Here is a 51,838-nt window from a genome sequence, read left to right as displayed (position 1 = left end):
ATCATCTATCCTGGGAGTGGCTGTTTTTCCGCCCGCTCCGGCCGGTGGCGGGTGGTGTGTTATTTAGTGTGATGGTTCGGGGGGGCGCCCCGCCCCCCCCCCCCCCCCACCACAAAAAACCCACCGCTCAGACCGTCCAGAGGGGTGCACCCGCACCAGGACCGAAGGTTGCTGAGCAGCGAAAGTTCTTGAACCAGAAGTCCCTGAACCAGGAGCAGTTGCCATGGCGCAGCAGCCGGACAACGGCAGATCCGTCGACCAGACATCGACGCAGAGGATTCGTGCCCTTGTCACGATGAGGTTTCGCCCAGGTTTTACGTTCAGAAGCCAGGCCCGGGGAGCCCCAATTCGCCGAGAGGATGCCCGAACACTGCGCACCCAGCGGGGCATGGTGACCATCGAGTTGGCGGTTGCCATCCTGGTGGCCGCATTCATCACCGGAATGCTGTGCTGGGTCGTCGCACTGATCGGGCTGCGCACCGTGTGTCAGGACAATGCCACAGAGATCGCCCGGCAGCTCGCCCGGGGTGACCAGGCGGCGGCGATGCGGGTGAGCGATGCGATCCGTCCTGCAACTGCCGAGATTCGCAGCGATGGCGACGACATCACAGTTGCCGTGCGTGCAGAGGCCCGCTGGGGCGCTCTCGGATCCGTCACGGTGCGCGCCACGGCCGCAGTCACCCGCGAACCAGGCGTTCAGGGGCCGAGATGAAGCCGCCACGGGAAGCACACGACGAACGAGGTGCCGGTTCGGCTCTCGCGGCTGCGGTGATCGTGTTCATCGGTGCCACGGCATTCTGGGCTGTCCTGCTGAGCGCGTGGTCCGGCAGTATCCACGCGGCGCGTTCGGCAGCCGACATGGCAGCACTCAGCGCAGCGCATGCCCATCTGATTCAGCACGAGCCCTGCGAGGACGCCGGCCGGGTGGCCGCGCGCAACGGTGCCACGATGGGCAGCTGCCATCTCAGGCTGGGAGCCGACGGTTTCGTCGTCGAGGTGACAGTGACGGTTCCTCTCAACCCGCGGATGCCCGGGGCACCGGAGTCGGTCCGGGCCATGTCGAGCGCCGGTCTGCTGCCCCTGGAAGGCCAGTGACATGGCTGCCCAGGTGCTGCGAGACACAGGAACACGAATCGGGGAATTCTGCTCAGCCTGCTTCGAGTATGGCTTCGAGCAATCTCAGGGCGGCTGTCTTGTCGAGATGCTGGTTCGCATTTCCGCACTTGGGGGAGACCACGCAGGAAGGGCAGCCGTCGGCGCAAGAACAGGTCCGCAGACGATTCAGAGTGGCTGCTGCCCACTCGTCAGCAACCTCATATCCTCGCCGGGCGAAGCCGGAGCCGCCCGGTTGGCCGTCGTGGACGATGATCGTGCACAGATCCGTGTCGGGGTGCACCACCATGGAAACCCCTCCGATGTCCCAGCGGTCGCAGGGTGCGAAGGCGGGCAGCAGGCCGATTGCAGTGTGCTCCACCGCATGAGCCGCATTGCCCAGCACAGTCGGCGGGAATCCCAGGCCGGTGGCAATCTCCTGGGGAACCGACCACCAGACGGCCTTGGTCGACAAGGTGTGCGCGGGAAGTTCGAGCGGGTTCTCATCCCACACCTGCCCGCTGTCCTCGTCGCGGCGCAGATATCCGATCACTTGCCTGGTCAGCTCGACATCTCCGGTGAACACCGTGGTGCGGCCGAAGGCCTTGTGGGCGTCCTCGGCCACGATGTGCGCCGTGGTGAGGGTGCGTGGCTGGGTGAAATAGCCGGGTCTGTCGGCATGCACCAGGGCCATGCCCCGATCCGGGAGGTACTGGTCCACCAGGAACTGCTCGCCCTGGTGCAAGTACATCGCTCCGGTGAACACCGTGCGATCGGCATCTTCGAGGCTGACTTGACCCATCACCGATCCCGAATCGGCGTCCACGATGTCAAGCGGTTTTCCGCCGGTGCCGCGAAGATCTATCGCATCGACCGCTCGTTCAGGGCGAGGCCAGAACCATCCGGTGGCTCGTCGTCGCAGCAGCCCACAGTTGCCCAACTGGCCGCACAGCTGCTCCATGGAGTCTCCGAACCAGCGGGAATCGTTCGGCACGAGGGGGGATTCCTGCGCCGCTGCGGCGAGCTGCGGCCCGAGAACATTGGGGTTCTGCGGGAACAGCACCGTTTTGTCCACTGGCGCCTGGAAAATCAGCTCCGGATGGTCGAACAGATAGGCATCCAGGGGATCCTCACGCTGTACGACCACCACCAGGGCCTCGTGTTCGCCACGTCCGGCTCGGCCGGCCTGTTGCCACAGGGCGGCCAGTGTGCCGGGAAATCCGCAGATGAGCACAGCATCCATGCCAGTGATGTCCATGCCCAACTCGAGGGCATTCGTGGCGCAGATACCCTGCATCGCCCCGCTGTGCAGGTCCTGCTCGATCCGGCGGCGGTCGTTGGCCAGATAGCCGGAGCGATATGAGCCGATGGTGCGAGGCGTCTGCAGTTTCTGCCCGGCCCGCACGGCAAGCAGTTCCGCGCCCGCACGGCTCGGCACGAAGGCGATCGCCTGTCGGCCATCGTCGACGAGCCGAGCCATGATCTCGGCAGTATCGGAATAGGCATCTGTCCGTGGGCGCCACAGCACGACATCGCGTGCCGGGTGGCTGGACGAGTCGTGCTCGACCACATCGATCGGTTCCGGCTCCCCGATCAAGGTGGCGGCCGAGGCTCCTGCATCGCGGCAGCTGGCCGATGCCACCACGAAGACGGGATGGGCGCCGTACTCGGAGCACAGTCTGCGCAGTCGCCGCAGCACGCACGAGATCTGCGCCCCGAAGACACCGCGGTATCGGTGGGCCTCGTCGATCACCACGACTGCGAGGTTGGCCAGCAGCCGGGTCCATCGCGAATGGTTCGGAAGCACGCTGCGGTGCAGCATGTCGGGGTTGGTGAGCACGAATCGGGCATGATCGCGGGCAAGCCGGCGTTCGGCTCGGTCGCAGTCTCCGTCCAGAGTGGCGACGCTCCAGCCAGAGGGCCCGAGCTCCCGTGCCGTCCGCCATTGGTCATGGGCCAGTGCCTTGGTCGGCGCGATGTACAGCGCAGTCTGGCCGTCGTGCAGGCCCAGCGCCGAACGTGCCTGTGAGATCCGGTCGATGCGTGGGCGATCACGCGGCAGCAGCGCAGTGCCCCTGGCCCCACTGATCCCCGTGATGGCCCCTCCAGCGGGTAGTTCCACGCGGCCGCCGAGCGGATTGGCGTCCCCGGCGGTCGCGGCGAGGACGGGCATCAGATAGGCGAGCGACTTGCCCGACGCGGTGGGGGTGCACACGGCGACGTGACACCCGGAGTGCACCAGCTGCGCCACCTGCACCTGGTGGCGCCACGGCCTGTTGATGCCCGCGGCGCGAATCGTGGCGACACAATCGGCCGGCAACCAGTCAGGCCAGTCGGCTGTGACTCCGGTGACAGCCTCCCGGTGATCGACGTGGATCACCGCCGGGTCGCGGTCCAACCAGCGAGGCACAGCCATCACCCCATTGTGCATGTCAGGGTCCACATGTTCGATTACCGGCTCCCGCAGCACGCAGCCGGAGTGGCCTTGACCACGGATCAGCCTCGCTCGGGTGCCACAGTGGTGCCGTGATCGCGAACGATGCAACCGGCCAGGAGATGCTGCCAGCCCACCAGCTCGCCCGCCTGCGCAACAGCCTGCTGGCGGCGGACTACACAGTGGACGCCGTTCTGGAACGGCTCGGGGAAGAGGGCCGTGCCGGGCTGGAGCGCAATTCCACCGTGCCGGCCCTGGATCAGCTCGGTGGTGATGACGATGCGCAGGCCCAACTCATCCGTTTGTTCCCTCTGCAGCAGGAGATTCCCCGCAGCGCCCTCATCCCATTCATCGACATCGACACACTTCTGGCGGCGGGCCTCCTCGAACCTGCCGCCGCACCGGAACGCGTACGGGCAGCGGTCGACATCAGACCCTACGGATTCGAGGATGACCAGGGGGAATGGTCCGGATGGGTGGTCGCCGACCTGCTGCCTGGAATGGACAGGGTCACCACCCCCACACGGCCGGACTATGTGCTGGGCGTGAGTCCCGCGTCCACCTCTCTGGCACAGATGAGTGTGCCCGACCACGTGCACAGCGCGCTGGACCTTGGCACCGGATGCGCCATCCAGGCTCTCCACCTGGCCCGCCATGCTGATCACGTCGTCGCGACCGACCTCAATCCGCGCGCAGTACGGCTGGCCCGGCTCACCCTGGCCCTCAACGAGTCGGGCGTGCCGGTTCGCCAGGGCAGTCTCTACGAGCCGGTCGAGCCCGAGCGATTCGACCTGATCGTGACCAACCCTCCCTATGTGATGAGCCCTCCGGCACCACCGGATGAGCGACTGGTCTACCGGGAGAGCGGATTCGACGGGGACGGCCTGGTGGCTGCCGTGCTCTCCGGGGCGCGGGCGCACCTGAGCGAGGGCGGCCTGCTGCAGGTGTTGGCAAATTGGGCAGAGACGGCCGGCGAGTCCTGGCAGGACCGGCTCGCCGGATGGGGGCGCAGCAGTGGTTGCGAAATGTGGGTACTGCGCCGCGAGCGCCTCGACATCTACCAGTACATCGAGATGTGGCTCACCGACGCCGGTCTGGACGGTGCGCCCGAATGGCATCGCCGCTACAGGGAGTGGCTGGAGTATTTCAACCGGCTGGGCATTACCGGTGTCGGGATGGGCTGGATCATGCTCCGCAATACCGCCACCAGCAATCCGGGCATCCACATCGAGGACTGGCCCTACGAGATCGCCCAGCCCGTGGGGCCCGCTCTGTCCCAGGGCTGGCACGCCCTCGACCTGGACGACCTGCCCGATGGGCAGCTCTGGGCGGCTTGCTGCACCGTGAACCCCGATGTCAGCCAGGAGAGCATCGCCGCACCCGGCGCCGTCGACCCGAACTATGTCGTGCTACGCCAGAACCGGGGCCTGAAGAGGGCCATGCGGGTGGACACCGCACTGGGCGGAGTACTCGGAGCCTGTGACGGCGAACTGGCTCTGGGCACCATCGTCGACGCCGTCGCGAGTCTGGTGGACGAGCAGGCTGATGCCCTGCGACAACGCCTTCTGCCCGATCTGCGCCGGGCTCTGCGGCAGGGCTTCTTACTGTGGCCAAAGTCGCCCGGACCAGGGTCTGCGGTCTGACAGGGATGCGAGTTCACCGGCACCGGCGAACCGATACATCAACCCGGCGCGGCTGTTTGCCCAGCAGGCACCGGCCCGGCCGATTGAATTCGGGGCGCTAGCATCTTGGGCGGCTGCACCCGCATGCGGTGCAGATCCCAAGGACACCGAAGGAACATCGTGGCAGATTCTCCGCGGCGGCTCGTGATCGTCGAGTCCCCGACCAAGGCGACAAAGATCGCCAGCTATCTCGGCCCCGGTTACACCGTGGAGTCGAGCCGTGGCCATGTGCGCGACCTGCCCACCTCGGCATCGGAAATCCCGGCCAAGTACAAGGGCCAGCAATGGGCGCGCACCGGCGTCAACGTCGATGACGGATTCACCCCCCTCTACGTGGTGAGTGCCGACAAGAAGGCCGTCATCAAGCAGCTCAAGGCCGAGCTGAAGGATTCCGACGAACTCTTCCTGGCAACCGACGGTGACCGCGAGGGCGAGGCCATCGCCTGGCATCTTCTGCAGGAACTCAAGCCGAAGGTCCCTGTGAAGAGGATGGTCTTCCATGAGATCACCCCGGAGGCCATCCGCGAGGCCGTCGAGCACCCCCGTGACCTCGATGAGGACCTCGTCCAGGCCCAGGAGACCCGGCGCATTCTCGACCGGCTCTATGGTTACGAAGTCAGCCCGGTGCTGTGGAAGAAGGTCATGCCGAGGCTGTCCGCTGGACGCGTCCAGTCAGTGGCCACCCGCCTTGTGGTGGATCGCGAACGCGAGCGGATGGCCTTCCGGACAGCCGGCTACTGGGACATCGAAGCCATTCTGGACGCCGGGGAACAGGCCGATCCACGGCAGTTTCCGGCCCACCTGCTGAGCCTGGACGGCCGCCGCATCGCGCAGGGCTCCAGCTTCGACTCGCTCGGCGCCACGAAGACCGATGTCGCGGTGCTCGACGGGACCGCTGCCAAGAAGCTGGCGCAGGCGCTGGAGAGCGCACCCTTCATGACCACCTCGGTGGAGGCCAAGCCCTACACACGCCGGCCAGCGGCCCCCTTCCGCACCACCACCCTGCAGCAAGAGGCCGGCCGCAAGCTCGGCTTCACGACCGATCGCACCATGCGAGTCGCCCAGGAACTCTACGAGGACGGCTTCATCACCTACATGCGTACCGACTCGGTGACGCTGTCCGAGCAGGCCATCGCGGCATCCCGTGACTCAGTCCAGCAGCTCTACGGCCAGGACTATCTGTCCGCCAAGCCCCGCGTGTACACCTCGAAGGTGAAGAACGCCCAGGAGGCTCACGAGGCCATCCGCCCGGCCGGCGAGCATTTCAGGACCCCCGCCCAGACCGACCTGCACAATGACAAGTTCAAGCTCTACGAGCTGGTCTGGCAGCGCACCGTGGCGTCCCAGATGGCAGATGCCCGCGGCCAGCAGATGAGCGTGGGCATCGAGGCCACCCCTGCTCAGCGCGTCGACCTGGGGGAAGTCACCGCAGAACCGGTACGCACGGCCCAGTTCTCCGCATCGGGACGCACCATCACCTTCCCCGGCTTCCTGCGGGCCTATGTGGAATCCACCGACGAACCCGGCGAACCCTCGGCCCGGCTGCCCCAGGTGGCACCCGGCCAGGACTTGACGGCCGTCAAGATCAACCCGGAGGGTCACCAGACCAAGCCGCCGGCCCGTTTCACCGAGCCTTCCCTGGTGGCGAAGCTGGAAGAGCTGGACATCGGCCGGCCCTCCACCTACGCCTCGATCATCCGCACCATCACCGGCCGCGACTACGTCTTCAAGAAGGGCACCGCGCTGGTGCCCACCTGGTTGGCCTTCGCGGTCACCAGGCTCCTCGAAACGCACTTCACGGCGCTGGTGAACTATGATTTCACCGCTGAGCTGGAGGAGAGGCTCGACGAGATCGCCAATGGCGGCGCCGATCGTCTCGCCGTGCTGCAGGACTTCTACTTCGGCGAATCCGCCCAGGACGGCCACGAGGGCCTCCACGAGCTGGCCAACTCGTTGGGCGACATCGACGCCAAGGCGCTGTCCACCTTCCACCTGGGCAATCTGGATTCCGGTGTCGACGTCCGGGTGGGACGCTACGGCACCTATGTCGAGGACGAGCAGGAGCACCGGGCGAATGTTCCCGAGGACCTGCCACCCGACGAGTTGACCATCGACGCAGCCAAGGAGCTACTGGCGCACTCGGGCACCGAGGAGCGCGAATTGGGCCTCGATCCGGACACACATCTGGCCATCGTCGTGAAGTCGGGGCGCTTCGGCCCCTATGTCACCGAGGTGCTGCCCGAGGACGACACCGCGCCCAGGAAGCAGAAGACCAAGCCGCGCACTGCAAGCCTGTTCCGCACCATGGAGCCCGCCACTGTGACCCTGGCCGATGCACTCAAGCTGCTGGGCCTGCCTCGCGTGGTCGGCGAGGACAACGGCGAGCAGGTCACAGCCCAGAACGGGCGCTACGGCCCCTACCTCAAGAAGGGCAGCGACACCCGTTCGCTGGCCAACGAGGACCTGATCTTCACCATCACTCTGGAAGAGGCCCAGGCCCTCTACGCCCAGCCCAAGAAGCGTGGTCGTACCGCCGCAGCTCCGCTGCGAGAACTCGGTGAGGACCCCTCCAATGGCAAGCCGGTGACCGTCAAGGATGGCCGCTTCGGGCCCTATGTCACCGACGGCGAGACCAACGCCACCCTGCGCAAGGCCGATTCGGTCGCCGAGATCACCCTTGAGCGCGCCGCGGAGCTGTTGGCCGAGAAGCGCGCCAAGGGCCCGGTGGCTCCGCGCTCCAAGACGCGCAGGACACCCACGAAGAAGAAGACGGCGAAGAAGGCACCTGCCGCAGCCAAGGCGAAGAAGGCCCCTGCCGCAGCCAAGACCAAGAGCACGAAGGCCGCTGCCGCCAAGTCAACGAGCACGAAGAACAGCACCGTCACCAAGTAGGCAGCCGCCGTTCCATCTGGTGTCCCGCCCGATGGAGTCGCTTCACGCGGTCGGCGGGAGAGTCCTGGGAGGAGCCACGATGGTCAAGCAGCCCGTGATCTGGTACTTCCGGATGCCCTGGCATGTCGAGATTCCGGTCTTGACCAACTGCTCCGGCGACAGCCGGGTGGCACTTCTCGACAGGGGAGCATCCAGGTCGACGACGATGTCCTTGCTCGACACGCCCGATGAGCGCTTGTCCAGGGCGGGAATCAGGCTGGCCTGCCAGGTTCGCAGCAGCGGCACGGGCTGGTATGTCTGGGGGTCATCGTGGCAGCCGTGGGTTCCGGCGGATCCGAGCTCGTCCATGAGCTCGGATTCCGAGATGCCCGACGAGATCGCCGACATGGTCCGCCCCTTCACGCGCGGTGAGCGGCTCGTCCCGGTGATGCATGCCACGAGGGTGAGAGGCAGCTACGAGCTGATTGCCGGCGACGGAGCCGTCGCGGCATTGCTCAGCAATGACCGGATCACCGTGCGCCACAAGCACGAGGCTGCCGGGCGGGCGCACGAATTGAGTGTGGACGTCAGCCGTCTGGACCGCGACACCAAGGACCGTCTCAGCGGCGCCATCGAGCAGATGGGAGGCGTCCGGGTCCAGGGATTCGACGACCTGTTCTCGCGCGCCGGATCCTTCCTGCCCGCCGCCGGCGCAGGGCCGTCATATCTGCACAAGCACAGCATCGGAAGATTCATCTCCAAGATGATCGCGGCCCGGATGACCCAGGTCCTCGTCGCAGCTCTGACCGTCCGTTCTGACAGCGGCCGGGACACCACGCCATTGCTGGATTCTCTGGGACGGCTCCAGTCCGAGATCGGCGCGCTGACCGGAGTGCTGGATTCGCGCTGGTGCACCGAGCGGGTCGATACGGTGGATGGCCTGCTGTCCCTCACCGCTGGTGAGGTGTCATTCACGGGGCCGCTGAAGGATCTGCTGGACGCACTCGACGCCGCGAGCCTGGATCCGCCGCTGGTGGTTGATGATGAGCGGAATGCCGGGGAGGTGCTCGGTGGCCGGGTCGGCGCACTGGTGGACGTGGTGCGCTCGCGGATCGATGGTGCCTTGGCCGGGTCCGTGCAGCTGGAAGGCCCAGCGCGGAATGAAGCAGCACTGGATGGCCCAGCCGTGGATGACATCGTCCTGTGGCGGCGGGCACTTGATGCCTCGACCGAGGCGCTGCGGCTCGCGGACCTTGCCAGACCGGCGCTTGACAAGGGAAATCGTCTCGTACGGGTGCTCGGCAAAGTTGTCGCTCTGCTGTCCGCCGCCCAGCCGCAGGCCAAGGTGCCTACTCCCGCTCAGCTGCAGGCCCTCAGCCCTGCGCAGGCATTCGCCGAGGGAAGGGCCGTGGAACAGGCATTCCAGGCCTGCCAGGCTGGACGCGACGAGTTCCGTGAACAGTGGCCGCACCGCAGTGCCCAACTCGCCAAGGCCCTCGGGGCCCCAGAACCGGTGCGTGGATGATGGCCTGCAGACCGTACCCGGGCTGGTTCGTGGTCTTCGAGGGTGGAGACGGCGTCGGGAAGTCGACGCAGGTGAGGCTGCTGGCCAGGACCCTCACCCAGGCGGGCGTCGATCATGTACTGACCTGCGAACCGGGCGGCAGTGCTCTCGGCGGTGCACTGAGGGCCCTTCTGCTCGACCCCTCTGGGTACTCGGTGGCGCCACGCGCGGAAGCACTGATGTATGCAGCTGACAAGGCGCAGCACCTTCACGAGGTGGTGCTGCCCGCACTGCGGCGAGGTGCGGTGGTGATCTGTGACCGCTATCTCGATTCGATGATCGCCTATCAGGGAGCAGGTCGCACCCTGGAGCTGAGCGAGGTGCGCAGGCTCGGCAAATGGGCCACCGGTGGCTTGCGTCCGGATCTCACGGTGCTGCTCGACATGGATCCCGACCGGGCTGTGGGGCAGAAGAGCGGCAAGGACCGCCTCGAACTGGCAGGAGCGGATTTTCATCGCCGGGCGAGGCAGGGTTTCCTGGATCTTGCTGCTGAGCATCCGGAGGCATATCTGGTCCTCAAGGCACGGACTTCTCGGTCCGGGATAGCCGGGGTGATCCGGCGACGGCTGGCGCAGATGGGCGTTCCGGGCACGGGGCATCCAGAAATGTCAGAGGACGCTGGCACACTGAATGACAGCGGCTGAACATCAGCATGTGAAGAATCCAGTTTCTGAAATGAAATCCGGTATCTGAAATGCAACCCAGTATCTGAAATGAAACAGGGTGCGAACAGTCGGACTGACAGCTCGGGCCGATCGGAGGTGGCGCGCGGATGACAGGCACGACCTCGTCGGGCGCGGCCTTGCCAGACATGGCCATGACAGATGCAGAGAGAACGCAGTCCTTCCAGACGGCCACCGACGGTCGGTATGTCCACAACCCGGCCGACGACGATCCGCTCACGGGGGTCTGGCACGACCTGGTGGGCCAGCGGAATGCCGTCCGTGTGCTTCGTCATGCAGTCGCGGGGGATCCCCATGCCATGACCCATGCCTGGCTCATCACCGGGCCGCCCGGTTCGGGGCGCAGCAATGCAGCCAAGGCTTTCGCGGCCGCCCTGCAGTGCCCCAGAGGGGGCTGCGGCAACTGCAATGCCTGCCGCACCGCCTTGTCAGGTGCGCATCCCGATGTCACCCAGGTGAGAACCGAGATGCTCTCGATCGGAGTCGACGAGGTGCGTGAGCTGGTGCGCAAGGCCGCGATGAGCCCCACTATCGGAAATTGCCAGGTGCTCGTCGTCGAGGACGCGGACAGGATCACCGACCGGGGTGCGGACGCGCTGCTGAAGAGCATCGAGGAGCCACCGCCCAGGACGGTGTGGATCCTGTGCGCGCCGACCCCTGATGATGTCATCGTCACCATCCGTTCCAGGTGCCGCCTGTTACGGCTGCGCACCCCCAGGGACGAGGATGTGGTGCAGCTGCTCGTGGAGCGCGATGGCGTCGATCCGATGATGGCCCAATACGCCGCGAAGGCTGCCCAGGGCCACATCGGTCGCGCGCGGGCGCTCGCCCGCAACGAGGGTGCGCGCGTTGCCCGCAAGGTTGTGCTCCAGGTGCCTGGCCGGCTGGCGGATCTGGGTTCATGTCTCGACATCGCAGAGGAGCTGGTAGCACAGGCCGCCCAGGAGGCCGCCAGGATCACCGGTGACCAGGACGAGCAGGAGCGCGCCGGGCTGGAGCAGGCGCTGGGCTATGGCACGAAAGGGGCGCGGCCCCGCAATGCGGCTGCCGCGCTGAAAGACCTCGAAGAACAGCAGAAGGCGCGGGCCAAGAGACTGCGCCGTGATGCCCTGGACCGTTCCCTCTCCGAGTTGACCACCTGGTATCGCGATGTTCTTGCAGTGCAGTGCGCGGTGGTCAGCCTTGCCGAGCCGAACCACCCAGAGGAATTGGGGGAGCACCATTCGGGGGTGGGTCTCATCAATGCCGAGATGACTGAGGAGATCCGCCTGGCTGCGGCGTCGTCCACGCCCGAGCACACCGTGCACTGCCTTGATGCGATCCTGGAATGCCGGGCGGCACTGCAATCCAATGTCGCTCCGTTGCTCGCCTTCGAATCCTTGCTCATCCAGGTGGCCGGTCTGCGAAACTGACGCATCCTGGAGTGATCAGGCTGCGCCGCGTGTCAGTTCCGCACTTGTGGCGACCGAGCGGGAAAGATGATGCGAGAGCGCCATGACCAATTGAGCGGCCGCCGCACGTCGAGAGGACATGCCCGTGAGCAAGAACGACCATGCTGAAAACCTTTACGACAGCGTGAGCACGCCCACCGATGCCGAGGAGCAGCCAGCGGCCATCACCGGTGCACCGGCTCCAGGCCACGGCGCTGCCAAGACCGAGCCGACTGCGGCCGCCACCAAGCCTGTCGGATCTGCCACAGAGTCCGCAGCACCTGTGGCAGAGCCCACCGCGACTTCCACCAGGCAGCCGGCACCCGAGGAACCCGAAGTCCGGCCCGAGCCGCCGAAGTCGGCACCAGTGGCTCCGCACCCGGAGGCCACTGAGTCGCTCACCCCTGTTGGGCTGGACGCGCAGGACTCGCGCTCCGAGCCGAGGGCGGAAGCAGAGCATGCGGTACCCGAGGAGCAGCCGCCTGCTTTTCAGCCTGTCGAGGACGAGCCCACGATGGTGATGGACCCGAGTCCGGACGCGACGCAGGTGCACAACGACGATGACCTCGAGAATGGGGCTCGGCGTGCCGCCATTCCTCTCGCCGCCGATGAGGAAGACATCGCCGACTACGACGAGGCTGAGGTCGAGAAGACTCAGGTGATCTCCGAGGAGCAACTCCTCGCTGAACAGCAGGAGGCCGAACGACGAGCTCAGGAGAAGGCTGAACGGGATCGTCGGCTCGGCACGGTGCGCGCCGACGGGCAGGCCGAGCCTGCCCCGGCGCCGGTTCCGATGCCCAGCACCGACAAGTTCCCCGCATCGATCGGCCTGTTCGTGCTGCGGCTGGTGACGGCGGTCATGACGCTCACCTATGGCTATCAGGTGCTCACCCAGCGTTCGCCTGTCATCAACACCATTTCGAGAATCGGGGTGCCCGAGGCGAATTACGTGGCCTGGGGACTTGCCGGGCTGCTCTTCGTCGTATCGGTGATGATTCTGTTCGGTCTCGGCACCCGCATTGCGGGATTCATCATCGCGGCGCTGGGCGCGGCGATGCTGGTCTTCGTGAAGTGGGGCAATTTCAACCCCTTTGTGGCAGGTGTGCCCGGATTCTCCGGCGACATCGATCTCGTGCTCGCCGCGGTGGGTTGGACATTCCTCTTCGTGGGGGCGGGCGGTTGGTCGCTGGATGCCGGCAGCCGGCACGCCAGGATCAGGCGCAAGCTCGAAGAGGACGCCTGAGCGGCCTATCCTGCGACGATTCCTCGTCGCGAGGGTTCAGTCCTGCGACGATTCGGCGCTCGTCGGGGCTGCCGGTATAGTGATGCCGCTGCCTAGCGGCATGCCGTCTTAGCTCAGTCGGTAGAGCGACGCTCTCGTAAAGCGTAGGTCTCGGGTTCGATTCCCGAAGACGGCTCCAATGTGTCGATTCGCCCGCCGCTGTACCCCCGCGTCGTCCGTCGATGCGGCTCCGGCTGGCGCCGAGGAGAGAGATGGCGACAGTCCCTGACTCCACGTCCAGTGGCGCAGCATCCGGTGCTCAGGCTCGGCTCGTCCCGCTGAGCGGGCGAAATCCCACTGTGGACGCCGCAGCCGGGCGAATCGTCGTGCTGCCGCAGGATGGTCCACCGAGGGAATTCGCACAAGGCGATGGTCGCGACAAGGTGGCCTTGGTGACCGAGTACCGCACCCATGTCACCCTGCCCGGCGGCACGGACAAGGAGTATCGGGGTGTGATGCTTCGCTGCCTCGATGGGCAGGCGCTGGTCTGGCTCACGAATTCTCCACTGGAGGAGATCGTCTACCGTCCAGGTGATGTGCAGTTCTTCTGCGAGCAGGCGGGGCTGCGATACGACGAGATGACGCTGGACTACGCAACCCTGTTGCGGATCACAGGTGACGCGCAGCGCGCCGGCGAGGGCACCGGCGAGGTGAAGCGTTCCGCTGACACAGTGGGGCGCGCCGCCAGCGCCGGCATCGTGCTCGGCGCGCTGGCCCTCTTCGCGGCGCTGGCGATGTTCATCACCAATGTCACTGTCGACGCGGCGCGGATCATCACCGTGCTGGCCTGTTTCGTGATCGTCGTCTTCGGCTTCAGCTGGCTGGGCCATCGGCTGGCGGCCAGGACGCCCCCACAGGATCCAGGGCGCCGCAAGTGGTTCGTTCTCGCCGGGCTGGGGTTGATTGCCACAGTGGTATGCGCTGTCGCCGATGTGCGGGTAGGTGGTGCTCCAGTGGCCGCCACCTGCCTGGTGCCCCTCGGATTCTGCCTGTGGTGCTTGGGCATCCCCGGCTTGCCCTGGTCGCAGGCTGCGCTGCTTCCCCGCCAGCCCGCCGTAACTCCTGGTTCCAGCATCTCCTGATCGGCTGCACGGCCTCCGGAATCGACTGGAAGCGTCCCTCTCGGTGCACTGATGCCCCCGGCCACGGCCTGAATGACGCCGCCAGTAGAGTCATGTCAGTGATCGAAGTGGTCTGCGGACCTAGGGGGCACAGTGCTTGATTGCGTGATAGTCGGCGCGGGTCTGGCAGGCCTGTGTGCGGCAACTCAACTCGCTCAGCGAGGCAAGGAAATCGTTCTGCTGGAGGCCCAGGATCGAGTCGGCGGCCGAGTCGCGAGCACCATGCTCCAGCGCGGCGAGGTCGTCGATCTGGGTGGCCAATGGCTCACCTCGAGTCATGATCGGTTGATGGCACTCGTCGACGACGACGGGCTGTCCACCACTCCTGCCAATTCCGGCAAGCTCACCTTGGTCCGGCACGGCCAGGTGCGCGCGGTCGCACAGTCCGATACCGCCACCGAGAAGACTTCCCCCTTCGCCATCGCCGATCTCGGCCAGGGTCTGATGCGCCTGCGCCGGCTGGCCGAACGCTCGGCCACCGATGAGATTTGGACCGCTGCCAATGCGGCATGGCTCGATCAACCGGTAGAGCAGTGGGTCTCCTCGAATCTACGAACTCCCTCGGGCCGGCGCGACATCCTCGCCGCGATGAATGCTGTCTTCGAGGAACCCCTGGAGAAGATCCAGCTGCGTCAGGCCCTCGTCAAAGTTCGCGAAGGCATCGACATGGAGAACCTCATCGCCGCCAGCGGTGAGATCGGTCAGGTCCGTGTGCTCGGCGGGCTGGCGCAGGTCTGCGAGAAGATGGCCGCCGAATTGGGCGATCAGCTTCGTCTGGGCCAGGTGGTCAAAACCATCAACCAGCACGACGACGCGGCCACCGTGATCACCGAGGACGGCCAGCAGTACGAGGCATCGAGCGTGGTGATGGCACTGCCGCCATGGCTGGCAACTGACTTCGAGTACGAGCCCCCGCTGGAGCCCTGGCGCAAGGAGACCGCCAAGAAGACCCCGCCGGGCAATGTGATCCGGTGCTATGTGGCCTATGAGCATCCCTGGTGGCGCGAGGAGGGTCTGTCGGGGCAGATGAGCGCCGACGACGGGCCGGTCCGGGTCACCTTCGATGTCACAGATGACGCCGAGGGCCGCGGAATCCTCACCGGATTCTTCGAGGGCGGCGAGGCTTCGATGCTCACCAAGTTCTCACAGAGCATGCGCAAGCGGGTATTCCGCGATGCCCTCGTGTCGGTCTTCGGCGCGCAGGCCGCCAATCCCGTGGAGTATGTCGACTGCGACTGGGGAGCGGAGCCCTTCACCAGGGGCAGTCACGGCGCCCACTTCGCCCCTGGTGTGTGGAGTGTTTCGGGCCAGCAGCTGGGCAAACCCTTCGGGCTGGTGCATTTCGCGGGCGCGGAGTACGCCGCGAAATTCAACGGCTACATGGAGGGAGCGGTGCGTTCGGGCAATGAGGCAGCCGCCGCGATCCTGCGCCTGCTCTGCGCCTGAGTCCTGGCCGTCCATCACCACATAGCACATCACCACCAACGCCTCACTCAACGCTGGGACGACAACTGGGCCCTCACCCCTTTTCGGGGTGAGGGCCCAGCCTTTGTGCACCGGAGAATCAGAGGGCCTTTTCCCCTCTTTCTCCGGTCCTGATCCGCACGACGTCCTCCACCGGCATCGCCCAGACCTTGCCGTCACCCACGACATCGGTCTTCGCGGCAGTGCAGATGGTGTCGATGATGGCGTCGACCTCGGAGTCGGCGGCCAGGATCTCGATGCGTACCTTGGCGATGAAATCGATGGTGAATTCCGCGCCGCGGTACATCTCGGTGTGCCCGCGCTGGCGGCCGAACCCGGCCACCTCGGACACCGTCATGCCCTTGATGCCGTATTCCGCAAGGGCGATCTCCACATTTGCCTGTGCTGCGGGCTGGATGATTGCTGTGATGAGCTTCATGTCTCAGGCCTCCCCTGAATCGGAACGGCGCGCCGAATCTGAGGTACCCGGTGTCGTGACCGCATGCGGCAGCGTGATCGAGCTCAGTCGTGGGACGGACATGCCGATGTTGCTCTGGTCGTAGCCCACTTCGGCGTGCTCGTTGACGTCCAACCCCTGGGTCTCCTCGTCGCGGCTGACGCGCAGGCCGAGGGTCTTCTTGATGGCGAAGGCGATGCCGACGCTCGCGATGAATGACCACAGGCCGACGGCCAGGGCACCGATCAACTGGCGGCCGAACTGCTCCAGCCCACCGCCGTAGAACAGACCGTTGACGCCATCGGTGAGATCTGCCTTGCAGAACAGGCCGACGGCGAGGGTGCCGATGATGCCGCCGACGAGGTGGACGCCGACAACATCGAGGGAGTCGTCATAGCCGAGCTTGAACTTCCAGCTGATCGCATAGCAGCAGCCGACACCGGCAAGCAGGCCGATTGCCAGGGCTCCCATCGGGTTCACGAAGGCGCATGCGGGGGTGATGGCGACCAGGCCGGCCACGATGCCGGACGCGGCGCCGAGGCTGGTCGCATGACCGTCACGCAGGCGCTCGGTGACACACCAGGCGATCATGGCAGTTGCGGTGGCCATCATGGTGTTGACCCATGCCAGGGCGGCCGTGTAGTTGGCGCCCAGGGCAGATCCGGCATTGAACCCGAACCAGCCGAACCACAGTCCGGTGGCGCCCAGCATCACCAGGGTCAGATTGTGCGGCCGCATGGTGCGCGAGCCGAAGCCGATGCGCGGGCCCAACACGATCGCCAGTGCCAGTCCTGCGGCGCCGGCGTTGATGTGGATCGCCGTGCCGCCCGCGAAGTCGAATGCCTTCAGCTGGTTGGCGATCCAGCCGCCGCGTTCGGACACATAACCGTCGAAGGAGAACACCCAGTGGGCCGCCGGGAAGTAGCACAGGATGCTCCACGCGACCACGAAGATTGACCATCCGCCGAACTTCAGCCGATCGGCGGGCGAACCTGAGATCAGGGCCACGGCGATGACTGCGAAGGCCGCCTGGAAGCCCACGAAGGCCAGCGCGGGGATTTGGTTGGGTGCATCACCAAGGACGACATCCGCGCCAAGATTGCGCAGGCCGGCGAACTGGGTGAAGTCGCCGACGATGCCGTGCCAAGAATTGCCGAAGGCTTCGGAGAATCCGAAGAGCACCCACAAGATGCCGACGATGCCCATCGAGATGATCGACATCATGATCATGTTGAGGACGTTTTTCGCCCTCACCATGCCACCATAGAAGAATGCGAGAGCAGGTGTCATGAGGAGTACCAGTGCTGCACTGATCATGACCCAAGCCGTGTCGCCGGGACTGATATCCATTGCCATCATGCGTGACAGCTTTGCGGTACAGCGTTGCAGCCGCGTTCAACTCGTGTTACGACCGCGTTACGGTGTTCACGGAATTCATAGGAAACCGGTGTATCGCAGCACGTCGGTTCAGCAGTGCCCGCCGCCCAGTTCTCCCGAAGCGAAATAGACCTGGGATGCTACCGCGTCGGCTGCCACCCGGGCAGAATCGATGTCGTTCTTCTGCCCGATGACGACCAGACCCACCCCCACCCTGTTCGCCTGCTCATCTGGGATGACTGCCAGCTGACGCAGCACCGGACGATCGTCGTCGCCGGTTCCCTCAGAGGTCTTGGTGAAGCTGGAGATGACGCGTCCGAAGCCGTAGGAATGGTTCTGATCGACATAGCGCATCCGTGACTTGATGAAGGCGTCATCGGAGGAGCACCACAGTTGTGCGGCGAATTGGGCCTGCGCTGCCACCGGCCAATCGGTCTGGGTGAATGCGGGCACGCCCTGGCGCGGCGATGTGGTGGGCACGATGGTGGACGAGTCCCCGAATTGGCGCAGCACATCCTGGGTCCTTCCTGCCGCGGTGGCTGAATCGCCGAGAAAGCTGTAGAGCGCCTCGTCGGAGGACAGCGATGATTCCGAAATGCTCTTGGTGAGCATGTAGGTGAAGTTGGCGGGGGCAGTGCTGAGCCGATTGGCCGCCACCGCGATGGGCACATCGATGGTTCCCCAGGCCGGCGCGCTGGCCACCGAGCCGGCCGTCCAGGTCTGGGCGGGAGCAGAACCGACCGGTGCGATCGAACTCACTGCAACCCCGATCTGCACGTTGTAGCGTGCCTCGATACGGGTGACCTGGGTCTTCAGATCTTCCAGGGCCGGCCCGCTCGGCGCCGGGTCGGGCGATGGTGAGGGCCGCGGCGTGGCAGACGGCGATGCGCTCGGTGACGCAGAAGGGCTGGAGGTGATCTCGGGGGTGGCCGGCCGTCCGTTCGAGGAGCGAGTGGCTCCGTAGACGATCATGGCGGTCAGTACGAGCACCATCGTCGTGAGGATTCGCCACAGCGGGGCCAGCCAGACCTTCAGGGCGACGGCTCTCAGCCAGGCGTAGCTCCTGGTGGTCTGCCAGCGGTCCCAGGAACGGTCGATCCAGCCAGGCCGCTCAGAGCGCCGGGGACGCTTGGCCACCCTGCACCTCCTGTCGGCATGTCAAACAGGCCATCCTGGCCGTTGCAATTCAGCGACATCCCATCCTAGGGGGTTAGACGGTGGGAGAGAGAGGTGCACCCAGGGGAGTCACCGGGCAGTCGTGCGGGGCGGCCGGGTCGGCGTAGGCGAAGGCGTCGAAGCCGGCGAGCTCGTCCCACTCGCAGTCGACCGAGAAGCCTGCGGCCGTCGCGGTGGAGAAGCCGGCATGCAGGTCGGCCTCGTTGCCGGTGCCGGCCCAACGCAGCTGCGCGGCCAGGGTGGGGATGCCCGGTGCATGTGCGAGGACGAGCAGCACCTGGGCCTCCTGCGGGGCCGCGCCGATGGCTTGCAGCAGGGTGCTGGTGCCCGCGCCGTAGAGATCGTCCACCACTTGGACGGGAGTCTCAGCGCCGTCGGGGCCGTGCAGCCGCATTCGCGCGAAGGTCTCCCGGGTGCGCGCAGCAGGTGAGACCATCGCCAGGCCCACCTTTGCTCCGGCGAGCATGGCGCCCATCTGGCTGGCCTGTTTGCGGCCATGGCGGCTGAGTGGGCGATTGACATCACTTGCTGCGAAAGAACTCGCCTCGGCATGACGCATGAGATACAGGGTCCGGCTCATGGCACGAGACTAATCCGGCTGGCCCGGGGCGAGCGCCACCAGGATGTCGCGCTTGATGGAGGAATCCACCCGGTGCGCGAATCCGAGCCAGCTGCCCTGCTGGCACACCTGCAGGCCTGCGTCCGTGCAGATGGCGGCGAACTCGTCGTGCGTAAGCCCATAGGTGTTCCAGCTCACGCCCAATGCGCCACCCGGACGCAGCAACGAGGCCCACACCGGCACCGCGCGCACCAGCAGCTCCGCGGGGGAGCGGTCCAGCTGCTTGGCCGTGGCGGTGTGCTGCCGTGATGAACCCCGTCTGGCCGAACCGTGCACGACACCGTAGGGGGCGTCGGTGACGATCGCGTCGAATTTCTTCTTGCCGAACAGACGTCCTGAATCTGCGGTGTCACCGGTGAAGAAAGTGAGGCCGAGTTCCGGCGCGCCCGGCAGACCGGGATGCCCATGTGTGGTCTCGGCGGGTCGTACCTCGGCGTCGAAGCGGCGGCCGATCATCCTCCCCTCCCTTCGGACCGGAGAGATGTCAGCGGAATGCTTGAGCCTCTTGCGCCGCAGGTAGCCCTTGAGATAAGCGGCGAACTGCTCGAAGGAATGCTCGTCCACCTCGACGCCATAGGCATTCATGCCACTCGTCCAGGCTGCCAGCAAGGTGGTGCCCCGGCCGGCCAGCGGGTCGAGCACCGACAGCTGCGCGCGCCCGGTGCGTACCTGCGAGGTGGTCACATGCAGCAGCAGGCGGGTGAACAGCTCATTGGTCTTGCCCTGGTACTTGGGGATGGTCAGCAGATCGGAGTCCATCGCCTCGTGGCGTACCAGCTCGACCGGCCTGAGTAGATCGCCGGTGCGTTCGAAGAGGGCCATGGCACTGGACTGGCCGCCGAGACCGGTCAGGGCATCCGGCTCGGCATCGAAGGCCAGATAGTCCACGCCCGCGACGCTGACCTGTTCGGCGATGATCGACGGCGTCGTCGTCACTGCCAGTTCTGCGGCGGCCAGCTGCGGTGCTGCCTGCTGGTACACGCGGTTCGAGGAGGGGGAGACCAGCATCAGACATGAAGACACCGGCTCATCTTTGCACCTGCGGCGGTCAACTCCGCGGCATCGGACATGCCAGCGATACGGTGACCCGCACGACAGATCTTCCTGCGCACTGTCCTGCAGATCCATCTGGTCTGTCTGGTGTCTTGCAGGCCTACTGCAAATCGACTTTGAGATGCTCGTAGGGAGTGCCCTTGGCCCGCTGATACGAGGCGCGGATCTCGTCCTCGGCCTCGGCGCGCCCGACCCAGGACGCACCCTCGACGCTCTTGCCGGGCTCCAGATCCTTGTACACGGTGAAGAAGTGCTCGATCTCGAGCATCACCATCTGCGGAACGTCGTCGAGATTGTCCATGTAGTCCCGCCGGATGTCCGCCGTGGGAATGCACAGCACCTTGTCGTCGCCGCCCATCTCGTCCTGCATCTGGAACATCGCGATGGCGCGGCACTGGATCAGGCAGCCTGGGAAGGTGGGCTCTGCGACGATGACCATGGCGTCCAGCGGATCGCCGTCCTCACCGAGTGTTCCCTCGATGAAGCCATAGTCATAGGGGTACTGAGTCGAGGTGAACAGGGTGCGGTCGAGCCGGATGCGCCCGGTGTTGTGGTCCATCTCGTATTTGTTCTTGGTGCCACGGGGGATTTCGACGGTCATGTCGAAGGTCAGGCCGAACTGCGGCAGCCCGGTGGCGATGCGGAAATCATCGGTCACGTCGTTGCGTCCTTATGATTGGTCACCGGAGACTGGTTGCTCTGGCGGCATGGGAGACGGACCAGACATTACCCGGTCAGGAAGTGGCACGTGAATTCATCGAGGGATCGGCGCTGGTTGCGTTGGGTCATTCTCGTGGTGGTACTGGCGATTGTGGCCCTGTTCGCACTGTTCGGGTGGAGGCCGCTGGCCCGGCGGGCCGGCATCGTCGTTCCCGCCGCGGCGCAGACGGTCCCTGCTGCGATGTTCAGCCCCACCGCCAGTGATGCCCCGCAGGGCGCAGGCACCGTGTCCCCGGCTCCCGTGCCGTCATCCTTCAGGCCGGCCTCGGCCCAGAAGGTCGATGCTGTGGTCCAGGCCACCGGGGTGACCCCCAATTCCACGATGTCCGTGCGTGATCTGACCACCGGTGCGGCGCTCTCGTCGACCCGGGCCGATGATCCCGTCGTGCCGGCGTCCACCATGAAGCTGATGACCACCATCTCGCTCGTCGACAAGGTCGGTGCCACCACGACTTTCGACACCAAGGTCGTGATGGAATCCCCCTCCTCGATCGTGCTGGTGGGCGGCGGGGACCCACTGCTGGCGAGCTCGAAGAGTGCCTACAACTATGGAGAGCCGCTGCCACCTACCACCGAGGAATTGGCCGCTCAGACAGCAGCCGCCCTGAAGGCCAGGGGAATATCGCAGGTCAGCCTGGGATATGACGATTCGCTGTTCACCGGCGATGCCCGTCACCCCGGCTGGCAGCCCGGCGACATGGAGTTCGTCAATGACATCTCGGCCCTCATGGTGGACGAGGGCGGCGGCTCCACCACACCGGCGGCCAGCGCCGCCAGCACCTTCGCCGGCCAGCTCGCCGCGAACGGAATCCAGGTCAACGGCGCCCCCTCCTCGCAGCAGGTCACCAGCTCGGCCGAGGCACTCGCAACGGTGCATTCCCTGCCCTTGTCAGAGATCGTCCAGCAGTGTCTGCGTCACAGTGACAACACGATCGCCGAGACGCTCTTCCGTCACCTCGCCATTGCCTACGGCCAACCGGCCAGCTTCGACGGCGGCGTCACCGCGCTGCACCAGGCGATGACCGATCTCGGGCTGTGGAGCCCGGCTGATTCATTGCACGACGGCTCCGGGCTGGACGAGGCGGATCGGCTCACTTCTTCTTCCCTCTCCCAAGCCATCGTCCTCGCGGCGAGCCGCGAGGAGCTGCGTCCGATACTTCCCGGCCTTCCCGTCGCGGCGGCCACCGGCACCCTCGATTCCCGATTCATCGACGCCGCATCCTCGGCCGGCGGCGGCAGGGTCCGTGCCAAAACCGGCTCGCTGGACATATCCGGAGCCCTCGTCGGGTACACCCCGACCGCGGACGGCTCGATGGTGGCTTTCGCGATCGTCGCCAATGGCGCGGGCACCGATTTCCGTCCCTATCTGGACAAACTCGCGGCTGGCCTCGCATCCTGCAGCTGCTCCTCCTGAAACCCTTCCGGGATGCCGCTGAGCGAATAAGATCACCGACTATGGGGACAGAGATGCCGTGGATCGACTGGAATGCAGCCGAGACCACGGCAACTGTCCTCACACCGCCCGGACCTCGGGTCTGTGATCAGGAGCGGCTGGACTGCGTGCGCGACCTGCGGGAGGCGGCCCGGATCGCGCCCGGACTCATCGCACAGGCCGCCCAACTGCCCTCCCGGGGCGAAGACATTCTCGAGCTTGTCGTGGACCGACCCGGCATCATCCGGGCGAATATCGCAATGGCCCGCACCATGGCGGAGCGTATCGGCGCCACGGCACCATCGCCCACGAGCCGGACCGCGCGGGCGGCCGGGAAGGCACGTGGGCACTCCATCGGGGTGATTCTGGCGGCGATTGCATCCCGGATCCTTGGCCAGTTCGACGCCCTCGGGTCCAGCCCGAGACTGCTGCTGGTTGCGCCGTCGATCATGTCGGTGGAGCGCCACCTGGGTGCAGTGCCCCGTGATTTCCGCACCTGGGTGGCTCTGCACGAGCAGACTCATCGCGTGCAGTTCGCCAACGCCCCATGGCTGACCGGCTGGATCACCGATCAGATGCGCACAATCGTGGACAGTGATTCCGAACATGGCCTGATGCAGGACCTCGACGCCCGGCTCGCTGCGATCCGCCGGGACATCCGCGAGCACCGGCCCTGGAGCACGCGGGTCGCCGACGCCACCCAGGACTCCTCGATGATTGCCGTGCTCGACTCGGTCGCGGCGGTGATGTCCTTGTTGGAAGGCCATGCCGATGTGATGATGGACCGCGCCGGCCCGGGGGTGGTTCCCACCCTGGACAGCATCCGACGTGACTTCGACCGTCGGCGCAACCGCAGTGGCCCCTCCGCGTGGCTGGGCCGCCTGATCGGAATGGACGCCAAACTCGCCCAGTACCGCGACGGCGCAGAATTCTGCCGCGCAGTCATCGCCTCCGGGCATACCGAGGTCGAGGGCATCGCCACTTTCAACAAGGTCTTCGAATCGGCCGAGATGCTGCCGAGTCTCGACGAGATCCTGCATCCACAGGGATGGATAGACCGCGTCGCGCCCGATTCCCAGGCCTGACGGGCGGCTCCGATGACGGTGCATGCCCTCAGCCCTGCCTGTCTGGCCGTGGTCAGCGCAGTGCGGGGAATTCTGGACGCCGCGCGCGACGGCGAGCTCCGGGTGCGAGTGGGTTGTTCGGGGGGGCCCGATTCGCTGGCACTGGCAGCGGCCGTGGCCTGGCAGGTCCGGCGGGAACCGGAGCTGAGGGCCGAGGCCATGGTCGTGGACCACCAGCTGCAAGAAGGCTCCGGCCAGGTGGCCCGGGAGGCTGTGCAGACCGTCACCGGTCTCGGTCTGCCTGCGCGGATGGTACGCGTCAGCGTCGACCCGCAGCACCCCGACGGTCCCGAGGCCGCTGCGCGCAGCGCCCGCTATCAGGCCTTGTGCTCTGCGTCCCCCGCATTTCAGCTCCCAGACCTCCTCCTACTGGGACACACCCTCGATGACCAGGCGGAGACCGTGCTGCTCGGCCTGGCCCGTGGCTCCGGAATCCGCTCGCTGGCCGGAATGGCTCCCAGCTCGGGCCGTCGTCCGCGCATGGTGCGCCCGCTGCTGGGCCTGCGCAGGGCCCAGACCCATCAAGCCTGCACGGACTGGGGCCTGAAGCCGTGGACGGATCCGCAGAACCGGGACGACTGCTACACCCGCGCCCGGGTGCGGGCCCGCGTGATGCCCATGCTGGACGCCGAATTCGGCCGCGACATGGCGAAAAGCCTGGCGCGCACGGCACAGCTGGCCCGCGCAGACGCCGATCTGTTGGACGAACTCGCCCGCGACGCGCTGGACGAACTGCTGGTACCCGGTACATCCCATCCGGGACTGGACTGCAAGGGCCTGGCCGGCCGGCCTCCCGCGCTGCGTGGCCGGATCGTGCGGGTCTGGCTGACTCGATGCGGGGTGCTCGCGCCGGACTTCCAGCACACCTCCGCCGTGCTGGGATTGGTGCTGGCCTGGCACGGTCAAAAAGGAGTCAGCCTGGCCGGGGGTTGTCAAGTGGTGCGTCGCGATGGGCATCTGGAGTTGGCTGCCCCCGGACTGCAATAAGCTTGCGCCGTGGATGCTGCCGACATCGCCGATGACCTGGACAAAGTTCTCATTCCCGCCGAGAGTCTGGCCGAGCGGGTCGAAGAGCTCGCTGCCCAGATAGACGCTGACCATGAAGGGCATGATCTGCTCCTCGTGGGAGTGCTGAATGGCGCGATGATGGTGATGTCGGACCTGTCGCGAGCCATGAAGTCCCGGCTGAGCGTCGACTGGATGGCAATCTCCTCCTACGGTACGGGAACCCACAGCTCTGGCGTGGTCCGTATCCTGAAGGACCTCACCACCGACATTCACGGCCGCGATGTGCTCATCGTCGAGGACATCGTCGACACCGGCCTCACACTGTCCTATCTGGTGCAGAATCTGCGCAGCCGCGGGCCCAGCAGCCTGCAGATCGCCACCATGTTCCGCAAGCCCGAAGCCCTCACCTCCCCGGTCGACGTCAAATACGTCGGTTTCGACCTGCCCAACGACTTCGTTGTGGGCTACGGACTGGACTACGCGGGGCACTATCGCAACCTGCGCGATGTGGCGATTCTCGCTCCGCACGTGTACAGCTGATCTGCCTCCGGCACCAACGGGTCGTGACATGTCGCGCTGGTAGTCTCGTTGTCCAGCGCGCCCAGGAAATCCTCCTCTCGGGCGGCCACGGAACGCGCCCGAGAGCGCCGAGAGTTGGTGACCGAGGTACATGCCCAGTCGGCAGAAGATTCTGCGTGGACCCCTTGTATGGGTTCTCGTGCTGGTGGCGGCTCTGTTCGTGGGGGTCAACCTGATCGGGCGCAATGACGCCTACACAGAAATTCCCACCAGCCGCGCGGTCGACATCATCAACGGCTCCCAGCCGATGACCGAGGTCATCCTCACCGCCGGTGACCAGACGGTGCAGATCAGGATGAACGACTCCGCGCACTCGCGCTACAAGTCCAGCTATCTGGAGGGCCAGACCACGGCCTTGACCGATCGGCTGAACCAGCGGGTCTCCGATGGCTCCCTCACCTCCTGGCAGGGTGTTACTCCTGGGCCGAGCATCTGGACTTCGGTCGCCTACATCGCCATCCCGGCACTGCTGATGATCTTGGCCATCTGGTGGATCATGGGTTCGATGCAGGGCGGCGGGCGTGGCGTCATGGGCTTCGGCAAGTCCAAGGCGAAGATCGCCAACAAAGACACTCCCACTACGCTCTTCTCCGATGTCGCCGGTTGCGAGGAGGCCATCGAGGAACTCCAGGAGATCCGCGAATTCCTCTCCGACCCGGGCAAATTCGAGAGGGTCGGGGCGAAGATCCCGAAGGGCGTGCTGCTCTACGGTCCGCCTGGAACAGGCAAGACGCTGCTGGCCCGGGCGGTGGCCGGCGAGGCTGGCGTTCCCTTCTTCTCGATGTCGGGCTCGGATTTCGTCGAGATGTTCGTCGGCGTGGGTGCATCCCGGGTGCGCGACCTGTTCGAGCAGGCCAAACAGGAAGCCCCGGCCATCGTCTTCATCGACGAGATCGACGCCGTCGGCCGGCACCGCGGAGCCGGCACCGGTGGTGGGCATGATGAGCGCGAGCAGACCCTCAACCAGTTGCTGGTCGAGATGGACGGATTCGCACCCAACCAGCAGGTCATCCTGATCGCGGCCACCAACCGCCCCGATGTCCTCGACCCGGCACTGCTGCGCCCCGGACGATTCGACCGGCAGATCCCGGTGGAGGCCCCCGACATGGAGGGCCGACTGATGATCCTCAAGGTGCACGCCCGGGGCAAGCCAATCGCCAACGATGTGGACCTGGCCAGGATTGCCCAGCGCACCCCCGGCATGACGGGCGCCGACCTGGCGAATGTGCTGAACGAGGCGGCCCTGCTGACGGCTCGGCAGAATCTGCCCACCATCGGGCGCACCCAGCTGGGCGAGGCCATCGATCGTGTGCTGGCCGGCCCGCAGAAGCACTCCCGCATCATGGACGAGCACGAGGTGCTCGTCACCGCCTATCACGAGGCGGGTCATGCCCTGGTCGCCGCCGCGATGCCCGGTAACGACCCCGTGCAGAAGATCACCATCCTGCCGCGCGGGCGTGCCCTGGGCTACACGATGGTGATGCCCGACTCCGACAAGTACTCCACCACCAGGGGCCAGCTGCTGGACAAGATGGCCTACATGCTGGGCGGCCGGGCAGCAGAGGAACTCATATTCCACGACCCCACCACCGGTGCGGCAAATGACATCCAGAAAGCCACCGACGTGGCCCGTGCGATGGTCACCCAGTACGGCATGAGTGATCGGGTCGGCACCGTGCAGCTCGGTTCTGGAGACTCCGAGCCCTTCCTGGGCATGGGCTATCAGCAGAGCAAGGATTACTCGGAGAAGCTCGCCGGCATCGTCGACGAGGAGATCGCCACGCTGCTGGAGAATGCCCATCAGGAAGCCTTCGATGCGCTCGTCGCCAACAGGGAGGTACTCGACGAACTGGTTCGCCAGCTGGTCGAGAAGGAGACCCTCGACAAGGAACAGGTGGCCACCATCTTCCGGGAGCTCGATCTGCACCCGACTCGCGGCGCCTGGACAGGTTCCCCGGCCCGTGAGCCGTCTGTCATCCCACCGATCACGTTGCCGGTGCGGCGAGTCCGGCGCAGCACGCCCACTGATGTACCCGAGCAGCACACCGCGGCTCTGCCCTGGCAGCCGCCGGCCGACTGGCAGCCGCCCTCCTCGGGTTCCAGCCCCCACTAGGATGGGCGCGCAGTCCACTCCAGGAGGCAGCGTGACCATCTCCAAGGCGACCGATTCGCCGGTCGGCGGGCCTTCTGCGCCCGACAATTCCGCCTACCGGATGCCTGGCCGCGAATTGCCAGCAGGATTCGACGGTGCCCGGGTCGAGGCGGCTGTGCGCGAGTTGCTGGCCGGCATCGGCGAGGATCCCGATCGGGAAGGCCTGCTGGAGACCCCGGCAAGGGTGGCCAGGGCGTGCGGGGAAATATTCTCCGGCCTGGGGAGGGACCCCGCCGAGGTGTTGGCCCGCACCTTCGACATCTCCCACGACGAGATGGTGCTGGTGCGCGACATCGAGCTGTACAGCACCTGCGAGCACCACCTGATGCCCTTCTTCGGCGTGGCCCATGTCTGCTACATCCCACCCAAGGACGGCCGTGTCACAGGGCTGTCGAAGCTGGCCAGACTGGTGGAGCTGTATGCCCGTAGGCCCCAGGTGCAGGAGCGGCTCACCGGTCAGGTGGCCGATGCACTCGTGGACGTGCTGCACGCCAGGGGGGTGCTGGTGGTGGTGGAGTGCGAGCACCTGTGCATGACAATGCGCGGGGTCCGTTCGCCCGGCTCCAAGACGATCACCAGCGCTGTGCGCGGTGTACTGCGCGATCCTGCCACGCGCGCCGAGGCGATGAGCCTGATCACCGAGGGCCGCTGAAGGTGGCCGCTGCTCGCCACACGATGGTCATGGGCATCGTGAATGTCACCCCGGACTCGTTCAGCGATGGTGGCCTGTATCTGGATGCCAGCAGGGCAGTGTCCCACGGTGTCGAGCTGGCCAGCCAGGGTGCCGAGTTGCTCGACATCGGCGGGGAATCCACCAGGCCCGGGGCCCAGCGCGTCAGCGAGGACGAGGAACTGCGCCGCGTGCTGCCGGTGATCGAGGGCCTGCACGCCCTCCCGGAGATGGCCGCGGTGCCGATCTCGGTCGACACCATGCGCGCCACGGTGGCCAGCGCCGCGGTTGAGACCGGCGCGTCCATCGTCAACGATGTCTCCGGTGGGCTGGCGGACCCGCGGATGTTCCCGGTGGTCGCCGGCCTGGGCGTCGACTATGTCTGCCAGCACTGGCGGGGATTCGGTGCCCAGATGGCCTCGCGGGCGCACTACGGCAATGTCGTCGCAGAGGTGCGCAGCGAGCTGGGGGCGCGCCTGGACGCGGCGATCTCGGCCGGCATCGGTGCCGAGCGCATCATCGCCGACCCGGGTCTCGGCTTCGCGAAGATGGGCGAGCAGGACTGGGAACTGCTGCGACACCTGGATGCCTTCGCCTCGATGGGGCACCGTCTGCTCATCGGCGCCTCCCGCAAGCGTTTCCTCGGTGCGCTGCTGCACGGGCGTGAGGTGGGTGGGCGGGACGCCGCCACGGCCGCGATCTCGGCCTGGTGCGCCCAGCACGGAGTGTGGGCGGTACGCACCCACGAGGTGGCCTCCCAGGTGGACGCCGTGGCTGTGGCCGAGCGCCTGGTATGGACCGGCGAAAATGCTCCATCAGGAGATGGGCACTGATTTCTTCAGCTCGGCAGGGTACTGTGCGCACCCCAGGTGGGTCGGGTACCGTGGCGCGAAGACGCAACGCGTTCGAGATGAGGAGCTGGCATGGCTGTGTCGCCGGAGCCAGATTGCGTGGTCATCAACCTGACGGGATTGTCCACTGTGGCACGCCATGGCGCACTCGACCATGAGCACGTGATTCCGCAACCATTTGTCGTCGACCTGAGTCTCCTGGTGCCGGAATTCGGTGATGACGATCTGAGTCATACAGTTGATTACTCGCAGGCTGCCCGGGCTGCCCTCGAGGTCCTCTCCGCGGAACCGATGAATCTCATCGAGACCATTGCCTCCCGAATTGCCAGTGCCTGCTTGCGGATTGAGCCAGTGCGCGCCGTGGAGGTGTGCGTCCACAAGCCCCATGCACCCATCGCCCACACCTTCGGCGATGTCTCGGCCACTGTCTACAGGAAGGCATCATGAGCACATTCCCGGTCGATTCGGACACGATTGGCGACCTGAAACCCCTCAACCAAGTGGTTCTGTCGCTGGGCTCGAATATGGGCGACAGCCTTGACATATTGCAGGGCGCAGTCGACCTGCTGTCCGAAACACCGAATCTCATCCTGGTGGATCTGTCGGCGGTCTACCTCACCGCACCCGTCGGTGATCTGGATCAGCCTGATTTTTACAACTTGGTGGTCCTCGGCGAATCAATTCTTGAGCCATTTGTGCTGCTTGAGAGATGTCAGGCGATTGAGCGCGCCTTCGATCGGGAGAGAATCCCGAGCCGTCCGAAGGGGCCGCGGACTCTCGACATTGATCTCATCACCGTCGGATCGAGAACCTCGCAGACCGAACAGCTGACGCTTCCGCATCCACGGGCTCATGAGCGGGCATTTGTTCTCGTTCCCTGGCTGGATGTCGAACCAACTGCGCAATTGCCCGAGGGCACTGTGACGGATCTCATCTCCGGCATGGACACCAGTGGTGTGCGCCGCCTCGATGTGGGTCTCGTCAAGCCCGGCGCCGGTGCCTGAGCGTCCTGGAACGCTGCGACCCACCACAGCGGTCTCCGTTGCCGTGGCAGCAGCCGTGGGAGCCCTTCTGGGCGGTGCATTGCTCATCGCCGTGGACAGGGCGGGGTCGGTCGCCCCACTGACTCCCTGGCTGCTCGTCGTGCTGCTGGCGCTGGGCGCGGTTTTGACCTGGTGGTGGGCCAGGGCGATGGCCCGGACGGTTGCCCAACGGCCCGAAGACATCGACCCACAGCGCGCGGTGGCGGCCTTGGCTTGCGCGAAGGTGGCAATTCTGGCAGGCGCAGTATTGGTGGGTTTTCACATCGTGTACGTGTTGACCTTCATCGGCCATCTCAATTTTCCGCTGCCCCGCGCCCGGGTGATCTGGGGTTCGGCCACGATTGTGGTGGCTGTGCTGCTTGCCTGCGCGGGTCGTGCGCTGGAAAAGGCGTGTATCTCGCCCGGCGCCGGTTCCGATGACGGCGATGCCGAGCAGAATGGCGAACTGACTTCTCTCTGAGTGCCAGAAACTGGTGCGTGTGCGTACGAATGCAAAATGCATCTGCCGCAACCGACCAACCGGGAACAATGTCCGCACCACGACTTTGATTCCGCTGAGTTGATGGATTGCCTCGTCGTCTCCCGGCCCAGGATGACTTACGCCGGAAGGAAGGCTAGCATGAGAAGGCTGTGAAACTCATTTGAGTGCTCTGCGATGGAGTATTTGAGTTTGCTGGCCGATAGTTGTTAACTATCATAATGAAGTAGCTTTAAGAATCTTCTGATGGGCGCTGAAATAGCATTCTCGTCCCCCCGAAAGGAATGACATGGCACGAAACGTAAAGGTTGTGCTCACCGACGATATTGACGGCAGTGAAGCCAGCCAGACAGTGGGTTTCGGCCTCGACGGCGTCACCTACGAGATTGATCTGTCTGATGAAAATGCGTCCAAATTGCGTGATGCGCTTGCGGAGTGGGTGGGCAATGCCCGCCGGGTGAGCGGACGCAAGTCCACTGGTCGTCGCTCCGGCGGTTCCTCCAGCGGCGATGCTGCTCAGATCCGCGAGTGGGCCCACGCAAACGGTCATGAGGTGCCGCTGCGTGGCCGTATCCCCAAGGATGTTCGTCAGGCCTATGAAGAGGCCCACAAGTAGTCCACGCCAGGGCGCAGTCTCGCGTGGTCCCAGCGCAATTCGCCTCCCAGAGCTCCTAGAGTGCTCTTGGGAGGCGTTTGTGCTCCCGGCGAACGACCGAACAACTGACCATCAAGCACGGTTAATAGACTTGACCAAGAGCGAGAGCGGCGCTGGCCCAACCGGTCCGGCGGGTTCTTGCGAAGGAAAGGCCATAGGGCCTGCTGTTAGGAGACCTCATGTTTGAGCGCTTTACCGACCGCGCGCGCCGGGTCATCGTGCTGGCCCAGGACGAAGCGAAGATGCTGAATCACAACTACATCGGCACCGAGCACATTCTGTTGGGTCTCATCCACGAAGGTGAAGGCGTTGCGGCGAAGGCCCTGGAGCAGATGGGCATTTCGCTCGAGGCGGTCCGCGAACAGGTCGAGGAAATCATCGGCCATGGGCAGACCCCGCCCACGGGTCACATTCCCTTCACCCCGCGCGCCAAGAAGGTGCTGGAGCTCTCGCTGCGCGAGGCGCTCCAGATGAATCATTCCTATATCGGCACCGAGCACATCCTGCTGGGGCTGATCCGTGAGGGTGAGGGGGTGGCCGCCCAGGTGCTGATCAAGCTGGGTGCCGACCTCAACAGGGTGCGCACCACGGTGCTGGCACTGGTCTCGGGCTACCAGGACGAGAACGGCGCCCAGCCCGCCACCGCGGGTGCTCCCGAGGTGAATCCCTCGCAGAGCCCCAGCAATGGTGCGCTCGACCAGTTCGGCCGAAATCTCACCCAGGCCGCCCGTGAGAACAAGCTCGATCCTGTCATCGGCAGGGAGAAGGAGATCGAGCGGGTGATGACGGTGCTGAGCCGTCGCACCAAGAACAATCCGGTGCTGATCGGTGAGCCCGGCGTCGGCAAGACGGCCGTCGTCGAGGGACTGGCTCAGGCCATCGTCCGCGGTGATGTTCCGGAGACCCTGCGGGACAAGCAGATCTACACCCTCGATCTCGGTGCGCTGGTTGCCGGCTCTCGTTACCGCGGTGATTTCGAGGAGCGCCTGAAGAAGGTGCTGAAGGAGATCAAGAACCGCGGCGATGTGATGCTCTTCATCGACGAGCTTCACACCCTCGTGGGTGCCGGTGCCGCCGAGGGCGCGATCGACGCAGCCAGCATCCTCAAGCCGATGCTGGCCCGCGGCGAGCTGCAGACCATCGGCGCCACCACGCTGGAGGAGTACCGCAAGCACATCGAGAAGGACGCCGCCCTGGAGCGGCGCTTCCAGCCCATCCAGGTGGAAGAGCCCTCCATCCCGCTGACGATCCAGATTCTCAAGGGCCTTCGGGACCGCTACGAGGCCCACCACCGGGTCGCGATCACCGACGAGGCGCTGTCCGCCGCGGCGAACCTGGCCGATCGGTACATCCAGGATCGCTTCCTGCCCGACAAGGCCATCGACCTGATCGACGAGGCCGGCGCAAGGCTCCGGATCGCTCGGATGACCGCGCCGCCGGACCTGCGCGAGTTCGACGAGAAGCTCGCCGACACCCGTGCCAGGAAGGAGGCCGCCATCGACCACCAGGACTTCGAGGCCGCCGCCAAACTGCGCGACGACGAGCGCAAGCTCATCGCCGAGAGGCAGGAGAAGGAGGCTTCCTGGCGCGATGGCGAGGCCGAGATCCCGGCCGTCGTCGGTGAGGAGGAGATCGCCCAGGTGCTGTCCAGCACCACCGGTGTTCCCGTCGTGCGTCTCACCGAGGAGGAGTCCCAGCGCCTTCTCCACATGGAGGACGAGCTGCACAAGCGCTACATCGGCCAGGAGGAAGCCGTCAAGGCGATCTCGCGGTCGATCCGGCGCACCCGTGCTGGCCTGAAGGATCCGAACCGGCCGTCTGGTTCGTTCATCTTCGCCGGCCCCTCCGGTGTCGGCAAGACCGAGCTCACCAAGGCGCTCGCCGAGTTCCTGTTCGGCGACGAGGATGCGCTCATCACTCTGGACATGTCCGAGTACTCCGAGAAGCACACCGCCTCGCGGATGTTCGGATCTCCGCCCGGATACGTGGGTTACGAAGAGGGCGGCCAGCTCACCGAGAAGGTTCGCCGCAAGCCGTTCAGCGTCATCCTCTTCGACGAGATCGAGAAGGCCCATCCCGACATCTTCAACTCGCTGTTGCAGATCCTCGACGAGGGCCGGCTGACCGATGCCCAGGGCAGGGTCGTCGACTTCAAGAACACCGTGATCGTGATGACCACGAATCTCGGGTCGCGCGACATCAGCCGTTCGGTGAACCTCGGCTTCTCCAAGGCCGGTGACGATTCGTCCAGCTACGAGGCGATGAAGTCGAAGGTGAGCGACGAGCTCAAGCAGCACTTCCGCCCGGAGTTCCTCAACCGCGTGGACGAGGTGGTGGTCTTCCACCAGCTCAGCCAGGAGGACATCCTGCGGATCGTCGATCTCATGGTCGGGCGCATCGAGGGGCGGCTGGCAGATCGCGACATGGGTATCGAGCTCACGCCCGCTGCCAAGGAACTGATCTCCAAGCGGGGCTTCGATCCGGTGCTGGGTGCCAGGCCGTTGCGCCGTGCCATCCAGCGCGACATCGAGGATCCGATCAGCGAGCGAATCCTCTATGGGGATCTCAAGCCCGGCTCGATCGTGGTCGTCGACGCGGTGGAGAACGCCGACAAGTCCACTGCGGAGGCCTTCACCTTCACCGGTACGCCGAAGGATCCCGTGGGGGAGCCCGACATGGCCGAGCTGACCGGTGGGGACACCGGCAACAACTAGGGTCACAGCACACCAGCACTGAAGTCAGGCCGCATCCTTCGGGGTGCGGCCTGACTCGGTGTTCAGGGACGGTTGTTCAGGGGCGTACAGACTCGCTCACCTGGCGGTTGATCTCGCGCACCACCTGGCTGGCCAGGAGCGCGGCCGGTATGGCGAGTAGGTCGGCGATGCCGGTGGCGGTGAAAGCGGCGCGGATGCCATTCAGACTCTGCACGGATCCCTCGATCCAGGCGGCGGCCAGCTGGGCTGCCCAGAAGACCAGCCAGCACACCCACCAGCGCATGGTCAGCCGGGTGAATGTGCTGTCATCGCGCCGTACGAGTAGCTCGTGACTACGCCGGATGTCCTGCAGCGGCCACCACCAGGCAACCACGGGAATCACCCAGGCGATCATCTGCACGGAGGGCTGGCGGATCAGTTCGCCCTCGGGCCACAGCAGCCGCGCCAGGCTCCGCTGCCAGGCCATCCAGACGGCAGCGGTGATGAGCAGGACGAGACCGGTGGCGGTGGCCATCAGTGTCCAGGAGTTGTCCATCCGTGCGGTGGGTATGTCGCCGGGGCCCTCCATGCGCACCCGGGTTGCCAGCAAGAGGCACACCACCCCCGCGACGGCCTGCACCCCTGCCGATGTCACCAGCAACAACGGCAGAAGCCTGGCCTGGGACCACCAGGCCGCGGTCGGGCGCCCTTCGAGAGTCATCGGGAACCTTCCAGCATGCTGAGCTCGGACAGCACCGAGCGCAACGCGGCAACCCCGGGTTGGCCCGGGGCAGAGGACTGGCCGTCGAGTGCGGCGAAGGTTGCGCACGAACCGAACAGGTGGCCGACAGCCCTGCTCACCACGCCGACCGGACCCATCGCCATGGTGAGCAGCGGCACGCCCGCCTGCTCGTGGCGGCGGGCGGTGGCCATCAGCAGAGCTGCGGTGTCGGCGGGTGTGTGCGCCATGACGGCAAGCTTGGCCACCTGCGCACCCATCGCCTCCATGTCGGCCAGTCGCCGTTGCATCTGCTCGGTCCCGGGGGTGCCGGAGAAGTCGTGGTAGGACGCGATCACGGGTGTGCCGAGGGCCTTGGCTGCGGCGATGCAGTCCGGGGCGCCGAGGCGTTCGGCCTCCACGTCGACTGCCGAGATGGCGTCGATGCGCGCCAGTACGGCGACCAGCGCGGGGTACTGGTGGTCGTTGCCGGTGAAGTCGCCACCCTCGGCGGCCGTCCGCACGGTGGCGATGAGCGGTTTCCCGGCGGTCTGGCGGATCCGGCCGGCCACCTCGGAGAGCACGTCGGGGGCGAGGGGCTCGTCGAAGGCGTCCACCCGCCACTCGATGAGATCTGCAAGAGGACCCGCCTGCCGGGCCTGTCCCAGCAGCGTCTGCGAATCTTCCCCGACCAGGGGGATGATCACCTTCGGGCCGTTGTCGAGGTCACCGAGAATCGTGCCGCCCAGGTCCAGCGTCGCCATGGCCTCCACGCTAGTCCGCGCCGGACTGCGATTCCCAATGCAGTAGTACTCGCGCCAGCTGACGGGGATGATTGTGCCGCCAGTGCTCGCGCTCCTGGCGGGCCCAGCGGTCCCAGTGCGGGGCATACAGCTCGCCATCACGATCCAGCGCGGCGCGCTTGCGAGATGCGGCACTGCCGGCGAGCCACATGGTCGTGGTGGCCAGCGCTGCTGACTCAGGGGTGAGTGCGCCGCATCCTTCGACCAACAAGGGCGCGGCCGGGTCCAGGCAGACTCGATCGGTGCGATGGTGACCGGTCCAGTCCCATCGCCAATAGTGCGGATCCTCAGGGCCCAACAGCTGCGGCACCAAGGCGCTGGCCTGGGACAGCCCGTCCCAGCCGGGGTAGACATCATCGAGGTGCACGAGCTGGAGGCCCGTCATGCCAGCCGTCTCCAGCGCGTGCATCAGCTGCGCGGCGAGCCCGGTCTTGCCCGATCCCGAGCCGCCGTCCATCACGATCACTGCTCGTCTGCCCCCGGCCCTGGTCACAATGCGCTCCACGAGCTCGGGCAGCCCGGTGGGCAGCCCGATCCGAATGGGGTGCGAGGTGCCTTCGGGGCCAGGTGCGTTCATGAGGTGATGAAGGTGAAGGTGCCGAAGTGCACGGATGCCAGCACGGCCACCGCGTCCAGTGCCACGGTGACGATCCAGCCGATCCCATCGGGCCGGCCAAGTGTTGACTCGCGGGCCCAGGTGCGCTGCGCGGCGCTCTGCGCGGAGAAACCTCGGGCCTCCATCGCAGTGGCCAGCGTGGTACCGCGCCGGATCGCGAAGACCAGCAGCGCGAAGGCCATCGTCGCGAATCGGTGCAGCCGCCCGGTGTCGCCGAGTCCGCGGGTGCGCCGGGCCAGCGAGAGGGTGCGCCAGTCCTCGGTGAACATGCCTGCCATTCGCATCCCGGCCAACGCCCCGAGCACGAATCGGTCGGGCAGCTTGCACAGCTGGGCCAGGCCGTCAGCGGTGGCGGTGAGGTCGAGTCCGCCGAGCAGTTCCACGGCAGCGGCACCCAGCGCCAGAATTCGGAAGATGACAGCGATGGCCATGGTGACCGAGCGTTCCGTGACCACGACCAGGCCCCAGTGCCAGTAGACCTCGCCGCCCGGTTTTCCGTAGAGCGCCATCGAGATCGCCGCCAGCGGCGCCGCGATCGAGATCGGGCGCATCCGCATCGCCAGCTGGCGCGGTGGCACACCGCACACCAGGAAGATCGTCAATGTGCCGACCAGCATGACCGCCGAACTCAGCCAGTCCAGGGAGATGATGATCGGGATCGCTGCCACCACCAGGAGCAGCAGCCGAGTCACCGGATTGAGTCTGTCCAGCGCCGTGGTGGGCCGCGCGATGGAAGTCATGCCGTGGGCTCCATGGCGATGATGTTCTCCCCGAGCACTCGCAGATAAGCGTCGTCGTGGGTGACCGAGATGATGGTGCGACCCTCGTCGAGGATTGACTGCACGAGCTTCACCAGATCGATCCAGGTGTTGCGATCCTGACCGAAGGTGGGTTCGTCCAGCAGGATGACGGTCGGGCTGGTGGCCAGCACGGTGCCCACCGAGAGCCTGCGCTTCTCCCCGCCTGACAAGGTGAAAGGGTTCGCCTCGGCGATGTGGTCGAGGTGCAGCTGGGCGAGCAGCTCATCGACCCGGGTGCTCGTCTGCTGAGTGCTGCGGCCCAGCGTCCGCAGCCCGACGGCCAGTTCGTCGTGCACGGTGGCCTCGACGAACTGGTGTTCTGGGTTCTGGAAGACCGAGCCGATCCGGGTGAGCAGGTCGCGGCTGGGCCAGGTGCTCTGCTGGGCTGGGTCGAAGTGCCTGCGCAGCCGCCGCGTGAGGTGCTGGGAGGCTGTGGGGCGCAGCTCTGGGGCGGTCTGCACCTGACCGGCCAGCGGAGGCAGCACGCCGGCCATGGTGAGCGCCAGAGTGGTCTTGCCTGCGCCGTTGGGTCCGGTGACGGCGGTGGCACGCCTGGCTGGGATGCGGGTCGCCAGATGGGTGTGCACCGGGTGCTGCGGGGCGTAACCGATCGACAAGTCCTCGGCCCACAGCAGCGGCTCGGCGCGACCGGTGGGCTGCGGTCGCGCATGAATCCCCGAGTCGACTCCGGGCACCCATGCACCGGCTGCGGAGAGCTCCTCGCGATGGTGGGTGAAGACTTCCCGGGGCGGGCCGTCGGCGATCAGACCGCCACCCGGTGCCAGCGCGATCACCCGGTCCACCAGATCGACCCACACCTCAATGCGGTGCTCCACCACGACCAGGGTGGTGCGCCGGTCGGCCACCACCGAAGAGATCGCCTCGCGCACCTCCACGATGCCCACCGGGTCGAGGTTGGCGGTGGGCTCGTCCAAGCACAGGATCCCGGGGGCGCCGGCAACCCCGATGCGATCAGTTCCGATCTGCATGGCCAACGCCCCGGCGATGGCAAGCCTCTGCTGCTGCCCGCCCGACAGCGCATGGGTGGGATGGTCCAGCGGCAGATCCAGGTGCACGGCGTCCAGGGCTGCGCGCACCCGCGGCCAGATCTGTTCGCGGGGAACACACAGGTTCTCGCAGCCGAAGGCGACGTCGTCACCCACACGCTCGAGGATCACCTGGGAGCTCGGGTCCTGCATCACCAGGCCCACCCGGCCGCGGATGCGGGTGGGGTGCTTGCCGTTCACGAGCAGCTTTCCGTGCTCTTCACCCTCGTCCGCGCCGCCGAGGACACCTGTGAGCGCCGACAGCAAGGTGGACTTGCCCGCACCGGAACCGCCGAGCAGCAGCACCCGCTCGCCGGGAGAAATCGAGAAGGTCAGCCCGCTGGTCGCCCACCGGTTCCGGCCCGAATACCGCCAGCCCCAGTCCTGGGCTTCGACGACAGGTGCGCTGCTCAAGCCCTCAGGCCTCCCGGCCCGAGGGGAAGCGGCTCAGCGCGCCGGTCTTGGCCAGTGCCCTGGTGATCAGCCACGCAAGCAGCCCCGCGAGGACGGCGCCCGAGATCACATTGGACACCAGGTAGATGACATTGAAGCCGAAACTCTTCTGGATGTTGGGAGTGCTGCCGATGAACAGTTCATTGGCCCAGGCGCCGAATCCGGTGGCGGCACCGGCGATCAGCGCCACGGGCAGCGTCCACACCCTGTAGCGCACGATGAAGAGGACGATTTCAGCCGCCAGTGCCTGGAAGAAGCCGGAGGTGATGGTGGTGATGCCCCACTGGTTACCGATCGCCATCGAGACGATGGCGGCCAGCACCTCAACATAGATGGCGGCGCCGGGCTTGCGGATGATCCACGCCCCGAGTGGGGCGCCCAGGAACCAGATACCGGATGCCAGGCCGCCGAGGCCGGGTGTGAGGGTGTCCATGGCCGAATACCAGGCGTAGCCGATGGTGTCCCAGGCCCAGAAGATGAGCCCGACGGCGACCGCGAGCACGGCCCCTACGACGATGTCGACCACCCGCCAGTGACCGACCCCGTATTGTTCCGGCAGCGTCTCGTCGACGGCGGACGATGAATGTGCTGACATGTTGTGTGCCCCTCTGTTCTGATCTTGGGCACGGTGCGGGCGACGCCCGCAAGAGGCCTTCCTGCGCCGGCATGATCCGGATCAGGTTCGACGGTCGAGAGCTGTTGCTCTCCTCTCAGCCCACTGCGGCGGACTCCCGTGTGGCATTGATCCTAGCCCGCGGCCCTGCCGGGCAGCCGCGCGGCGATGGCGCCGAGAATCCAGGCGGCCGCACCGGCGATCACCATGGAGCCCACGGTGGAGCCCAGCCAGGCTGGCGGGTGCACACCGAACAGTGCTTGGACGCTGCTCCACATATCTGACCAGCCGGGCACCGTGCCCGGATAGATCAGCTGATAGGAGAGGAAACCGATGGCCCAGGCCACCGCGGGTGCCCAGCGGAACCGGGCATCCGGCGAGGTGTTCCAGTGACCGTGGCTCACCAGGAAGAAGTCGACCACAGCCACCGCGAACAGCGGCACGAAGGCCGAGCCGATCAGGTACAGGAAGCTCTCGTACTGGTCGAAGGAGAGCACGCTCGCCAGTGCCGTGGAGCAGATGCCCATCACGACGGCGATGATGCGGCGGTCCACCCGCGGGGCGATGTTGTGCACCGACACGGTGGCCGAGTAGACGTCGGCGAAGGCGTCGTCCAGCTCGTCGAAGAGCAGCAGGGCCAGTGCGATGGCACCGGCCGGCAGCGCCATCAGCGCGGCCAGCAGATGGGTACCGCTCAGGTCACCGGTGAGGTGACCGACCGCGAAGACACCCAGGCAGTAGTAGGCGAAAATCGCGATGCCGTAGCCGAAGGACGCTCCCGTGAAGGCATTCCGGGTGGTCTTGGAATGCCGCGAATAGTCCGCGGCCAGCGGAGCGAAGGAGACCACCTGGGCGGCCGCCAGGTCGACTGCGGGCCACAGGCCGATGACGGAGTCCTGCGGGATCGGGTGCGCCGGTTGGCGCAGCACCATGATGAACAGGTAGACCGAACCGGCCAGCACCAGCCACAACATGATGCGGCGCAGGATCGTGACCGAACCCAGCGGGCGTATCGCCATGATCGTGGTGAGCGCGCCGGCGCCGATGATGAAGGGCCACCGCCAGGCATCGCCGAGGATGGTCACTGCGGCACCGGTGATGACGATGATCTCCATCGCCGCCCAGCCCACGTCCTGGCCGATGTTGAGCACCGTCGGCAGGATCGAGACCCGGCGCCCGAGCAGGCCGCGCAGGCAGACCATGGACGGCGTGCCGAGCTTGGCGCCGATCGCCGCAGCGCCACCCAGCAGCGCAGCACCGATGACGGTGCCGATCGCGCAGGCCAGCAGGCCGCCGGACAGGGAGCCCACCGACAGTGCCACCAGCGCGCCGGTGAGCGGTCCGAACAAGGTGATGCCGAAGGAGGCCCACATGGCGGTCTGGGCCCACAGGCCGAGGGTGCGTGGCGGCTGGTCGGTGAGGGTGAGCGGGGCCTCCACATGGCGTTCCGGGGCCTGGGTGAAAGTGCTTGTCATGACTGGTTCCACCATCGGTAGAAGTGATGAACGGGCCCAGAACCGGCGCCGATGTCCAGCTCGTCGGCGTGTTCGAGCGCACCAGTGAGCCAGGTCTTCGCATCGCGCACTGCGGTCGGCCAGTCGGCCCGCCGGGGTCGCAGGGCGGTGATCGCCGAGCTCAGTGAACAGCCTGTGCCATGGGTGTTGGAGGTGGGCACTCGTGGGGCGCGCAGCAGCTGTGCGGCGCTGCCGGTCTCTGCGAGCACATCGACCGATTCGGCTCCCGTGCCGTGTCCACCCTTGAGCAGCACCCGTGCCGGGCCGAGATCCAGCAGCCGGGTGGCCTGGTCGACCATTTCCTGCTCGGTGCCGGCCGGTGGCTCGCCGAGCAGTACCGCGGCTTCCGGAATGTTCGGGGTGATGAGCGATGCGCGGGGCAGCAGGGCGCGTACGGCGTCCACAGCGTCGTCGGCGAGCAGCCGTGCTCCGGAGGTGGCGACCATCACAGGGTCGATGACGATCGGCAGGCCGGGGTGCTGGGCACACAGGCTGTCCAGACCATCGGAGACTGCTTCGACGATGCAGGCCGAGGCGAGCATGCCCACCTTGACCGCGTCGATTCGCACATCGCTGCGCACGGCGTCCAATTGCAGGGTGACGAAGTCGGGTGGCACTTCCATCACGCCCGCCACGCCGGTGGTGTTCTGCGCTGTCAGGGCCACGATCACGGACATGCCGTAGGCGCCCAGCGCGGAGAAGGTCTTGAGATCGGCCTGCACTCCGGCTCCGCCGGAGGAGTCACTGCCGGCGATGGTCAGCGCTACAGGGGGTGTCATCATGCCCCCTGGGCCAGCGGCATGTCTGCTTGCGCGGCCTTCCAGGCTGTGCACAATTCGCGGGTCGCGGCACCGATGTCAGGCTGTCCGCAGATGGCGCTGACAACGCTCATGCCCGCACAACCCACCGCCGCCAGATCGGGCGCATCGGCGGCCTTGACGCCACCGATCGCGCAGACCGGCCACGGGCTGGCAGCTGTGACGGTGGCCACCCGGGCAAGTCCGAGGTCACCGGCCTCGGGCTTGGTGCCGGTGGCGTGCAGCGCACCGACGCCGAGGTAGTCCACCACTGCCAGACCCAGGCTCTGGGCGGTACGCACATGCTCGGGGGATTGCGCCGAGAGCCCCAGAATGGCATCAGGGCCGAGAATGCGACGGGCTTCTGAAACGGGCATGTCGCCCTGACCCACATGAGCGCCCTGCGCGCCGATGTGGGCCACCAGATTCACGCGGTCGTCGATGAGCAGCGGGATGCCGGAGCCCTTGAGAATTCCGGCGAGCTCGCGGCCGAGATCCACGAATTCGGCATCTGACAAGTGGTGATCGCGCAGCTGGACAAGGGTCACACCTGCCGTGGCGGCCTGTTCAACAGTGCTCACCACCGCATCGGGGCCGCCGCACTGGACGGTGTCGGTGACCAGGTAGACCGACAGGTCGAACTCAGGCCGCGACATTCTGCATCGCCTCCACCTTCGCGGCGTCGGCCAGCTCGTCGGGGGTGATGAGGAAGAGGTGATCGACCAAGGCCACGGCGAAGGAACCGGGTGCGCGGGTCTCGGCGGCGGCGTGCTCGGCCGCCACGCACATCAGGGCGGTGGCCGTAGCTGCCGCATCGAGGGGTTCGGCGACCGCTGCGAAGGCGGCCATCAGCGCGCCCAGAGCGCAGCCGACCCCGGTGACCCGGGTCATCCAGAGATGGCCGTTGTCCACCGAGACGGTGCGTGTGCCGTCGGTGATGAGGTCGATCGCCCCGCTGACCGCCACCACGCAGCGGTGATCGGCGGCCAATCGGGTGGCCGAGGACAGGGCGGCGGTGGTCTCGTCGGTGCTGTCGGGGCCGCGTCCGCCCGCTTCCTCACCGGAAAGGGCGAGGATCTCGGAGGCATTGCCGCGGATGATGGTCGGGTTGGCGGCGTCCAGGCAGTTGCGGGCCACCTGGGTGCGCCACGGCAGGCCGGCGGCCACCGGATCGAGCACCCATGGCGTCCGTGCGGCCGCCGCGCCGGAGGCGGCTTCCACCATGCCGAGCGTGGTGTCGGGATAGGGGGTGCCGGTGTTCACCAGTATGCCGTTGGCGACCCCTGAGAACAGCCGCGATTCCTTGGAGTTGTCCACCATTGCCGGTGTCGCACCCGCGCTGAGAAGCACATTCGCGGTGAAATTCGCCACCACGATATTGGTGAGGCATTGCACGAGCGGGCTGGTCTCCCGAAGGCGGGTGAGTGCACCAGCGACATCGACGGCACCTTTTTTGACGGCATTGTTTGTCTGGGACACGAGAACTCCCTTCGCCGGCATTATCCGGACAGGTTCTGCGGTCGACGCCCGGTGCGTCCTCTCAGCCCACGTGTGCGAGCTCCCGCGATCATCGATCAGTATACGGCCGGGCGCCCCGCTGCCGATCGGGTGGCTCAGAGCGTGACGATGTCGCCATCCCGGTGCACGAGGCCATCGGCGATCAGCCCGTCCAGAGCTCGCATGGCCTGGTCGAGATCGCCTGCCCAACGGCCGAGCAGCAGGTCGATCTGGAGGCCATCGGGGGTGGTTCGCACCGCGTCGAGAAGGCGTCCGCGGGCCTGCCGGTCGGTGCCGGCATATGTCTGGACGCGCCGTGGTGGTCCGTCGTGCTGGGGGCGGCCGGCCCGCAACCAGGCGCAGTGCGTTGCGACTGGGCATTGTGCACACAGCGGGGAGGCGGCGGTGCAGATGAGCGCGCCCAGTTCCATCGACGAGGCCGCCCAGCGTGATGCCGTGGTCTCGTCCTCGGGCAGCCACGACTCGGCCAGCCGCCTTTCCGCAGCGGTGGTGGAGTTGGCGGGGAACTGCTTTCCCCGGTCGAGGCGGACGAGTACCCGGCGGACGTTGGTGTCCAGCACGACGGCACGTGCGCCGAAGGCGAAGCTGGCAATGGCTGCGGCGGTGTATTCGCCGATACCTGGCAGTGCTCTGAGCTCGGCGCGCTCGCTGGGTACCTCACCGTGGTGGAGCTCGGTGATGGCGACCGCGGTGGCGTGCAGACGAAGCGCGCGACGCGGGTAACCGAGGCGTCCCCAGGCGAGCACTGCCTGCGACGAGGGGGCCGAAGCCAGCGCAGCAGGCGTTGGCCAGCGGCTCATCCACTCCCGCCACGGTTCGATCACCCGGGCCACCGGTGTCTGCTGTGCCATGAATTCGCTCACCACGATGCCCCAGGGGGTGGTGCCGGGTTCGCGCCAGGGCAGTTGCCTCGCTGCGGTGGCGTACCAGCGGTTCACGGCCGCGACGATCTCGCGGCGCTCGCTGGGTGTGGGTGACACGGGCCGAGTGTAGGGGGCGTCGCCGCTGAGAATGTGCTGTGCACGAGCATGCCCACCGTGCTTGTCTGCCAGAATCCGTGCGAAAACCATCTCGCGATGACCGTGATGGCCCTGACAGGGGCTCGGGGGCGATCGAGGGTTGGGTTTCGCACGGGTTACTACTCACGGCTGCGACGGCGTGAATCAGTGCGTGGTGCCGGTCGGCAACCCTGCAGAAGCACCGACGCCCGCCCCGGTAATTCTGGGGGGGGCGTCGTGGCTGGCCTTGATCGAGTGAGATCTCAGAAGCCGGTGATGTCCTTCAACCGGACTGTGGCGACCTCATCTGGATCTTTGTCACAGCCAGCGGAGAACTTCCACTTTCCGTTCGCGTCAATGGTGTTCGTATTGGCCAGGCAGGTGCCGAGATTCGCGCCAGCGCTGTCCAGTTCATCGAAAGTGATCTGGATGTAGTTGTTGATGGGCTTGTTCGTGTTGTTGCTCACGTAGCCATTCACCTGGAGCATGTAGGGGTTTGACTTGTCCAGCTGCCAACCGTCGTCAAGAGTCAGCTTGTCCTTGGGCTTGGCAGCCTGGGTGGCTGCCGTCTTCGTCGGGTCTGTGGCCGACTGTCCGGCCTGGCCCTGCGCTGCCACCTGCGAGGCGGCTGGGCTCGAAGTGCTGGACGAGTCGCCGCCACCTGAATTCGAAACTGTGGCGATGATGATGACGGCAACAACGATGAGTGCCCACACCCAGACTCTCTTGTACCACGGCTTCTTCCGCTTCGGCGGCGGCAGTGCCGGTCCATTTCCTGGATATGCGTAAGCCGGCTGGCCGGGATACTGCTGGGGTGCGTTGCTCATGTCGAAACTCCTTGACGGCGGTTGATCGATTACCTGATAAGCACACCGCCGAGGCGCCCGTGGGCGCATCGGGAGTTCGGACCTTGCTGGCACCACCGAAAGAATGAATGGGAGCCGGACCATGACCATCGATCGGCTCACGAAATAAGTCACCGGCCGGTCTTACGATGCCGCTGTGTGGAATTACGAAAGGGTCGGCAGCGACCGGCGACCGGTGTGGTGGCACACCGTTCTGCTGGTGCTGTCAGCGCTCGTTGCCTGTTTGGCGAGTGCGTCCTACTCGCCCCCCGTGTGGGGAATGCAGCACGGTTCTTCGGGCGGGATGGGGGTACTGGCGATGTTCGCGTCGCTCGGATTGCCCTTCCTCCTGTGCTGGCGGCATCGCTGGCCGTTCATCATCACCCTCGTGGCGGCCGGGGTGTCGGTGGTGATCCCGATCGGCAATGGCCTTCCGCTCATCTGCCTGGCGACGCTCATTGGCCGCCGACGGGGACCTGCCGTGTGGTGGACGACCGTATGTGTCGGACTCACATCGATCTGGGTTGTGCTGGCCGACGCGAGAGCCGAGCCTCGTGGCGCGTCATTCCTGAAGATCGTCTTCGGGCCGCAACCATCTGACCAGGCCCAGTTCGCCCAGCTCGGTGTCACCGAGATATTTGCCGTCCTTGTGCTGGGCATGGGCATGGCGGTCGGTACGGGACTCCTGGTGCGGTCCAGGCGTGAAGCGGTGACCGCCACAGGTGTGGCGCAGGCAGCGCAGGCCACCACCGGTCAACTCGGGGACGAGCTGGCCAGGCGAGAGGAACGTGAGCGCATTGCTCGCGAAGTGCACGATGCGATGGGTCACAGGTTGTCGCTGCTGTCCTTGTATGCCGGCGCTTTGGAAGCCAACTCCGGGGACGATCCGAAGGTTTCCGAGTCGGCTCATCTGGTGCGGCAGAGTGCCGGTGAGGCGATGAATGATCTGCGCTCGTTGTTGAATCTTCTGCGTGAACCGGTGGGCACTGACCAGCCCGCGGTGCCGCTGTCGGATCTGGCCAAGGTGGTGCAGGAGTCCTTCGGCGCCGGGCAGCAACTCAGTTCTTCGATATTCATCCAGGACGCCGATTCTGCCTCGGCACCGTTGAGCCGGGCCGTGTATCGGATCGTGCAGGAGTTGCTCACCAATGCTCGTAAACATGCTCCTCACGAGCAAGTCCTGCTCACCGTGGAGGGCAACCCTGCTTCGGGCGTAGTCATCGACGCACGTAACCGATACGTGGAGGGCGGGGGTCCGTCGGGATCATCGCGTGGGCTGAAGGGCATCGAGGAACGCACCCATCTGCTCGGGGGGACCATGAGGTACGGCCTGGACGGAGACCAGTTCCGGGTGCATGTCACGCTGCCCTGGCGGATCAGCTGACGGTGCGGCGGGACCGCTGGTTGGCAATCATGTCTGCATCTCGCCGTAGGATGCGCTCGTGCCGATCCGAGTGCTTGTCGCTGACGATGACCCGATGGTGGTCACCGGTCTGAAGTACCTGCTCGAGAGCGATCAGGAGATCGAGGTGGTGGGCACCGCAGGCGATGGGGAGGAGGCCATCGCGCAGGTGCGCAGCCAGTCGGTCGACGTGGTGCTGATGGATCTGGGGATGCCCGGAGTCGATGGCATCGCTGCCACCAGGCGGATCGATCAACGGCCTGATGCGCCGTATGTCATTGCGCTGACAACGTGGGATGTCGACGACGCGGTGATGTCTGCGTTGGAGGCGGGGGCATCCGGATTTCTGCTCAAGACATCGGCTCCCGATGAGATCATCGGCGCCATCAAATCGGTGATGGCTGGGGACGCCGTGCTGTCGCCGCGCAGCACCCGGCGCTTGCTGGACCAGATCGCGCGGGATCCTGCGGTGGAGCAGCGGCGTGCTGCCGAAGTGGCGGTGGCGAGGCTGACCGCTCGTGAGCGTGAGGTGGCTGCAGCTGTTGCGCAGGGAATGACGAATGCCGCGATTGGTGCGCAGCTGTATCTCGCCGAGGCGACCATCAAGTCGCATGTGGCCACGATCCAGTCCAAGCTCGGAGTGGCCAACCGGGTGGGTATCGCGGTGCTGGCCGAGCGTGCGGGACTGCTCCGGCCGGCGTGACGTAGAGGGTCCTCGCGCTGAGGTCGCGGGGCGAATGCCGTAGTCGCGCCCGCTCACACGCGCAGTAACAAGAATCAACGTCGACCAGCGCGATCCGGGTCAGCGATGCAGGTGATGAGGCATGTCGTCACCACGTCACCTTCGGTGGGGCCGAGGGATCGGTCTAATCAGTTCGTCGCCGTTGAAGATCCTGCCCTCCATCGAGTCCCCGGTCACTCACACGACGAACGTGGCGGGCCGGTTGTGGATCCATACGATATTTCCTGCGGCGCAGGAGGTTCAGATCCATGTCAAGCGAATATCCCAGCTTCCACGGCGGTTGTGGAGAGGAATCATTGTCTGTATGTACGCAATGGAGGCCGCATAATTTTGACGGTGCACAAAAAGTCATCCGACTGTCTGCTGACTTTTCGACGTCACTATGAGGATCACTCGATCGTGGTGAACCACACAAGGGAAAGTCAGCGAAATCTATGCGGCTTCCGTGTTGTGGGCTGTGCTGAGAAGCCGCTTCACATAACGGAGATCTTCGCCCTCACACAGGCGTTTGATCACAGGCCATCCATCCACGATTTTTCCTAGGTCTGTGGGCATCAGAGTCGCTGGATGACATGGCGAAGCACGTGGGGTGCTGGAACGGGCTGGCGAAACGGATCGCGGACCAGGATTTCGGGCCGGATCTGGCGCCGATGAAACAGGGCTCTTCCCTGGCGGACGCGACAGATCATCCGCGCTGGCGTGCGTGGTGAGTGATGTACATGGTGTCACTACGTAACGGATCCCCATGATGCAGGTCGAAACGATGTAGTGAGACTTGGCCAAGTCCTAAAGAGTGGCATAGCGGGCTTTTTTGTCCATTCTCGTCGGTGAGTGCCGCCGCAGCATCTGGGAGAAATGACGGCGTATCTGTCAGGTTTCTAGGCGTAGATTGCCGCTACCGTTACCCATGCCACGGCGGGTAGCAGAGATGCTTCCTATGTGATCCGTGTTTGTCCTGGCATTGGAAGGCTTGTATGACTCGCATCTTCGACAACAACCCGGCTGATCCGAAGTCCATCCTGGGGGCCCGGTTGCAGGAGATGTTGAAGACTTATGACCGGATGGACACCGCTGTTGGGTACTTCAACTTGCGGGGCTGGTCGCAGTTTGCTGACCTGGTGGACGCCAAGCGGCTACCAGACGGCAAGTCGCCGGTAGTGCGGATTCTCATCGGCATGGTCGCCCAAGGGTTCCACCAGGAGGCCGTAGACGCGTTGGAGGCAGAGGTCTCGGGGGGATGAGTTCGCCGGGTTGGTGGACCGTGAGTTGGCTGAGGGTCGAAAGGACCAGCTCGTCATCCAGCTGCGTGACCAGCTGTCCCGTGGCATGCCAAACAATGCTGACCGGCGCACTGTGGGCATGCTGAAACGTCAGCTGGACTCCGGGAAGGTCCAGGTGAAGGTGTACACGCGTCAGCCCCTACATGGGAAGACGTACATTCTGCACCGCAAGGACATCAGTAATCCGATCACCGGCTATGTGGGTTCGTCGAATCTCACTGGTCCCGGTCTGCGCTCGAATACGGAGCTCAACGTGGATGTGCAGGACAATGATGCATCCACACATCTTGATGCCTGGTTCACCCGTCACTGGAACGACGATTTCTGCTGGCCAATTACCTCTGACGTCATTGAATTGATTGAGGATTCTTGGGTTGGTAGCCACACTCCATGGCAAGTTTTCATGAAGGTCTGCTACGACCTGTCTCGTGACGTGCGAGACGGACAGACCGCCTACTCCATCCCGTCGCAGATCGCTGGTGAGCTCATGGATTTCCAGGCCACAGCGGTACGTACTCTGGCCCGGCGAGTCGTCGCTCGTGGCGGCACCATGCTGGGTGATGTTGTTGGCTTGGGGAAGACGATCACCGCGATCGCGGTGGCGTGCATGCTTTACGAGGAGCACGGTATGCGGCCTCTGGTGATCTGCCCGAAGAACCTGGCGGGCATGTGGGGGAGCTACCTCGCTGACTATGACCTTGCCGGCCGGGTTGTGCCCTACTCGATGGCCGACAAGATCCTCCCCGACCTGCGGCGCTACGAGTTCGTGATCGTCGACGAGTCGCACACATTGCGCAACAATCAGCGCAAGGACTACGTGGCGATCCACGACTACATCCACACCAACGATTCCAAGGTCCTGGCGCTGACTGCCACGCCTTACAACAAGGAGTACCGGGACGTCGCAAACCAGGTCGGCCTATGGGTTGGCGAAGATGATGACTTAGGGATCAGCCCTGATGTGGCTTTAGCGAGGGATCCGGACCTGACGGGAAAACTCGACGGGAAGATCACTACTTTGGCCGCATTCCGCTGCTCCGAGGAGCCAGCGGACTGGAAACGACTGATGAGCGAGAACCTGGTTCGTCGCACTCGTTCCTTCGTGCAGGCCAACTATGCCCAGGATGGGGGGATGGCAGGAAGTTCATCGCGTTTCCCGATGGCCGCCGGTTCATGTTCCCGACCCGCACAGCCATCCCTGTCGATCACGCGTTCGGCGACGACGACCCAGCCCGCCTTATGGCAGGCGACTCCACTTTGGACACGATCGAACAACTCATCCTGCCCCGCTATGACCTCGCCAGCTACATCCGACCCCGGGCTCGACGCAATGACGAGGAAAAGTCCTGGATCGAGGGCCTGGAGCGTAGCCATGGACATGTGGCCGGTTTTGCCCGAACTACTTTCTACAAGCGTCTCTCTTCGGGCGGATGGGCCTTCATTCTCACTGTGCGCCGCCACATTGCCCGCAACAGGCTTGTCGCCTACGCTCTCGAGCACCACCTCGATGTGCCGTTCGGCAGCCTGATCGTCCCGGATGCTGAAGAAGACGCGGACCAGCTTGGTGACCAGGCAGCGGGGGAGATCACCACGGGTGATGACGCTTCCCGTTACGCAGCGCTCCGGGAAGCCTCCCCGGCACGTATCGTGTGGCGTCGCCCCGAACTGTTCACAGCTCGTCTACTGGCTGATCTTGGGGCCGACACCGCTGCTCTCCAGCACCTGCTGAACTCCTATGGGCCGTGGACCCCTGACCGGGACTCCAAACTCCAGAAACTAATCCAACTGGTCACCGTCGATCACCCGCACGACAAGATCCTCATCTTCACCGAGTACACCGACACCGCCGACTACCTCGCCAGCCAGCTCACGGCGGCCGGCATCGACAAGGTGGGCGTTGTCACCGGCGGAACCGATGATCCCATCGGGGTCGCCACCCGCTTCTCCCCACACTCCAACGAGAAGATTGCCGAGGATGGACGCAACCTTCACGCTATCGCCCCGGAAGACGAGTTGAGAATCCTTGTCGCCACCGATGTGGTGTCAGAAGGACAGAATCTTCAAGACGCCCACATCGTCGTCAACTACGACCTCCCCTGGGCAATAATCCGACTGATCCAGCGGGCTGGCCGTGTCGACAGATTCGGCCAGAAGTCCGACACGGTACTCGTCTACTCCATGTTTCACGACTCCTTGGAGCAGGTCATCAGCCTGCGTCAGCGGATCGCCCACAGGCTCGCGGACAACGCTGCCGTGTTCGGATCCGACGAGGGATTCTTTGGTGCTGCGGACGAGGTAGCAGTCATCACCGATCTGTACAACGGCACTCTCGATGAAGCCTCCGGTGACAGTGACGATGATGTCGATGCCGGATCCTTGGCCTACCAGTACTGGACCCGCGCAGTGGAGGCCGATGAGGCTCTGTCGCGGACGATCCCCAGCCTGCCGCCGTTGATCGACGCGACCCGTCCCGCCAGGCCGGAGGACCGTCACGCTGGCACTGTCTGCTATGTGCGCACCGCTTCCGGTCTCGACGGTTACGGCTTCACCGGCCCAGACATGCCGCCGCGGATTCTGTCGGGCCATGAAGCTATCCGTGCCTTCGCCGCCGAGCCGGCCACACCCTCGTTGCCTCGCGAGCCAGGCCATGATGACCGGGTGAAGGAATTGGCTCACGGTGTGCTCGCCACCCCGGATGCCGTCGATGGTCTGCACGGCGTCCGGCTTCGTGTGTGGAGACGCCTGACTGGCGACCAGGACGCGCTCACCGGCCTCGACTGGGACGAAGACACCAAAAGGGCCCTCGATGACCTTCATACCCATTCCCTCACCAAGACGGCCGAGGAATCACTGCGCCGCGGCCTGCGAGACCACCTCACAGACGACCAACTGGCCGCGCGCTTGGCCAGCCTGTGGCGTGACGGGGACCTCATTTTCACAAGTGCCCAGAACTCCACTCTCCAGATCATCACCAGCATGGGGATTACGGCATGACAAGCACCACGACCACCGCCGCCGAACAGGACTACCTGCCTCTGGTTGACGCCAAAGAGTTTCGTCGCCTGTTTCTCGACAAGCTCGGCTGGGAGAGACCCACCCACAAGCCCGTCACTGTGGAGGACCACCAGCTCACCGAAGTCGCCCAGTTCAAGGGTCTTCCCATCTGGTGGTGTGACCGGCTTCCTGACCGGCCCACTCAACGGCGCATCGACGCGGCGATGCGCCGCCACAACCCCGAGCACCTCCTGATCTTTACCGGGAATGACAAGCAGGAGTGGGGCTGGCCCCGTCACGCGGATACCACCACTGGCGCCAACGCGAAGCTCCTTATCCACCCCCACCACGTGGGGCAGCGGGACTTCCATCTCGCTGCTGTTCGTATTCCTCTGGGTGCCCACCCCCACCCTCGTCGAGGTGCTCACCCGCATGCGTGAAGCCTTCGACGTTGAAACCGAGACCGCATCCCAGGAAGCTGCCCGACTCATGAAGCAGCTCTACGAGGCCCTTGCCGCTTGCGGTGTTGGCCCTCACGATTCCACCCTGCTGCTGGCCCGGCTCCTCTTCCTACTGTTTGGTGACGACGCCGGAATGTGGGACGTAAACATGTTCCGGGACTGGCTCGCAGATCACACCACGACGGAAACACTCAGCCAGGATTTCCAAACCCTCGCTGCCGTCCTGGACACCGAAGAGACCAAGAGAAACCTACCGGGAGGCGATCCGCTCACTCGATTCCGGTACGTCAACGGAGGTCTTTACCACGACCCCCTCACGCTGCCACCGCTGTCAGCGACGTTCCGTGACAGTCTCCTGCAGGCCTGCAGATTCGACTGGTCGATCATCTCCCCGGCCATCTTCGGGTCCATGTTCCAAGCCATCGAGAACGCCGCGAGCCCGCCGGCGGCCGCCCCCCACCACAACCCCCCGCACCAAAAAAATTATGGACAGGGGACCAGGCGTCGAGAACCGAGCTACACGCGGAG

49 protein-coding genes, 1 tRNA gene and 2 riboswitches are annotated in these 51,838 nt (G+C 65.5%); of the genes, 31 read left to right on the top strand and 19 right to left on the bottom strand.

The window, feature by feature from the left end:
• Positions 1–388 precede the first annotated feature (388 nt).
• Together ABF648_RS01995 and ABF648_RS01990 are read left to right on the top strand one after the other, a co-directional pair.
• A complete protein-coding gene (locus tag ABF648_RS01995; RefSeq protein ID WP_415630615.1) occupies positions 389–712 on the top strand; it encodes a TadE family type IV pilus minor pilin in 324 nt (107 codons plus the stop codon).
• Entirely contained in the window at positions 709–1,095 is a 387-nt protein-coding gene (locus ABF648_RS01990) for an Rv3654c family TadE-like protein (protein ID WP_415630614.1), read from the top strand. Before ABF648_RS01995 ends, ABF648_RS01990 begins: the two co-directional genes overlap by 4 nt.
• A gap of 52 nt (positions 1,096–1,147) precedes the next feature.
• Here ABF648_RS01990 and ABF648_RS01985 read toward each other — a convergent pair whose 3' ends face one another.
• Complete coding sequence (locus ABF648_RS01985; RefSeq protein WP_415630613.1) at positions 1,148–3,508, bottom strand: DEAD/DEAH box helicase; 2,361 nt, start codon at positions 3,506–3,508, stop codon at positions 1,148–1,150.
• Positions 3,509–3,648: 140 nt separating this feature from the next.
• Here ABF648_RS01985 and ABF648_RS01980 point away from each other — a divergent pair, with 140 nt between their 5' ends.
• The 9 genes from ABF648_RS01980 (at position 3,649) to ABF648_RS01940 (ending at position 15,605) form a co-directional block, all read left to right on the top strand.
• The gene (locus ABF648_RS01980; RefSeq protein ID WP_415630620.1) at positions 3,649–5,169 is read left to right on the top strand and encodes a methyltransferase; all 1,521 of its coding nucleotides are present in this window, start codon (positions 3,649–3,651) and stop codon (positions 5,167–5,169) included.
• Between the two features lie 123 nt (positions 5,170–5,292).
• Positions 5,293–8,100, top strand: a complete 2,808-nt coding sequence (topA, locus tag ABF648_RS01975) for a type I DNA topoisomerase (RefSeq protein ID WP_415630612.1) — start codon at positions 5,293–5,295, stop codon at positions 8,098–8,100.
• A 79-nt stretch (positions 8,101–8,179) separates the two neighbouring features.
• Positions 8,180–9,604, top strand: coding sequence for a hypothetical protein (locus ABF648_RS01970; RefSeq protein ID WP_415630611.1), 1,425 nt, complete (start codon positions 8,180–8,182; stop codon positions 9,602–9,604).
• Entirely contained in the window at positions 9,604–10,287 is a 684-nt protein-coding gene (gene tmk / locus ABF648_RS01965) for a dTMP kinase (RefSeq protein WP_415630619.1), read from the top strand. Before ABF648_RS01970 ends, tmk begins: the two co-directional genes overlap by 1 nt.
• Before the next feature lie 128 nt (positions 10,288–10,415).
• Positions 10,416–11,738, top strand: coding sequence for a DNA polymerase III subunit delta' (locus ABF648_RS01960; RefSeq protein WP_415630610.1), 1,323 nt, complete (start codon positions 10,416–10,418; stop codon positions 11,736–11,738).
• 124 nt (positions 11,739–11,862) lie between these two features.
• Positions 11,863–12,999, top strand: a complete 1,137-nt coding sequence (locus tag ABF648_RS01955) for a DoxX family membrane protein (RefSeq protein ID WP_415630609.1) — start codon at positions 11,863–11,865, stop codon at positions 12,997–12,999.
• A gap of 102 nt (positions 13,000–13,101) precedes the next feature.
• A tRNA-Thr gene (locus ABF648_RS01950) sits at positions 13,102–13,177 on the top strand.
• 73 nt (positions 13,178–13,250) lie between these two features.
• Positions 13,251–14,120: a hypothetical protein gene (locus tag ABF648_RS01945; protein WP_415630608.1), complete on the top strand. Its 870-nt coding sequence runs from the start codon at positions 13,251–13,253 to the stop codon at positions 14,118–14,120.
• 132 nt (positions 14,121–14,252) lie between these two features.
• Positions 14,253–15,605 carry a flavin monoamine oxidase family protein gene (locus ABF648_RS01940; RefSeq protein WP_415630607.1) on the top strand — a complete coding sequence of 451 codons (1,353 nt, stop codon included), beginning with the start codon at positions 14,253–14,255 and terminating at the stop codon, positions 15,603–15,605.
• A gap of 118 nt (positions 15,606–15,723) precedes the next feature.
• Here ABF648_RS01940 and ABF648_RS01935 read toward each other — a convergent pair whose 3' ends face one another.
• From ABF648_RS01935 to ABF648_RS01910, 6 genes are all read right to left on the bottom strand, one after another.
• Positions 15,724–16,062, bottom strand: a complete 339-nt coding sequence (locus tag ABF648_RS01935; protein WP_415630606.1) for a P-II family nitrogen regulator — start codon at positions 16,060–16,062, stop codon at positions 15,724–15,726.
• Positions 16,063–16,065: 3 nt separating this feature from the next.
• On the bottom strand, positions 16,066–17,430 hold the full coding sequence (locus ABF648_RS01930; protein WP_415630605.1) for an ammonium transporter: 1,365 nt from the start codon (positions 17,428–17,430) through the stop codon (positions 16,066–16,068).
• Positions 17,431–17,547: 117 nt separating this feature from the next.
• Positions 17,548–18,594, bottom strand: a complete 1,047-nt coding sequence (locus ABF648_RS01925; RefSeq protein ID WP_415630604.1) for a hypothetical protein — start codon at positions 18,592–18,594, stop codon at positions 17,548–17,550.
• A gap of 73 nt (positions 18,595–18,667) precedes the next feature.
• On the bottom strand, positions 18,668–19,213 hold the full coding sequence (locus ABF648_RS01920; RefSeq protein ID WP_415630603.1) for a SixA phosphatase family protein: 546 nt from the start codon (positions 19,211–19,213) through the stop codon (positions 18,668–18,670).
• A 9-nt stretch (positions 19,214–19,222) separates the two neighbouring features.
• On the bottom strand, positions 19,223–20,275 hold the full coding sequence (locus ABF648_RS01915; protein WP_415630602.1) for a TRM11 family SAM-dependent methyltransferase: 1,053 nt from the start codon (positions 20,273–20,275) through the stop codon (positions 19,223–19,225).
• A gap of 130 nt (positions 20,276–20,405) precedes the next feature.
• A complete protein-coding gene (locus ABF648_RS01910; RefSeq protein WP_415630601.1) occupies positions 20,406–20,963 on the bottom strand; it encodes an inorganic diphosphatase in 558 nt (185 codons plus the stop codon).
• Positions 20,964–21,053: 90 nt separating this feature from the next.
• On the opposite strand from ABF648_RS01910, the gene dacB reads away from it, so the two are divergent.
• From dacB to ABF648_RS01850, 12 genes are all read left to right on the top strand, one after another.
• Positions 21,054–22,439: a D-alanyl-D-alanine carboxypeptidase/D-alanyl-D-alanine-endopeptidase gene (gene dacB / locus ABF648_RS01905; RefSeq protein ID WP_415630600.1), complete on the top strand. Its 1,386-nt coding sequence runs from the start codon at positions 21,054–21,056 to the stop codon at positions 22,437–22,439.
• A 53-nt stretch (positions 22,440–22,492) separates the two neighbouring features.
• Positions 22,493–23,542, top strand: a complete 1,050-nt coding sequence (locus ABF648_RS01900) for a zinc-dependent metalloprotease (RefSeq protein WP_415630599.1) — start codon at positions 22,493–22,495, stop codon at positions 23,540–23,542.
• 12 nt (positions 23,543–23,554) lie between these two features.
• Entirely contained in the window at positions 23,555–24,568 is a 1,014-nt protein-coding gene (gene tilS / locus ABF648_RS01895; protein ID WP_415630598.1) for a tRNA lysidine(34) synthetase TilS, read from the top strand.
• A 9-nt stretch (positions 24,569–24,577) separates the two neighbouring features.
• Positions 24,578–25,129, top strand: a complete 552-nt coding sequence (gene hpt / locus ABF648_RS01890; protein ID WP_415630597.1) for a hypoxanthine phosphoribosyltransferase — start codon at positions 24,578–24,580, stop codon at positions 25,127–25,129.
• Between the two features lie 130 nt (positions 25,130–25,259).
• A complete protein-coding gene (ftsH, locus tag ABF648_RS01885) occupies positions 25,260–27,281 on the top strand; it encodes an ATP-dependent zinc metalloprotease FtsH (RefSeq protein ID WP_415630596.1) in 2,022 nt (673 codons plus the stop codon).
• Between the two features lie 100 nt (positions 27,282–27,381).
• Positions 27,382–27,972, top strand: a complete 591-nt coding sequence (gene folE, locus ABF648_RS01880; RefSeq protein ID WP_415630618.1) for a GTP cyclohydrolase I FolE — start codon at positions 27,382–27,384, stop codon at positions 27,970–27,972.
• Between the two features lie 2 nt (positions 27,973–27,974).
• The gene (gene folP, locus ABF648_RS01875) at positions 27,975–28,823 is read left to right on the top strand and encodes a dihydropteroate synthase (protein WP_415630595.1); all 849 of its coding nucleotides are present in this window, start codon (positions 27,975–27,977) and stop codon (positions 28,821–28,823) included.
• A 90-nt stretch (positions 28,824–28,913) separates the two neighbouring features.
• Positions 28,914–29,288 carry a dihydroneopterin aldolase gene (gene folB / locus ABF648_RS01870; protein WP_415630594.1) on the top strand — a complete coding sequence of 125 codons (375 nt, stop codon included), beginning with the start codon at positions 28,914–28,916 and terminating at the stop codon, positions 29,286–29,288.
• Positions 29,285–29,845: a 2-amino-4-hydroxy-6-hydroxymethyldihydropteridine diphosphokinase gene (gene folK / locus ABF648_RS01865; protein ID WP_415630593.1), complete on the top strand. Its 561-nt coding sequence runs from the start codon at positions 29,285–29,287 to the stop codon at positions 29,843–29,845. The genes folB and folK overlap by 4 nt, the downstream gene beginning before the upstream one ends.
• Positions 29,838–30,344 (top strand): DUF3180 domain-containing protein, encoded by a 507-nt coding sequence (locus ABF648_RS01860; protein WP_415630592.1) that lies wholly within the window; start codon positions 29,838–29,840, stop codon positions 30,342–30,344. The genes folK and ABF648_RS01860 overlap by 8 nt, the downstream gene beginning before the upstream one ends.
• 307 nt (positions 30,345–30,651) lie before the next feature.
• The gene (locus ABF648_RS01855; RefSeq protein ID WP_415630591.1) at positions 30,652–30,978 is read left to right on the top strand and encodes a histone-like nucleoid-structuring protein Lsr2; all 327 of its coding nucleotides are present in this window, start codon (positions 30,652–30,654) and stop codon (positions 30,976–30,978) included.
• A 218-nt stretch (positions 30,979–31,196) separates the two neighbouring features.
• Positions 31,197–33,731 carry an ATP-dependent Clp protease ATP-binding subunit gene (locus tag ABF648_RS01850; protein ID WP_415630590.1) on the top strand — a complete coding sequence of 845 codons (2,535 nt, stop codon included), beginning with the start codon at positions 31,197–31,199 and terminating at the stop codon, positions 33,729–33,731.
• 76 nt (positions 33,732–33,807) lie between these two features.
• Here the strand turns inward: ABF648_RS01850 and ABF648_RS01845 are convergent, their stop codons facing one another.
• The 12 genes from ABF648_RS01845 to ABF648_RS01790 all read right to left on the bottom strand — a co-directional run bounded on the left by ABF648_RS01845 (position 33,808) and on the right by ABF648_RS01790 (position 44,413).
• On the bottom strand, positions 33,808–34,431 hold the full coding sequence (locus tag ABF648_RS01845) for a DUF4328 domain-containing protein (protein ID WP_415630589.1): 624 nt from the start codon (positions 34,429–34,431) through the stop codon (positions 33,808–33,810).
• Entirely contained in the window at positions 34,428–35,192 is a 765-nt protein-coding gene (gene aroD / locus ABF648_RS01840; protein ID WP_415630588.1) for a type I 3-dehydroquinate dehydratase, read from the bottom strand. Before aroD ends, ABF648_RS01845 begins: the two co-directional genes overlap by 4 nt.
• Positions 35,193–35,202: 10 nt before the next feature.
• A complete protein-coding gene (locus ABF648_RS01835) occupies positions 35,203–35,808 on the bottom strand; it encodes a cobalt ABC transporter (protein ID WP_415630587.1) in 606 nt (201 codons plus the stop codon).
• Positions 35,805–36,587 carry an energy-coupling factor transporter transmembrane component T family protein gene (locus tag ABF648_RS01830; protein WP_415630586.1) on the bottom strand — a complete coding sequence of 261 codons (783 nt, stop codon included), beginning with the start codon at positions 36,585–36,587 and terminating at the stop codon, positions 35,805–35,807. The genes ABF648_RS01835 and ABF648_RS01830 overlap by 4 nt, the downstream gene beginning before the upstream one ends.
• The gene (locus tag ABF648_RS01825) at positions 36,584–38,107 is read right to left on the bottom strand and encodes an ABC transporter ATP-binding protein (RefSeq protein ID WP_415630585.1); all 1,524 of its coding nucleotides are present in this window, start codon (positions 38,105–38,107) and stop codon (positions 36,584–36,586) included. Before ABF648_RS01825 ends, ABF648_RS01830 begins: the two co-directional genes overlap by 4 nt.
• 4 nt (positions 38,108–38,111) lie before the next feature.
• A complete protein-coding gene (locus tag ABF648_RS01820; protein ID WP_415630584.1) occupies positions 38,112–38,741 on the bottom strand; it encodes an ECF transporter S component in 630 nt (209 codons plus the stop codon).
• Between the two features lie 43 nt (positions 38,742–38,784).
• A riboswitch (TPP riboswitch) is annotated at positions 38,785–38,891 on the bottom strand.
• A gap of 2 nt (positions 38,892–38,893) precedes the next feature.
• On the bottom strand, positions 38,894–40,234 hold the full coding sequence (locus ABF648_RS01815) for a purine-cytosine permease family protein (RefSeq protein ID WP_415630583.1): 1,341 nt from the start codon (positions 40,232–40,234) through the stop codon (positions 38,894–38,896).
• Positions 40,231–41,055, bottom strand: coding sequence for a bifunctional hydroxymethylpyrimidine kinase/phosphomethylpyrimidine kinase (thiD, locus tag ABF648_RS01810; protein WP_415630582.1), 825 nt, complete (start codon positions 41,053–41,055; stop codon positions 40,231–40,233). Before thiD ends, ABF648_RS01815 begins: the two co-directional genes overlap by 4 nt.
• Complete coding sequence (thiE, locus tag ABF648_RS01805) at positions 41,052–41,726, bottom strand: thiamine phosphate synthase (protein ID WP_415630581.1); 675 nt, start codon at positions 41,724–41,726, stop codon at positions 41,052–41,054. The genes thiD and thiE overlap by 4 nt, the downstream gene beginning before the upstream one ends.
• Positions 41,713–42,570 (bottom strand): hydroxyethylthiazole kinase, encoded by an 858-nt coding sequence (gene thiM / locus ABF648_RS01800; protein WP_415630580.1) that lies wholly within the window; start codon positions 42,568–42,570, stop codon positions 41,713–41,715. Before thiM ends, thiE begins: the two co-directional genes overlap by 14 nt.
• Positions 42,539–42,645, bottom strand: a riboswitch (TPP riboswitch). Its footprint overlaps the gene before it by 32 nt.
• A gap of 38 nt (positions 42,646–42,683) precedes the next feature.
• Positions 42,684–43,568, bottom strand: a complete 885-nt coding sequence (locus tag ABF648_RS01795) for an A/G-specific adenine glycosylase (RefSeq protein WP_415630579.1) — start codon at positions 43,566–43,568, stop codon at positions 42,684–42,686.
• Positions 43,569–43,849: 281 nt separating this feature from the next.
• Complete coding sequence (locus ABF648_RS01790) at positions 43,850–44,413, bottom strand: FxLYD domain-containing protein (RefSeq protein WP_415630578.1); 564 nt, start codon at positions 44,411–44,413, stop codon at positions 43,850–43,852.
• 175 nt (positions 44,414–44,588) lie between these two features.
• Between ABF648_RS01790 and ABF648_RS01785 the strand changes: the two genes are divergently transcribed.
• The 8 genes from ABF648_RS01785 to ABF648_RS01750 form a co-directional block, all read left to right on the top strand.
• Positions 44,589–45,815: a sensor histidine kinase gene (locus ABF648_RS01785; RefSeq protein ID WP_415630577.1), complete on the top strand. Its 1,227-nt coding sequence runs from the start codon at positions 44,589–44,591 to the stop codon at positions 45,813–45,815.
• A gap of 58 nt (positions 45,816–45,873) precedes the next feature.
• Entirely contained in the window at positions 45,874–46,536 is a 663-nt protein-coding gene (locus ABF648_RS01780; RefSeq protein ID WP_415630576.1) for a response regulator, read from the top strand.
• A gap of 611 nt (positions 46,537–47,147) precedes the next feature.
• A complete protein-coding gene (locus ABF648_RS01775) occupies positions 47,148–47,285 on the top strand; it encodes a hypothetical protein (RefSeq protein WP_415630575.1) in 138 nt (45 codons plus the stop codon).
• A 264-nt stretch (positions 47,286–47,549) separates the two neighbouring features.
• Positions 47,550–47,816 (top strand): hypothetical protein, encoded by a 267-nt coding sequence (locus tag ABF648_RS01770; RefSeq protein ID WP_415630574.1) that lies wholly within the window; start codon positions 47,550–47,552, stop codon positions 47,814–47,816.
• An 85-nt stretch (positions 47,817–47,901) separates the two neighbouring features.
• Entirely contained in the window at positions 47,902–49,383 is a 1,482-nt protein-coding gene (locus tag ABF648_RS01765) for a phospholipase D-like domain-containing protein (protein WP_415630617.1), read from the top strand.
• Positions 49,305–50,849 (top strand): C-terminal helicase domain-containing protein, encoded by a 1,545-nt coding sequence (locus ABF648_RS01760; RefSeq protein ID WP_415630573.1) that lies wholly within the window; start codon positions 49,305–49,307, stop codon positions 50,847–50,849. Before ABF648_RS01765 ends, ABF648_RS01760 begins: the two co-directional genes overlap by 79 nt.
• Positions 50,846–51,289, top strand: coding sequence for a hypothetical protein (locus ABF648_RS01755; protein ID WP_415630572.1), 444 nt, complete (start codon positions 50,846–50,848; stop codon positions 51,287–51,289). Before ABF648_RS01760 ends, ABF648_RS01755 begins: the two co-directional genes overlap by 4 nt.
• Positions 51,246–51,838, top strand: a 593-nt coding sequence (locus ABF648_RS01750; RefSeq protein WP_415630571.1) for a type IIL restriction-modification enzyme MmeI, incomplete at its 3' end; no start/stop codon positions are given. The genes ABF648_RS01755 and ABF648_RS01750, both read left to right, overlap by 44 nt.

The sequence above is a fragment of the Propionibacterium sp. genome, assembly GCF_047719395.1.
Classification (GTDB): domain Bacteria; phylum Actinomycetota; class Actinomycetes; order Propionibacteriales; family Propionibacteriaceae; genus Propionibacterium.
The sequence above is the reverse complement of the archived record's forward strand: the minus strand, read 5'-3'. Positions and strand labels throughout refer to the sequence as shown.

Excerpts from the sequence above, each read along its gene's own strand:
- ABF648_RS01995 (WP_415630615.1), top strand. The coding sequence starts at position 389 with ATGGTGACCATCGAGTTGGCGGTTGCCATCCTGGTGGCCGCATTCATC.
- ABF648_RS01990 (WP_415630614.1), top strand. The coding sequence starts at position 709 with ATGAAGCCGCCACGGGAAGCACACGACGAACGAGGTGCCGGTTCGGCT.
- ABF648_RS01985 (WP_415630613.1), bottom strand. The coding sequence starts at position 3,508 with ATGGCTGTGCCTCGCTGGTTGGACCGCGACCCGGCGGTGATCCACGTC.
- ABF648_RS01980 (WP_415630620.1), top strand. The coding sequence starts at position 3,649 with ATGCTGCCAGCCCACCAGCTCGCCCGCCTGCGCAACAGCCTGCTGGCG.
- topA (WP_415630612.1), top strand. The coding sequence starts at position 5,293 with ATGCGGTGCAGATCCCAAGGACACCGAAGGAACATCGTGGCAGATTCT.
- ABF648_RS01970 (WP_415630611.1), top strand. The coding sequence starts at position 8,180 with ATGGTCAAGCAGCCCGTGATCTGGTACTTCCGGATGCCCTGGCATGTC.
- tmk (WP_415630619.1), top strand. The coding sequence starts at position 9,604 with ATGGCCTGCAGACCGTACCCGGGCTGGTTCGTGGTCTTCGAGGGTGGA.
- ABF648_RS01960 (WP_415630610.1), top strand. The coding sequence starts at position 10,416 with ATGACAGGCACGACCTCGTCGGGCGCGGCCTTGCCAGACATGGCCATG.
- ABF648_RS01945 (WP_415630608.1), top strand. The coding sequence starts at position 13,251 with ATGGCGACAGTCCCTGACTCCACGTCCAGTGGCGCAGCATCCGGTGCT.
- ABF648_RS01935 (WP_415630606.1), bottom strand. The coding sequence starts at position 16,062 with ATGAAGCTCATCACAGCAATCATCCAGCCCGCAGCACAGGCAAATGTG.
- ABF648_RS01930 (WP_415630605.1), bottom strand. The coding sequence starts at position 17,430 with ATGGATATCAGTCCCGGCGACACGGCTTGGGTCATGATCAGTGCAGCA.
- ABF648_RS01920 (WP_415630603.1), bottom strand. The coding sequence starts at position 19,213 with ATGAGCCGGACCCTGTATCTCATGCGTCATGCCGAGGCGAGTTCTTTC.
- ABF648_RS01900 (WP_415630599.1), top strand. The coding sequence starts at position 22,493 with ATGCCGTGGATCGACTGGAATGCAGCCGAGACCACGGCAACTGTCCTC.
- tilS (WP_415630598.1), top strand. The coding sequence starts at position 23,555 with ATGACGGTGCATGCCCTCAGCCCTGCCTGTCTGGCCGTGGTCAGCGCA.
- ftsH (WP_415630596.1), top strand. The coding sequence starts at position 25,260 with ATGCCCAGTCGGCAGAAGATTCTGCGTGGACCCCTTGTATGGGTTCTC.
- folE (WP_415630618.1), top strand. The coding sequence starts at position 27,382 with ATGCCTGGCCGCGAATTGCCAGCAGGATTCGACGGTGCCCGGGTCGAG.
- folB (WP_415630594.1), top strand. The coding sequence starts at position 28,914 with ATGGCTGTGTCGCCGGAGCCAGATTGCGTGGTCATCAACCTGACGGGA.
- folK (WP_415630593.1), top strand. The coding sequence starts at position 29,285 with ATGAGCACATTCCCGGTCGATTCGGACACGATTGGCGACCTGAAACCC.
- ABF648_RS01855 (WP_415630591.1), top strand. The coding sequence starts at position 30,652 with ATGGCACGAAACGTAAAGGTTGTGCTCACCGACGATATTGACGGCAGT.
- ABF648_RS01850 (WP_415630590.1), top strand. The coding sequence starts at position 31,197 with ATGTTTGAGCGCTTTACCGACCGCGCGCGCCGGGTCATCGTGCTGGCC.
- ABF648_RS01845 (WP_415630589.1), bottom strand. The coding sequence starts at position 34,431 with ATGACTCTCGAAGGGCGCCCGACCGCGGCCTGGTGGTCCCAGGCCAGG.
- aroD (WP_415630588.1), bottom strand. The coding sequence starts at position 35,192 with ATGGCGACGCTGGACCTGGGCGGCACGATTCTCGGTGACCTCGACAAC.
- ABF648_RS01835 (WP_415630587.1), bottom strand. The coding sequence starts at position 35,808 with ATGAACGCACCTGGCCCCGAAGGCACCTCGCACCCCATTCGGATCGGG.
- ABF648_RS01830 (WP_415630586.1), bottom strand. The coding sequence starts at position 36,587 with ATGACTTCCATCGCGCGGCCCACCACGGCGCTGGACAGACTCAATCCG.
- ABF648_RS01820 (WP_415630584.1), bottom strand. The coding sequence starts at position 38,741 with ATGTCAGCACATTCATCGTCCGCCGTCGACGAGACGCTGCCGGAACAA.
- ABF648_RS01815 (WP_415630583.1), bottom strand. The coding sequence starts at position 40,234 with ATGACAAGCACTTTCACCCAGGCCCCGGAACGCCATGTGGAGGCCCCG.
- thiD (WP_415630582.1), bottom strand. The coding sequence starts at position 41,055 with ATGATGACACCCCCTGTAGCGCTGACCATCGCCGGCAGTGACTCCTCC.
- thiE (WP_415630581.1), bottom strand. The coding sequence starts at position 41,726 with ATGTCGCGGCCTGAGTTCGACCTGTCGGTCTACCTGGTCACCGACACC.
- thiM (WP_415630580.1), bottom strand. The coding sequence starts at position 42,570 with ATGCCGGCGAAGGGAGTTCTCGTGTCCCAGACAAACAATGCCGTCAAA.
- ABF648_RS01790 (WP_415630578.1), bottom strand. The coding sequence starts at position 44,413 with ATGAGCAACGCACCCCAGCAGTATCCCGGCCAGCCGGCTTACGCATAT.
- ABF648_RS01775 (WP_415630575.1), top strand. The coding sequence starts at position 47,148 with ATGGCGAAGCACGTGGGGTGCTGGAACGGGCTGGCGAAACGGATCGCG.
- ABF648_RS01770 (WP_415630574.1), top strand. The coding sequence starts at position 47,550 with ATGACTCGCATCTTCGACAACAACCCGGCTGATCCGAAGTCCATCCTG.
- ABF648_RS01765 (WP_415630617.1), top strand. The coding sequence starts at position 47,902 with ATGCCAAACAATGCTGACCGGCGCACTGTGGGCATGCTGAAACGTCAG.
- ABF648_RS01755 (WP_415630572.1), top strand. The coding sequence starts at position 50,846 with ATGACAAGCACCACGACCACCGCCGCCGAACAGGACTACCTGCCTCTG.